Origin of the sequence: Arthrobacter mangrovi, from assembly GCF_026011795.1 — a bacterium.
Taxonomy (GTDB): domain Bacteria; phylum Actinomycetota; class Actinomycetes; order Actinomycetales; family Micrococcaceae; genus Crystallibacter; species Crystallibacter mangrovi.
In genome coordinates this window covers 55,981-98,013 of sequence record NZ_BRVS01000028.1, presented here as the reverse complement: position 1 = coordinate 98,013, position 42,033 = coordinate 55,981, and the positions used below count along the sequence as shown (strand labels likewise).

Sequence of the window (42,033 nt, the reverse complement as noted above, 5' to 3'; positions counted from 1 at the left end):
ATAAATGTAACGGGCGGCCGCCCGGCCGCCCCCTCCGCGGAGTCACGCGCCTATCGGAGCACAGGTCCATGGGAACCATAGGGACCAGGCGCCGGCAGGGATCACGCGTCGATGTAGGCCGGCGGTTCGACCGGATCCCCTTGCCGCGTTTGCCGCGACAGCTTTCCCGGCCACCAGATGCGCCGGCCAAGGTCGTAGGAGAGCGCGGGGACCAGCAGCGAACGCACCAGGACGGTATCCAGCAGCACGCCGAACGCGACGATGAAGGCCAGCTGGGCCAGGAACAGGATGGGAATGACGCCCAGCGCCGCGAAAGTGGCGGCAAGGACGATGCCGGCGGAGGTAATGACGCCGCCGGTTGCCCCGAGGCCGCGGAGGATCCCCGGCCGGGTGCCCAGCCGCAGCGACTCCTCGCGCACCCGGGTCATCAGGAAGATGTTGTAGTCCACGCCGAGGGCCACAAGGAAGACGAAGCCGTAGAGCGGGACCGAGGCATCGGCCCCCGGGAATCCGAACACGTGGTTGAACACCCAGGCCGAGACGCCGAGTGCCGTCAGGTAGGACAGCGCGACGCTAAGGATCAGCAGCACCGGGGCGACGACGGACCGCAGCAGCAGCATCAGCACCACCAGGATCACGGCCAGCACGATCGGGATGATCTTCAGCAGGTCGGCCTGCGCCGAATTGTTGGTATCCAGCGCGACGGCGGTGGTGCCGCCGACGAGGGCCCCGCTGTCGACCGCATCGAGCGCTGTGCGCAGCTCGGCCACGGTCTCCTCGGCGGCCGATGAATCCGCAACGTCCGCCAGGGTGGCATTGATGAGGACCCGCCCGTCTTCTTCCATGACCGTGCCGCCGGCCGCCAGAAGTTCCGCCTCGGCCACGCCGTCCTGGCCGCGGACAACCTCGAGGACCTCGTCGCGCAGCGCCTCGTCGGCGATGATGACGGCGGGCGACCCCGACCCGGCGTCGAAGTGCCGAGCGAGGGCGTCCTGCCCGTCCGCGGAGTCGGTCTGGACCAGGACCAGTTCCGACTGCGGCACGCCGTGGGCCTGCAGCTGCAGCACGCCCAGCGAGCCCGCCGCCAGGACCGCCAGCGTGACCAGCCAGGTCAGCCGCGGCCGGTGTGCGATGAGTCCGGCGATGCGGCGCCAGACTCCCCGCAGGCCCTCCGCGCCGGCGGGAACACCCGCCTCGGCGGACCGGTGGAGGTGGCGGCCGGGCCGCGGAACGATCGGCCAGAAGGCCGCGCGGCGGAAGATCAGCAGCAGGGCCGGCAGCAGCGACAGCGCGGCCACCACCGAGAAAACGATGCCGATGGCCGCGATCGGCCCGAGGCTGCGGTTGGAGTTCAGGTCCGAGAACAGCAGGCAGAGCAGCGCCAGCGTAACCGTCGCCCCGGAGGCGACAATCGGTTCGACCGCGGCGCGGTACGCCGTGCGCATGGCCCGCCAGGCCGACTCCTCCTCGCCGAGGGCCTCCCGGTAGCGCGCCACCAGCAGCAGCGCATAGTCGGTGGCGGCGCCGATCACCAGGATGAACAGGATGCCCTGGCTCTGCCCGCTGAGCTGGACCCAGCCGAGGAGGGCGAACCAGTAGACGACCAGGATGGCGGCGCACAGGGCGAAGACGGAGGTCAGCAGCACCAGGAACGGCAGCAGCAGGGCCCGGTACACCACAAGCAGGATGAGGAACACGGCCGCGAGCGCCACGCCCAGCAGCAGCCCGTCGATGCCGCCGAACGCCTCGACCAGGTCTGCCACGAAGCCCGCCGGACCGGTCACGTAGCCGCTGGCCCCGTCCGGCAGTCCGTCGGCCAGCACGTCGCGCAGCCCGTCGACGGACGCACGCACCTCGCCGTCGTCGGGCACGGGGACGATGAACTGGACCGCGGTGAAATCCTCCGCGGGGATCGGACCCGCGACCTGCGGGCCGCCATCGGACGCCAGCCCCGCAGCCTCGCCGAGCTGCTTCCCGAGCGCCGCGAGGCCGCCGAGCTCCTGCGGCGCCAGCGGGGTATCGAATTCGACAACGACGACGGCGGGCACGGATTCGGAGTCGAGGAACCGCTGCTGCCACTCCCCCGCCTCCGTCGACTCCGCGCTCCGGGGCAGGAAGCCGGCCTGGTCATTGGTGGACACCTCCGAGAGCTTGCCGAAGGTGGGCCCTCCGAACCCCGCCGCGGCCAGCCAGGCCAGCACCACCAGCACGGGCACGAACACTCTCAACCAGCGGGACATCCGACCGGCCTTTCTCTGGGAAGCGGCTTTTCGCTCAACTATAAAGTATCTCCATCATGGAGATACTTTGCTCACAAAATCGACAACCCGCTTCCGCGACTAATAGCGCAACAAGCGGCCGCGCCGTTACCCCTCAGCGTGTGGCGCAGAGTACCCTCCCACTATGAAGGAAGAGGTCTACTCGCACGGCCACCACCAGAGCGTCGTCAGCGCGCACGCCGTCCGCACCGCCGAGGACTGCGCCGCCTACCTGCTGCCGCACCTCAAGCCGGGAATGAAGCTGCTCGACGTCGGCTGCGGGCCGGGCAGCATCACCGCCGACCTCGCCGAACTCGTCGCCCCCGGCGAGGTGGTCGGCCTGGACCGCTCCGACGATGTGCTGGAGCAGGCCGCCGAGCTCGCCGCGCTGCGCGGGGTGGACAACGCGACCTTCGTCAGCGGCAACATCTACGACCTGGACTACGACGACGACACCTTCGACGTCGTCCACGCCCACCAGGTGCTCCAGCACCTGACCGATCCGGTGGCCGCGCTGTACGAGCTGCGGCGCGTGGCCAAGCCGGGCGGCATCGTCGCCGTGCGGGACGCGGACTTCCACGGGATGAGCTGGTTCCCGGAGCTCCCGGAGCTGGACGAGTGGATGGACACCTACCAGCAGATCGCCCGCGGCAACCGCGCCGAGCCGGACGCCGGCCGCCACCTGCTGTCCTGGGCGCAGGCCGCCGGTTTCAGCGACATCAGCCCGTCCTCCTCCAACTGGCTCTACGCCACGGAGGAACAGCGCACCTGGTGGGGCAACGTCTGGTACGAGCGGGTCCTGCACTCGGCGTACGGCGAACAGGCGCTGGACCGCGGCCTGCTGGACCAGGCCGGCCTGGACCGCATCGCGCAGGGCTGGCAGGAGTGGGCCATGGCCGCCGACGGCTGGTTCCTGATTCCCAACGGCGAAATCCTCGCCCGCAAGCCCTGACCCGCCAGCCCAAGACCGGCCGGCGCAGCAGCGCCGCCCGCCGGCCGGCCCGGCCCGACTGAGGAGCCCCATGCCCCTGCATGCCCGCGAACAAGAGCACTTCGACGTCGTCGTTATCGGCGGCGGACACAACGGCCTGGTCGCCGCCACCTACCTGGCGCGCGCCGGCCGCTCGGTGCTGGTGCTGGAGCGGCAGGACCACCTCGGCGGCGCCGCCGTCTCCGCCGAGGTCTTCCCGGGCACGGACGCCCGCCTCTCGCGCTACTCCTACCTGGTGAGCCTGTTTCCGCAGCAGATCATCGACGACCTCGGCCTGGACCTGCGGCTGATTCGGCGCCGATATTCCTCCTACACGCCCCTGCCCGGCACGGATGCGGGCCTGCTGGTGGACAACGAAGATCCCGAGGCGACACGTGCGTCCTTCGCGGCCGTGGACGCGGCAGCCGACTTCGAGGCCTTCGGCCGCTTCTACGCGCGCACCGCAACCATCGCCGAGCGGCTGTGGCCGACGGTGACGCAGCCGCTGCCGCGGCGCAGCGACGTCCGCGCCCTGCTGGATGATGACGAACTGTGGGCGGACTTCTTCGAGCGGCCCCTGGGCGAGGCCATCAAGACGGCGTTCCGCTCCGACCTGGTCCTCACGGACGGGCTGATCAGCACCTTCGCCCGCGCCGGGCAGAAAGACCTGCAGCAGAACAAGTGCTTCCTGTACCACGTGATCGGCGGCGGGACCGGCGACTGGGACGTCCCGGAAGGCGGCATGGGGGCGGTCAGCGGCGCGCTGGAAAAGGCTGCCCGCGCGGCGGGGGTCCAGTTCCGCACGTCGTCCGAGGTCACCGCGGTGTCACCTGGCGGCGAGGTGGCGTACGACGGCGGCGCCGACGGCCCTGCCACGGTGCACGGGGAGTTTGTGCTCGCCAATGTGGCCCCGCAGGTGCTGGAGCGCCTCCTCGGCGGCGCGGCCGCCGGGACGTCGGCTCCGATGTCCGCCCGGGCCGAAGGTGCACAGGCCAAGGTCAACCTGCTGCTCAAGCGGCTGCCCCGGCTCAAGGACAGCAGCCTGGCGCCCGAGGCGGCCTTCGGCGGCACCTTCCATATCAACGAGGCGTACACCCAGCTGGAGCGGGCCTACACCGACGCCACGCGCGGCTCGGTTCCGGCTCCGCTGCCGGCCGAGATCTACTGCCACACGCTCGCGGACCCGTCGATCCTGCCGGAGCGCCTGCGGCGGGAAGGCGCCCACACACTCACTGTCTTCACCCTGCAGACTCCGCACCGGCTGCTGACCGGGATTGACAATGACCGGCTGCGCGAGGAACTGCAGCGGGCGGTGCTCGATTCGCTCAACTCCGTCCTGGCGGAGCCGATCGAGGACTGCCTCATGACCGACGCCGACGGCCGCCCCTGCATCGAGACCAAGACCACCCTCGACCTGGAGCACAGCCTCGCGATGCCCGGCGGCAGCATCTTCCACGGCCCGCTCTCCTGGCCGTTCGCCGAAGACGACGAGCCGCTGGACAACGCGGCGCGGCGCTGGGGCGTTGCCACCGGCCACGAGCGCATCCTGATGTGCGGTGCCGGCGCGCGCAGGGGCGGCGGCGTCAGCGGCCTGGGCGGCCACAACGCCGCCATGGCGCTGCTCGAAGAAGGCTGACCGGCGCTGCAAGGATCCCGGGCCGGCGGACATGTTGTGTGGCCACGGCCTGGCCAGCGTAATATCACCTCGTGCAATTTTCCCTGTGGCTAGCCCTGGTGGGCGCCGGCACGGTCATCAGCCTGACCCCCGGCGCGGGAGCCATCAATACAATGAGCAACGCGCTCAATACCGGCTTCCGCCGCTCCATTTGGGGCATCCTCGGGCAGCAGGCCGCGCTGGTCGTCCACCTGGCCATCGTCGCCCTGGGGGTCGGCCTCCTGGTGGCCAGTTCACCGACGGCGTTCTACGCGATCAAGTACGCGGGCGCCGCCTACCTGATCTACCTGGGTGTCCGCCAGCTGCTGGCCAAGCCGGAGGCGGAGGAGGCAGTGGCCCTCAGCCGGCGGAACGAGCCGGCGTGGTCGATGTTCCGCCGCGGCCTGTGGGTGAACCTGCTCAATCCCAAGGCCGTGGTGTTCTTCCTGGCGTTCGTGCCGGGCTTCATCCGGCCGGAGGCGCCGCTGGCACCGCAGTACATGGTGCTGGGAGCGACGATCGTGCTGATCGACATCCTCGTCATGTGGTTCTTCTTCGCGGCGGCCGCCCGGACGTTCCAGCGCTTCACGCGCAGCACCCGAGGCCAGCGGATCATGAGCACGGTCTTCGGCGCGCTGTTCATCGGCGTCGGCCTGCTCCTGGCCTTCTTCTAACTAGAATCGAGCCTATGTACCGGATCATCACCGTCTGCACGGGCAATATCTGCCGCTCGCCCATGGCACAGTACGTGCTGACCAAGGCCCTGGCGGAGGCCGGGCTGGCGGCCCGCGCGACGGTCGACTCGGCCGGCACGTCCAACTGGGAGGCCGGGCGGCCGATAGACGAGCGCGCGGCGGCCCGCCTGAAGCTGGGGGGCCTGCCCAGCACCGGCCACCGCGCCCGCCAGTTCCTGCCGGCCTGGTACCGGGAGCGTGACTTGATCCTGGCACTGGACATCGACCATTACGAGCAGCTCCGGGCGGACGCGCCGGACGAGGACTCCCTCGCCAAGGTGCGGATGTTCCGCTCCTTCGATCCCGCCCTGGCGGACAAGGAGCCCGCGGCGCAGGGCATCTACGACCCGTGGTTCGGGGACGAAGCGGACTTCGAGGCCAGCTGGGACATGATCAGCGGGGCGGTTCCGGGAATCGTGCAGCACGTCAGGGCCGCCCTTGCAGCCCGCTGACAGGCCGGTGCTGATCGCCGTCGACGGGCGTTCGGGAGCGGGCAAGACCACCCTCGCGCTGGAGCTTGCCGCCCTGCTGCGCCCCCACCGCAGCGTCGGCGTTTTCCACCTGGAAGACATCTACCCCGGCTGGAACGGCCTGGAGGACGGCCGGCGCCGGTATCGGGAAACGGTGCTGGAACCGCTCTCGCACGGATTGAGCGCACGCTGGACGGCGTGGAACTGGACCGCGGACGAGGACGGCGAGCGCCGCGTTACCGAACCCGCCGAGGTTGTGATTCTGGAGGGCGTCGGAGCCGCCGATGCCGCCGCGCGGCGCCTCCTCGATGCGGTCATCTGGATCGAAGCGGACGCCGGGCAGCGGCGCACCCGCGCCATCGCCCGGGACGGCGACGGCTACGAACCGTACTGGGAAACCTGGGCCGGGCAGGAAGAGGAATGGCTGGCCGGCGACGACGTCGCCGGAGCAGCGGACATCGTGGTCCAGGACAGCCCGGACCTGCTCTCGCCCTCCGCCGTCCTGCGGGCGCTGCTCGACCTGCCGCAGCTCGAGCCGCTGCTGGCCCTGGAACGCTCGCACCTGCCGCGGCCGGAGCTCCAGGTGGAACGGCTGGATAGCTGCCCGGATTCCGCCGCCCTCTTCCAGGCCCTGTACGGCGCCTCGTCCCACGCCGTGTGGCTGGATAGTTCCAACGCTGCCGCCGGCCGGACGGCGGACCGGAATGCGGTCAGCATCATGGCCGACGGCGGCGGTCCGCTGGGGGCGCTGGCCGAGCACCGGGCGGGGACCACCACCATCACGCGGGGCCGGGTCATGGTGCGGATCCGCGGGCCGTTCTTCCGCTGGCTGGACTCGGTCTGGAGCGAAGCGGCGGTGGAGCTTCCCGACGACGTGCCGGAAGGATTCGCGCTCGGCTGGATCGGCGCCCTGGGCTATGAACTCAAGCGCGAGGCCGGCGGCAACGACGTCGCCGCGCCGACTCCGGACGCGGCGCTGGTCTTCGCCGCACGCGGCATCGTGCTGGACCACCAGCGGCAGCGCACCTTCCTGCTGACGCTGACCCACCCCGCCGGCAGGGGTGACGCGGCTGCCGAGGCGGCTGCCAGCGAGGCGGCTGAGTGGCGGGAGCAGGCCCGCCGGACCATCGGAGCGCTGGCCGCGGGGGCGCCCGCCGCGGGTGCGCCGGCGGACGGCGGGGAGCAGGATGGGCGCGCCCCGGCCTCCGCGGCGCCGGCCTCCGAGCCACCGGCCTTCACGCTGCGGGACAGCCGGGCTTCCTACCTGGACAAGGTGCGCCGGGCACAGGCGGAGATTACGGAGGGCAACTCCTACGAAATCTGCCTGACCACGGAACTGGCCGCCGAGGCCTCCCCCGGCCTTGACGACCTGGACACCTACCGCGCCCTCCGCCGTCGTAATCCCGCGCCCTTTGCCACCTACCTGCGGTTCGGCGACCTGACGGTGGCCAGCACGTCCCCGGAGCGCTTCATGAGCATCCGGGCCGACGGGTGGCTGAGGGCGGAACCGATCAAGGGCACGCGGCGGCGGCTGGAGGACCCGGAGGAGGATGCGGCGATCCGGGCGGAGCTGGCGGCGAGTCCGAAGGACCGGGCCGAAAACATCATGATCGTGGATCTGCTGCGCAACGACCTCAGCCACTACGCCGTGCCGGGGACGCTCCGGGTGAGCCGGCTGTGCGCGATCGAAAGCTACGCCACCGTGCACCAGATGGTCTCCACCATCGACGCGCAGCTCCGGCCGGACGCGTCCCGGGCGGAGGCCGTGGCCGCCGCGTTCCCGGCCGGCTCCATGACCGGCGCGCCGAAGATCAGCACGATGGAGATCCTGGACCGCCTGGAGTCCGGCCCCCGCGGCATCTATTCCGGGGCGGCCGGCTACTTTTCCCTCAGCGGCGCCTCCGACCTGTCCGTCGTGATCCGCACGCTGGTCCGCCACGGCAGCCGGCTCAGCCTCGGCGTAGGCGGCGCCATCACGGCCGATTCGGATCCGGCGGCGGAGTGGGACGAAGTCCGGGCGAAGGCCTTCGGAGTGCTCTCGGCCCTCGGCGCCGACTTCCCCGACTGATTGCTGCCCGCGGCAGCGGGTTCCTACTGCAGCGGGTTCCTACTGCAACGGGTTCCTACTGCAACGGGTTCCTACTGCAGCACCTTCCTACTGCGGCGCCTTCCTACTGCAGCGCCTTTCCTACTGCAGCGTCGCAGTCAGCCGGGCGACGTTGTCCACATAGCGTTCCAGCCGACTGCGCTTGGTCCACTCTTCCAGCGTGATCTCCCGGGAGACTTCGCGGTAGCTGTCCTGGACCTTGCGCATCCGCCCCACGACGCCGTCGCCCAGCATCATGACGGAGACCTCGAGGTTGAGCGAGAAGGAGCGCATGTCCATGTTGCTCGAGCCGATCACGGCGATCTCGTCGTCCACGGTGAAGTGCTTGGCATGCAGGACGAAGGGCTTCGGGTAGAGGTAGATCCGCACGCCGGCCTCGAGCAGGGCCTGGTAGTAGGACCGCTGGGCGTGGTGGACCAGGAACTGGTCTCCCTGCTCGGAAACGAAAAGTTCGACTTCGACGCCCCGTTGCGCCGCCGTCGTAATGGCGTACAGCAGCGAGTCATCCGGGACGAAGTAGGGGCTGCAGATGGAGAGCCGCTCGACCGCGGCGTAGATCAGCGTGTTGAACAGCCGCAGGTTGTTCTCGGTGGCGAATCCCGGACCGCTGGGCACCACCTGGCACGTCATGGGGCCCGGCTCGCGGAACGGAACGGGGGTGAACAGTTCGCTCTCGAGTGTTTCGTCGGTCTCGCTGGACCAGTCGGTGGTGAAGACGACGTTCAGGGCCGTGACGATCGGACCTTCGTAGCGGGCCATCAGCTCCACCCACTGACGGCCCACGCGCGCGCTCGAGGCGCGGTGGTAGCCCGGATGGATCAGGTTCTGCGACCCCGTGAACGCCACGCGCCCGTCGACCACGAGGATCTTGCGGTGGTTGCGCAGGTCGATGCGGCGCCACTGCCCCTGCACGGGAAGCAGCGGGAGCATCCGGCGCCAGTCGATTCCGCTGTCCCGCAGCCACTTCAGGAACTGCCGGTAGCCCTTGACGCGCATCGTGCCCAGGTGGTCGAACAGCAGCCGCACGCGTACGCCGCGGCCCGCGGCCTCCTTCAGCGCATCGAAGAGTTCGCCGGTGATGTCGTCGCGGGACATGATGTAGAACTCGATGTTCACGAATTCCCGGGCCTCGCGCACGGCCTTGGCCATGGCGGCGATGGACCCCTTGTAGTCGGGAAAGAGTTCCGCGTGGTTGCTGTCCAGCATCGGGAACGAGCCTAGCCTCCGGTTCAGCTCCGCCGCGGAGTGCACCCACTCCGGGGCTTCGCGTTCGCTGCGCGGTTCTTCCAGGTCCTGGGTGGCCGCGTGCACCCGGCGGTTGGTCTCCGCCTGCTTGGCAATCCGGCGGTCGGAAAGCCGGAAGCTGCCGAACATGAAGAACAGGGCCAGGCCCACGAGCGGCAGGAAGAAGATGGCCAGCAGCCAGGCCATCGCGGTGGTAGGACGGCGGTTGCCCGGAACGATGCCCAGGGCGGCGATCCGGATGGCGAAGTCCACTACCGTCAGCAGGGTAACGGCCCAGTCCGGGAGCGTGCCCAAACCCGCAAGCGACCACAGCACGGCAGTATCAGTCCTTTCGTCCCGCCGGCCCCCGGCGTGTCCTCCCCCAGCCTAATCTGCCCGCGGCGGCAATCTATGCTGAAGCCATGACAGTTTTGGTGTTTCTCGACCCTGCCCATGAGAACGGCAGGGTCGCAGACCCTGCACAGCCCCAGCTGATGGCCACGGACCTCGGCGCCACCCGCGGGGACGGCATCTTCGAATCCATGCTCGCCGTCGACGGCGTTGCGCGCAAAGTCGGGGCGCATCTGGACCGCCTGGCCAAGTCGGCGCGGACCATGGAACTGGACATCCCGTCCGCCGACGCCTGGCGGCGGGCCATCGCCACCGCCCTGGCCGAGCATCCCCCGGCCGAGGAGATCGTGATCAAGCTCCTGGTGACCCGCGGCGTCGAGGGCGCGGACCGGCCGACTGCCTGGGTGCAGGCGGATGCGGCCGGGCCGGTGGGCCGGAAGCAGCGCCAGGAAGGTGTGGACATCCTGCTCCTGGACCGTGGCTACGACAGCTCGCTGGCCGAACGCGCACCATGGCTGCTCCTTGGCGCCAAGACCCTCTCCTACGCCGTCAACATGACGGCCCTGCGCTACGCCAGGGCGCACGGGGCGGACGACGTCATCTTCACCTCGACGGACGGCCTGGTGCTCGAGGGGCCGACGTCGACGGTGCTGATGGCCACCGAACGCGACGGCGTGAAGACGCTGGTCACGCCGCTGCTCGAGAACGGGATCCTGCCGGGGACCTCGCAGGGGGCGCTGTTCAAGGCCGCTGCGGCCGCCGGCTGGCAGCTCGGCTACGGCCCCCTCCAGCCGCACCACCTGCTTGAAGCGGACGCCGTGTGGCTGGTCTCGAGCATCCGCCTGCTGGCACCGGTCAAGAGCATCGACGGGACACCGATCCCGGTGTCCGCGCCGATGACCGACGAGCTCATGAAGCTCCTGGCCGAGGGCAGCCAGGACTAAACTGAGCGGCCGGGCCGGGCCGGCAGCTCAGGACAGCACGGGATTCCAGGTACCGGCGGTGACGGCGGCGGCCAGGGCGGCCCCCGCGATGAGCGCCCCGCCGAGCACCACCCAGATGTCGATCCGGCCGAAGGTGGATTCCCGCGCCCAGGTGCGCCCGGCGCCGCCGAAGCCCCGGGCCTCCATGGTCACGGCCAGGCGGGTGGCGCGGCGGACGGCCTGGACCAGCAGCCCGAAGCTCTGCCCCAGCGTCGCCCGCAGCCGCTGCAGCGGAGTGCCGTGCGAGCCGATGCCGCGGGCGCGGCGGGCCATGCCGATGGTCTGCCATTCCTCGGCCATCAGCCCGACCAGGCGCATTGCGGCCAGCGTGCCCAGGACGAAGCGGTGCGGCAGCCTGGCTTTCTGGGCCAGCGCGTCCGCAAGGTCCGTCGGGTCGGTGCAGCTCATCAGCAGGATCGCGGGCAGGGCGATGGCCAGCCCGCGCAGCATGAAGCCGAGCCCCAGTTCGAGCGACCCCTCGCTGATCGACCAGATGCCCGCGTCGACCAGGATCCGCCCGCTGTCCGCCGAGAGGATCGCGGTACTCCAGCCGCCCACCGCGGCGGCGATGATCAGCGGCCAGCCGCGCTGCCAGAGCAGGCGCAGGGTCAGCCCGGCCAGCCCGAACAGGGCGAATTCGGCGGCCAGCGCCGTCGCGGCCGACACCCAGTCGATGGACACGGCGAGCACCGCGGTAATGAAGACCACGGCAGCGAATTTGGCCAGCGGGTTGGCGCGGGTCAGCAGCGCGGAGTTACCGCCAATAGCCAGTGCTTCCCTCATGCCGCACCCGCTTCCAGCCGCGCGGACCCGAGCCGCAGCTCCGTACCGCCGAGGACGGCGCTGAACTCCTCGTCGTGCGTCACGGAAACGACGGCGGTGCCGGCGTCGAGGAGCTCGGTCAGGAAGGACGCGAGCTCCGCCCAGGTCCGGGCGTCCTGCCCGAAGGTCGGCTCGTCCAGCACCAGCACCTTGGGACGGGCCGCCAGCACGGTGGCCACGGAGAGCCGGCGCTTCTCGCCGCCGGAGAGCGTGTAGGGGTTGGCCTCCGTAAGGTGGTCCAAACGCAGCCGGGCCAGCAGCTCGTCCACGGCCTCCGCACCCCGGCCCAGGTGCCGCGGGCCGACCATCAGTTCGTCCAGCACCGTGCCGGTGACGAACTGGTGCTCGGGCTCCTGGAAGACCGTGCCGATCCGCGCGATGAGTTGCTTCGCCTTCCACTTGAACGGGTCCGTCCCCGCACCTGCGGCGAGGCCGACGGCGGCGCTCACCTTCCCCTCTGCCGGTGCCAGCAGTCCCGCGAGGGTGAGCGCGAAGGTTGATTTCCCCGCCCCGTTGGGACCGGTGACCGTCAGCGCCCGGCCGGCGGAGACCTCGGCGTCGATCCCCGACTGGACCGGCAGACGTCTCCCGGGAACCCGGCCGCGGCGGCGGGCAGGGTCCCGGGAGACGGCCAGGCGCTCGGCCGCCAGCAGGAGCTCGCCGCTGCCGGAATTGGACCGCGGCCGGGTCGCCGGAACCAGCCCTGGAACCCATACCCCGGCCGCCGCCAGCATCCGGCCGGCCTCGGCAAGGACCTCGGCGGGCGGACCGTCCAGCAGCACTGCGGACTGTTGGGCTCCCGACGCGGAGAGGCCCGGCTGCAGCACGACGATCCGGTCCACAAGGTCCTTCCACACCGCCACCCGGTGCTCCACGACGATCAGCGTGGCTCCGGTCTTGTCCAGGCTGCGGCCGACGGCGTCGCGCACCTCGAGTACCCCGGCGGGGTCCAGGTTGGCCGTGGGCTCGTCGAGCAGGACCAGCCCCGGACGCATGGCCAGGATGCCGGCCAGCGCGAGCCGCTGTTTCTGCCCGCCGGACAGGGCGGACGTGGGGTGGTCCAGGGCCAGTCCTCCGAGTCCGACGTCGTCCAGCGCCTCGCCGACGCGCCGCCAGATTTCGTCCCGCGGCACGGCCAGGTTCTCGGCCCCGAAGGCGACGTCGTCGCCCAGGCGCGAGAGCACCACCTGGGTCTCAGGGTCCTGCTGCATGAGGCCGGCCCGCCCGCGCTGCCCGCGCGGCGGAGTCCCGTCGATCAGCAGTGTGCCCGCCTCGTCTGCCCCGTCGTCGTCGTCGCCCAGCACCCCGGCCAGGGCGTGCAGGAGCGTGGATTTACCGGCTCCGGAAGCTCCCAGCAGCAGCACCCGTTCGCCCGGACGGATGTCCAGGTCCAGTCCTTGGACGGCCGGCGCGGTTCGTCCGGCATGCCGCCAGCCCCAGCCCCGCGCGGACACCGAGGCCGGCCGCGTTGCCGCGGACGTTCCCGCTGCGCCGGCCACCGAGGCGGCCATCAGGAGAAGACGGGCTCGGTCGCGGCCTTGCGGGACGCGAAGGAGCTGAGCGCCCCGGTCCTGGCCAGGCCGCGGGTGGCCAGCCAGGACAGGGCCCCGGCGATGACCGCGCCGGAGATCGCGGTGCAGACGATGTAGAACAGCTTGTCCCCCGCCTCGTACGCGATGTTCCAGCCCCACGGAGCAAAGGAATCGTTCAGTCCGCAGAACAGCCCTGCGCCCGCACCGGCGAGCAGCGCGACCGGCAGGTTGAACTTGCGGTACAGGAACGCCGCGAAGACCAGTTCGGCCCCCAGCCCCTGCAGCATGCCGGAGATCAGCACCGTGGTGCCGTACTGCGAGCCCATGATCAGCTCGCCGGTAGCCGCGACGGTCTCGCAGAACAGGGCGGCGCCGGGCTTGCGGATGATCAGCATCCCCAGCACGGCGGGGATCATCCAGCCGCCGGCATACAGACCGGTCAGCGGCGGGTACAGCGCATTGACCGGTGCCGAAACGAGGTTGGCGCCCTGGGACCAGGCCCAGAAGATGACGCCGCCGGCCACGGCGATCAGTGCCGCGACCACGATGTCGACGACGCGCCAGCTGTACTTGGGTTTGCGGCCGGCGGCCGGCGCGGAACGTTCAAAGGTGCTCATGGAATCCTCCTGAGGTCCAGGAGGGGAGGGCGGCCCCGTACGGGCAGCCCTGAGAACTCGACTCCCTTCGCCGGTACTAACCGGAGCAGGTTCGAGGGTCTGCGGTTGGCCGCACTCTCAGCGTCCCGCCCGGTGCACGGCTGCTGCCGCCATTTCCGGATCGGACGCTCCCCTGTCGTCATGTGCTGTTATCAGCGCCTCCAAGTCTACACTCCGGCCCGTCCGCAGCCCCCATTGGCTCCAAGCGGTTAGGCTGGGCCTAGATGACGATTACCTATTCAAGGGAGCGGCAATGCATTTGATCCTGAAGCTGATGGGCACCGGCGTCAGCATCGCGGCGGGTTTGGCCGGAGCGAAGCTGATCGACATCCTCTGGAAGCTGGTCACGGGGAATGAATCCCCCAAGCAGGACACAGACGCGATGGAGAACACCCTTCGCGCCACTCTGGTGTTCGCGGTGATCTCCGGTGCCGTCAGCGCCATGATCCGCGTGCTCTCGCAGCGCGGCACCCAGCACGCCATCAACCGCTTCACGAAGACGCGGGACCTGGTCTAGAACCGCACAACGACGACGGAGGCCGGGCGCGAACCCGGCCTCCGTCGTCGTTCCCGGTGGATCGCAGCCCCGCAGCCGGCAACGCTTCGCGGCCCGACTCAGCAGGCAGGACCTCGGCGTCCCGCCTCAGGTCCGCCAGCACCCTCCGCGTCCCGCTACCGCTCCGGCAGGTCAGCGTCCCGGCGCAGCGCCGTCCGCATCCCGCCTCAGGTCCGCCTGCGCCGCCGACTCCGCGGCCAGCTCGGCTTCCGCGGCCGCGGTGTCGAACTCTTCCGCCTCGTCCGCGTTCGGGCTCCCCGATTCCCCGGGCATGGGCAGGTTCTCTTCTTCCGCCGCCTTGCGGACCACTTCGTCCAGTTCGTCGATGCTCAGCGTGTCCTTGCGCAGGTGCTTGGTCCGGTAGCCCGCGCGGCCGACCATGTGGGCCGAGACGGGAACGGTGAGCAGCTGGAACAGCCACGCGAGGATCAGTACCGGAACCGCGGCCCAGCTGCGCAGCTGCAGCGCCAGCCCCATCAGGAGCAGGAACAGGCCGAAGACCTGCGGCTTGGTCGCGGCATGCATGCGCGAGAGCAGGTCCGGGAAGCGCAGCATGCCGATGGCTGCGGCCAGGGACATCAGCGAGCCGGCCACCAGGCAGGCGGCGGCGAGGATCTCGAGGACGGCGTCAGTGTTCATGAGGCCGCCTGTCGATCACGTAGCGGGCCACCGCGACGGAGCCGATGAAGCCGACCAGCGAAATAATGACCACGAGGGTCAGGTTGTCCTGGTGCTTCCGGACGGCCATGTCGGCGATGATGCCGGCGCAGACAATCGCGAGCAGGACGTCGATCCCCATCACCCGGTCCAGGATCGAGGGGCCCTTCACGATGCGGAAGATCGCCACCGCGGCCGCGATCGTCAGGATCGCGCCGACGATGACCAGCACGATGTCCATAAGGCCGGTCACCGTGTGCCTCCCTGCTGCGCCTGCAGTTTTCCGTCCCTGATGATGGCCATTTCCTCCTTGCTGCCGATGCTCCTGATCAGCCCTTCCTCGATCCGCAGCACCTGGTCCCTGAACCGCTCGGCGCCCTCGGGGGACTCGATGTCCAGGCAGTGCAGGTAGAGCGTGGACGTGGACCTGTCCACGTCCACCACGAGGCTGCCCGGGATGAGCGAGATCGTGTGGCCGGTGGCGGTCACGATCAGGTCGGAGCGGCTTCGCAGCCGGACCGCCAGCACCGCGTTCTTGGTCCGCGGCCCCTTGGCCACCGCCACCCAGAGGACCTGGAAGCTGGCCACCGCGACGTTGCCGATGAACTTCACGACGAAGAGCAGGCCGGCCAGGACGTTGAGCCTGCCGCCCAGCTCCACCGGCGGCAGGTAGAAAACGTTGACCACGACGAGCGCGATGGCCAGGCCGAAGATGAGGTTGCCCGCGCTGTAGTCCTGCCACAGGGCGCCCCACATAATCACCAGCCAGACGAGCAGCGGGATTTCCTTCAGCAGCGGGATCCGGGTTCGGGTCACGGCCGGGCTCCTTCCGCCGCGCCGGGTCCGAGCACCGCTTCGATATAGGGCACCCGTTCCAGCAGGCCCAGGCCCGCCTGTTCGCTGAGCTGGAAGAGCGGGCCGGCGAACACCGTCAGCGCGACGCCGAGGACGACGAGCCCGATCGTGGCACCCACCATGCTCTTGGGCAGCACGTTGCTGGTTGTCTGCGGCGCCTTGCCGGCCGCGACCTTCAGCGCGACGGCGGGTGCTTTGGCCGGCACGATGTGCTCTCCGCGCGGGGCACGGTCGGGGACGGCCGCCAGCAGGACCGGGTCCGGATGCTCCGCGTCCGCGGGAGTGCGCCAGAAGGCACGGTTCCAGACCCGCGCCATGGCCAGCAGGGTCAGCAGCGAGGTCAGCACGCCGCCCGCCACCAGCACGTATGCCAGCGGCGTGCCCAGGTCGACGCCGGCCTGGAGCAGGCCCAGCTTGCCCAGGAAGCCGGAGAACGGCGGGATCCCGGCCAGGTTCATCGCGGGCACGAAGAACAGGATCGCCAGCAGCGGCGACAGCCGGGCCAGTCCGCCCAGCCGGTCCATGTTGGAGGTCCCGCCGCGCCGCTCGATCAGACCGGTGACCAGGAAGAGGCTCGTCTGGACGGTGATGTGGTGGGCCACGTAGTAGACCGTGGAGGCCAGCCCGAGCACCGAGCCCATCGCCAGCCCGAAGACCATGTAGCCGATGTGGCTGACGAGTGTGAAGGACAGCATACGCTTGATGTCGATCTGCGCCAGCGCGCCGAGGATGCCCACGACCATGGTCAGCAGCGCCACGATCATCAGGAAGCTGTTGATCCGGTCCCCCGGGAACAGCAGGGTCTCGGTGCGGATCAGCGCGTAGACGCCGACCTTGGTGAGCAGGCCGGCGAACACCGCCGTGACCGGCGCCGGGGCCGTCGGGTAGGAGTCGGGGAGCCAGAAGGACAGCGGGAACACCGCGGCCTTGATGCCGAACGCGACCACCAGCATCAGGTGCAGGATCATCTGCGTCGAGCCGTCCAGTTCGCCGAGCTTCACCGCCAGGTCCGCCATGTTCACGGTGCCGGTGGCGGCGTAGATCATCGCGATGGAGAGCAGGAACAGCATCGAGGAGATGACGCTGACCACCACGTACGTCACACCCGCACGCACCCGGGGGCCGGTGCCGCCCATGGTCATCAGCACGTAGCTGGCCGTCAGCAGGATCTCGAAGCCGACGTAGAGGTTGAACAGGTCTCCGGTCAGGAACGCGTTCGAGACGCCCGCCACCAGGATCAGGAACGTCGGATGGAAGATCGAGACTGGCCCGTCTTCGTCCCCGTCGGCCATGCCCTGGCCCGCGGCGTACACCAAAACGGCCAGGCTCACGCAGGTGGAAATCACCAGCATCAGCGAGGACAGTTCGTCCACCACCATGTTGATGCCGAACGGCGGAACCCAGCCGCCGATCGAGACGGACTGCGGTCCGGACGTCCAGGCCGTCACGAGCAGGATGAGCTCAACCGCCAGGGTCAGCGCCAGCGTGCTGACCGAGAAGAAGCGCTGGGCCGAGGGGTGCCGGAGCAGCAGGAACGTCAGTCCCGCGCCCATGAAGGGGAGTGCGACGGCGAGCGGCGCCAGCGACGCGGCATTCATCGGCTTCCCCTTTGCTTGGTTTTCTTGCCGGCCGGACGCTCATCCGCGTCCTCCGGGACGAACTCGGTGGTTTCGACCGGGATGGCCGTGTCGTCCTCGGCATCGAAACTGGACTGGTTGCGCACGCGGCGGTCTTCGATATCGTCCTGGACCTCGTCCTGGCGGCCCAGCACCCAGGAGCGGTAGATGATGCCGAGCATGAAGGCGGTCACGGCGAACGATATGACGATCGAGGTCAGGATCAGCGCCTGGGGCAGCGGATCGTTGTAGTCCTCGGGCGCTATGTCCGAGCGGTAGAGCGGCGCGAGCCCCGCTGCCCCGCCGGTGCTCAGCAGGAGGATGTTGGCCCCGTTGGCCAGCAGCATCAGCCCCAGCATGACCCGGGTCAGGCTTCGCTCGAGGATCAGGTAGACACCCACCGCGACGAGCACGCCCATGACCGCCAGCAGCGTAATGTTCACGGTCATCGTGCGACTCCTTCCTCGACGGGTTCCGGTGCCTCATGCGGCCTGCCTCGATGCGGTATCGGATGCTGGTCCTCGCTGCGTTCGTCGATCTCGGCGCCGAAGCTGCGCAGCACGTCCAGGACCAGGCCGACCACGACGAGGTAGACGCCGATATCGAAGAAGGTCGAGGTGACGAACTTGTGGTCGCCGAAGACCGGCAGGCTGAAGTGCAGGATCGCGCTCTGGAAGATCCCGCCGCCCAGCACCAGCGGGACCACGGCTGAAAGCGACGCGGTGCACAGGCCGGCGCCCAGCAGGAAGCCGGCGCTGACCGGCGAGGCCTCCGCCAGCTCGACGCGTCCTCCGGCCAGGTAGCGGACGGTCAGCGCCAGCCCCGCCAGCAGGCCGCCGGCGAAGCCGCCGCCCGGGGCGTTGTGGCCGGCCAGCAGAAGATAGATGGAGAAGATGATTACGGAGTGGAACAGCAGCCGCGTCACGACTTCGAAGATGATGGACCGGCGTTCCGGGGCCAGCGTGCGCCCGGCGACCAGCCAGGTCTCCTTGGCCACCGTCGCGAAGCGCCGGGCCGTCAGCAGCGCGGCCTTGTCCCCGTGCCGCTGCGGCAGCTCGGTGATGCGGTCCACGGAGCCGGAGGCGACCCCGGCCGCGCGGGTGCGCTTGTCGCCGCGGCTGCGCACGAAGATCAGGCTTGCCACGCCCGTGGCCGCGATGGCCAGCACCGAAATCTCCCCGAAGGTGTCCCACGCCCGGATGTCCACCAGGGTGACGTTGACGATGTTGGCGCCACCGCCGTCGTCGTACGCCAGGGACGGGAACTCCAGCGACACCGGAAGCTGGGTACGGGCCGCCATCGACGTCATCGCGATGACCACCATCGCCCCGCCGACCGCCACGCCAAGCAGCGCGCGCAGCAGCTTGAAGCCGCCGGGGGCGCGCAGCCAGAGCCGCGCGGGCAGCGACCGCAGCGCCAGCACGATCGCCACGAGCGCGATCGTCTCCACCAGCATCTGGGTCAGCGCCAGGTCGGGGGCGCCCTGCAGGGCGAAGATCAGGGCGATGCCGTAGCCGGTGACCGAGACCATCAGCACGGCCAGGAAACGCTTGTTGGCGCGGATCGCGCCCAGCGCGGCCAGGATGATGCCTGCCCCGGCGACCAGCTGGGCCGGGGAGTCTGCCAGGACCCAGCTGTCCGGCCACGGCGGATCCAGCAGGATGACCGCGCTGATCGGCGTCACCACGGCCACGCCGAGGATGACGAACAGGTAGTAGATGAGCGAACCGCGCTGCGTCCGGCCGGTGATCCAGACCGCCGTCTCGTCCAGCACCCCGACGATCCCGCGGTAGGCACGCTCGCCGGTGAGGCCGCCGGAGAAGCGGTCCTGGAAGGAGCCGACTTGGCCGCGGAAGCGGAAGAGCAGGTACCCGACGGCCAAGGTGACCGCAGTCAGCCCCAGCGCCGGGGTCAGGCCGTGCCAGAGCGCGAGGTGCCCGTCCGGGGCGCCATCCGGCTCGTACAGGGTTACGTAGGGCTGGACGGCCTTGTCAGCAGGGCCTGGCCAGAGGCCGGCCAGCACCGTGGCCGCGGCCAGGACCGCCGGGGCGGCGAGGAAGCTCGGCGGGACCGGGGTGAAGGCGGTCTTCCTGACGTTCGGTTTGTACGCGAACCCGCCCCAGACGAAGCGTGCACTGTAGGCGAAGGTCAGCATCGAACCGATGACGATGCCCGCCAGCAGCAGGTAGCCGACCGCGCCGGACTTCTCGGCCTCGTGGACGAACGTTTCGTAGACCGTCTCCTTCGCGACGAAGCCCAGCAGCGGCGGCAGGCCCGCCATCGACGCGGCGCCGATCACTGCCACGGCGAAGAGCGGCTTGGAGGAGCGGTAGAGGCCAGAGAGCTTGCGGATGTCGCGGGTTCCGGACTGGTGGTCGATGATGCCGACGACCAGGAACAACGTGGCCTTGAAGAAGCCGTGGGCCAGCAGGAGCGCGAGCCCGGCCAGCGCGCCGTCGCGGTTGCCGAGCCCGACCACCATCATCAGGAAGCCGAGCTGGCTGACCGTGCCGTAGGCCAGGATGAGCTTCAGGTCGAACTGTTTGAGCGCCAGCCAGCCGCCCGCAAGCATGGTGAGCAGGCCGAGGCCCAGCACCGTCCAGTCCCAGTACGCGGTAGTGGAGAAGCCCGGGGCCAGCCTGGCGACCAGGTAGACGCCCGCCTTCACCATCGCGGCGGCGTGCAGGTAGGCGCTGACCGGGGTGGGGGCGGCCATGGCGGCCGGCAGCCAGAAGTGGAAGGGCACCAGCGCGGACTTGCTCACCGCACCGACGAGGATCAGGAAGATGGCGACGTCGATCAGCATGCCCTGCTGCACCAGCTCCGGCGCCCGGGCCATGATCTCCGAGATCCGGTAGGTCCCGGCGGTCTGGCCCACCATGATCAGGCCGATCAGCATGGTCAGGCCGCCGAAGGTGGTGACCATCAGCGCCTGCAGCGCGGAGCGGCGGGCGGCCAGCCGGTTCCGGGCGTAGCCGATCAGGAGGTAGGACAGGACCGTGGTCAGTTCCCAGAAGATGTAGAGCATGATCAGGTCGTCGGTGATCACGAGGCCGAACATCGCGCCGGCGAAGGCCAGCAGCTGCGCGCCGAACGGGCCGATGTTGGGGTCCTGGACCTTGAAGTAACGGGCGCAGTAGAAGAGCACCAGCGCGCCGACGCCGAGGATCAGGATGGAGAGCACGGCGGAGAGGGTGTCCATCCGGAACGCCAGCTCGAGCTTCAGTTCCGGGATCCAGGCAATGGTTTCCGACGGCGGCGCATTGGGCGCGCCGGCCAGGGCGCCTTGCTCCGCGCCGGTGTAGCGGTCGAACGTCGCCATCAGCCAGACGAATCCGGCAGCGGGTACAGCGGCGAGTATATAGAACGTCGACCGGCCGATCTTCCGGAATATCCAGGGCGCTACGAAGGCCACCAAGAACAACAGGGCGAGCACAACGAGCACGATATTCTCCGGAGCTACCTTCTGGGGATCGACGGCAAGACTAGGGGGAAGACAGGTTCCATTCTACCCATGGAATACTTGCCCTCCCGCCCGGGCGGTACCATCTGGCTATGAGCCACTCGCCTCACACCCCGGCCTCGCCCAGCGGGACCGGGAATTCAGCCCTGGGGGAAATCAACAAGAAGCATGTGCTGGCGTGGGCTTCCTGGGACTGGGGCTCGGCCGCCTTCAACGCGGTCATGACGACGTTCGTCTTTACGGTCTACCTAACCAGCGACGCGTTCGGCGGCGAGGACTATGCCTCCCGCATCCTGGGCTACGGCCTCGCCCTCTCCGGGCTGGCCATCGCGCTGCTCGCCCCGGTAACCGGCCAGCGGTCCGACACGGGCGGGCGGCGGAAGTACTGGCTGGGCGTCAACAGCATTGCCGTTGCCGTGCTGACCGCGCTGTGCTTCTTCGTGTACCCCTCCCCCGGCTTCCTCTTCCTCGGCGTCGGCCTGATCGCCCTCGCCACCCTGTTCTCCGAGTTCGCCGGCGTCAACTACAACGCCATGCTGGGCCAGATCTCCACGCCGGCGACGGTCGGCAAGATCAGCGGCTTCGGCTGGGCCATGGGCTACGTGGGCGGGATCGTGGCCCTCGCGCTGGTGCTCGTCGGCTTCGTCCTCCCCGAGAACGGGTGGTTCGGGGCCACCGCAGCGGACGGGCTGAACATCAGGCTCGTCGCCGTGTTCTCCGCCGTGTGGTTCATGGCCTTCGCGCTTCCCGTGCTCTTCACAGTCCCGGAGATTCCGCGCCAGCCCATGGCGGCCAAGCTCGGCATAGCGGGCTCCTACGGGCTGCTGTTCCGCCGGATCAAGGCCATCTACCGGACCAGTCCGCACACCATCTTCTTCCTGCTCGCGAGCGCAGTCTTCCGGGACGGGCTGGCCGCCGTCTTCACCTTCGGCGGCGTCATCGCAGCCGGCACCTTCGGCTTCCCGCTGACGGGCGTCATCGTCTTCGCCATCGCCGGCAACGTCGTCGCCGCCCTCGGCGCCGTGGCCGGCGGCTACCTGGATGATCGGGTCGGACCCAAGAGGGTCATCGTCGGCTCGCTGCTCGGCCTGCTGGCGGCGGGGACCGCGATCTTCCTGCTCGGCGCGGAAAACCACAGCGTCCTGGGCCTTACCTGGAGCGGCACCACGACCTTCTGGGTCTGCGGCCTGTTGCTCTGCCTGTTCGTCGGGCCCGCCCAGGCCTCCAGCCGCGCCTACCTCGCCCGGCTCGCGCCACGCGGCGAGGAAGGCGAATACTTCGGCCTCTACGCCACCACCGGCCGGGCCGTCAGCTTCCTGGCCCCCACGCTCTTCGCCGTCTGCATCGGCATCTTCGGCGCCCAGCGCTTCGGCATCCTCGGCATCCTCGTCGTCCTGCTGGCCGGGCTGCTGCTACTGCTGCCGGTCAAGGAGCCGCGCGAGGTTCCCACCGCGACGACGCCGGCAGCCTGAGCGGTCGACGGCGTGATGGACAGAGCGGCGGACAGCGCGGTCGACGGCGCGCTGGAGAGCGGGGTTGACGAAGCACCCGGGCCGGGCGCGGCCCGGAGCGCCGGGAAGCGGCGCGCGGCGCTCGTGGCCGCAGGGGCGGCAACGATCGTGCTCGGACTGTCGGTCCGCGCCCTCGGCGAGCCCGCCTGGGCCGGCCCGGCGGGAGACGCGCTGTACGCCGTGATGGTCTACGTGGCGATCGCTTTCCTGCTCCCCCGGAAGCCCCGGCCGTTGGCCGCACTCGCGGCGCTGGCAGCCTGCACGGCCATAGAGCTCTTCCAGCTCACGGGGATCCCGGCCGCGCTGGCCTCCGCATGGACCCCGATCCGCCTCGTCTTCGGAACGACGTTTGGCCTCTTTGACCTGGCGGCCTACGCGGCGGGTGCCGCCGCCGGCCTCGCTGCCGACGCGGTCATCTCCGCGGCAGCAGGGAAGGCCCATTCCCCGGCTGCGCAGTCCAGAAGGGCCCGGCCCCGGACCGGGCGGGGAGCCTAGCGCTCGATCCTGGTGCGGTGGAAGTTCAGGTGGCTGCGCGACGCCGTCGGCCCCCGCTGCCCCTGGTAGCGGTTGCCGTACTGGCCCGATCCGTAGGCGTACTCGGCCGGAGAGGACAGGCGGAAGAAGCAGAGCTGGCCGATCTTGGAGCCGGGCCACAGCTTGATCGGCAGGGTGGCCATGTTGGACAGCTCCAGCGTTACGTGCCCCGAGAACCCCGGGTCGATGAAGCCGGCGGTTGAGTGGGTCAGCAGGCCAAGCCGGCCCAGCGAGGACTTGCCCTCGAGGCGGGCGGCGATGTCGTCCGGCAGGGTGACCGTCTCATAGGTGGAACCGAGCACGAACTCCCCGGGGTGCAGGATGAAGGGCTCGTCCGGATCCACCTCGACCAGCCGGGTCAGCTCGGGCTGCTCCAGCTGCGGATCGATGTGGGCGTATTTGTGGTTGTCGAAGAGCCGGAAAAACCGGTCGATCCGCACGTCCACGCTGGACGGCTGGACCATCTCCGGCAGGTAGGGTTCCAGGACGATGCGCCGGGCATCGATTTCTTTCCGGATATCCCGGTCTGAGATCAGCACCTTCCAAAAATATCGCATCGGCCCTGCCGCCCCTGAATCTGTCCGCCGCGGCCCCGCAACACTTCAGGAAGCTGTCCCTTCCCGCCGGCCGGTGCCAAGATGGGACCACCGCTGCGCCGCAACGCAACACCAGGGGGTAACACATGACCACCGCACCGCCGCGCCGTCTTCGATCCCTGCTGGCGGCGCTCGCCACCGCCGCCGCCTTGGTCCTCGCCCTGTTCGCCGCGCCTCCCGCCGGGGCCGCCGAACCGGTCCGGGACCCGGGAAGCAGCAGGGTCCTGGTCAACAAGGACCATCCGCTGAGTCCGGCCAAGTACACGCCGTCCCTGGTCAGCTGGAAGGGCACCGGCCATCGGATGCGCTCGGATGTGAGGTCCAAGCTCTCCGGCCTGTTCACGGGGGCGGCCAACGCCGGCCACTCCGTCGCCGTCGTCAGCGCCTACCGTTCCTACACGCAGCAGCGCGACCTCTACAACTACTACGTCCAGACGTACGGCAGGGCCTACGCGGACCGGATCTCGGCCCGGCCGGGCTACAGCGAGCACCAGACCGGCCTGGCCGTGGACGTCGGGCTCGCCAGCGGCTCGTGCGGCCTGGCCGCCTGCTTCGGCGACACCGCGGCGGGCAAGTGGGTGGCGGCCAACGCCTACAAGTACGGCTTCATCGTCCGCTACCCCAAGGGCCAGGAAGCCACCACCGGCTACACCTACGAGCCTTGGCACCTGCGCTACGTCGGCGTCTCGTTGGCCGCCGAGATGCGCTCCAAGAAGATCCCGACGATGGAGCACTACTACGTCCTGGGCAAGCCGAGCGTGCGCAGCTACGCCGACGTCCTCGCCGCGGACACCGCGGGCGAGCTCTGGCGCTATCCCGGCGGCGCGGGACGGCTGCACGCGCGGGTGCGGATCGACACCGCCTACGGCGGCGTCCGGACCGGCACCACGGTGGACTGGAACCGCGACGGCACCATCGACCTGCTCCTGCAGATGAAGGACGGCCGGCTGCTGGTCAACTACGGCAAGGCCGGCGGCGGCTTCCAAGCCCCGCGGCAGGTCGGCAGCGGCTTCGCCCGCTTCGACATCACCGCCGGCGACTGGAGGTCGGCGGACCGCTACCCGGGCCTGGTCGCCAAGCGCTGGTCCGACGGCTCCCTGTTCTACTACCGCAACGGCTCCGGCGCAGGACTCTCCGCCGGCAAGGTCTTCAGCCGCGGCTGGGGCGCCTACCGGCCGACCCTGCTCGACTGGAACCAGGACGGCAGGCAGGACATCGTCGCGGTGCGCCGCACCGGAGAGCTGTACGTCTACCCGGGCAACGGCACCGGCGCGCTCAGCACGGCCGCGTCGGCACGCCAGCAGATCGGCGGCAGCGGCTGGGACAAGGTTTCCTCCCTCACGCCGCTCTACGGCTACGCCGCGGCCGGCTCGACCGGCTTCATGGCGAAGTTCAAGGACGGCGCCCTGCGTTACTACCCCTACGCCGCCGGCCGCTTCGGCACGCGCAGCCAGGAGGGCTCCGGCTTCACCGGCTACAACGTCTTCCGCTGACCCGCGCCCGCCCGGGCGCCGGCAGCCTGCAGTACGACGGCGGGGAGTATGACGGCGCAGAGTACGACGGCGCAGAGTACGACGGCGGAGCCGCGCGGTGCGCGCGAAAGGCGGGCTGCGCGCCGTCGTACTTCGGGTCCGCTCAGGGGCGGCCGATCTCCGTGCGGACCGCGAGCAGTTCGGGAAAGAACGTCAACTCGAGCGCCTTCTGCAGGAACGCCGCGCCGGAGGAGCCTCCGGTGCCGGGTTTGTAGCCGATGGTGCGCTCCACCGTCTTCAGGTGGCGGAAGCGCCAGAGCTGGAAATTCTCCTCCAGGTCCACGAGTTCCTCGCACGCCTCGTAGACATCCCAGTTGTCATGCGTGTTCTCGTAGATGTACTTGAACGCGGCCACCAGCTCCCGGCTGAACACGTGGGCCTCGCGGACGTCGCGCTCGAGCACGGCCGGAGGCACCGCGTAGCCCCGGCGGTGCAGCAGGGCCAGGAACTCGTCATAGATGCTCGTCGCATCGAGCAAGTCCGAGAGCAGGGCGTGGGCGGCCGGGTCCGCCGCGAAGACCTCCAGCATGGCCGGGTTCTTGTTGCCCAGCAGGAACTCCACCGCGCGGTACTGCCAGGACTGGAAGCCGGAGGAGGCGCCGAGGTCGCCGCGGAACTGCGCGTACTCGGAAGGGGTCAGCGTGGCCAGCACCGACCACTGCTCGGTGAGCGTGCGCTGGATGTGCTTGACCCGGGCGATGCCCTTCATCGCCTGGCGCAGGTCGTCGGCGCGCAGCTCGGTCCGCACCGCGCGCAGCTCGTGCAGGATGAGCTTGAACCAGAGCTCGGTGGCCTGGTGCTGGATGATGAACAGCAGCTCATCGTGGTGCTCGGGGCGGCTGACCGGCTGCTGGGCGGCCAGCAGGAGGTCCAGTCTCAGGTAGGAGCCGTAGCTCATCTTGTCCGAAAAATCGGTCTCGATCCCCTGCTCGAAGCTGCGGGTGTTCTTCTCCACGGACATGGCGCTCCAATGTCGGTCCGGCGTGGCTGCCTGGCGGTTTTGTACCAGCGTACGCGCCGCTGCCGCGGGCGCTCCGTGCCGTCTAAAGTGGAGCCATGGACGTGGAAGAGACTCCCCTGCCGGGCATCGGGGTCAGACGTGAACTGGTGCTCGACTCCGGACGCCGGGTGGGGATTGTCATCCACCGCGACGGAGAGACCGAGCTGATTGTCTCCAAGCTGGATGACCCGGATGCCTGCCTCGCGTCGATCCCGCTGAGCGTGCAGGAGGCAGCCACCCTGGGCAGCCTGCTGGGCGGTCCCCAGCTGGTGGCCCAGCTCAGCGAAGAGCACCGCGAGCTGCCGGGCATCAGGACCATGCAGGTGCCGCTGACCCGGAATTCGCCGTTCGCCGGGCGCTCCCTGGGCGACGCCCACATCCGCAGCAGCACGGGCGCCTCCATCGTCGCCATCGCCCGGGCGGGCGAGATCCTGCCTTCTCCGGCCCCGTCGGAGGAGCTGCTGGCCGAGGATGTCCTGGTTATCGTCGGGACCGACGAGGGCCTGGCCGCCGCCACGGCCATCCTGAACGGAAGCTGAGCCGCCATGGGCGGCACGACGGTTGCGCTGCTCGAACTCGGGATCATCTTCCTGGGCCTCGGCCTGCTGGGCCGCATTGCCGCACGCATGGGCATGTCGCCCGTTCCGCTCTACCTGCTCGGCGGCCTCGCCTTCGGCCACGGCGGGCTCATCGAGTTCGGCGGCATCGCCGAATTCGGCCACATTGCCAGCGAGATCGGCGTGGTCCTGCTGCTGCTTATGCTCGGCCTGGAATATACCGCCAAGGAGCTGGTCACCGGCCTCGGCCAGTCGTGGCCGGCCGGGCTGGCCGACCTGGTCCTCAGCTTCACCCCCGGCGCGGTGATGGCGCTGATGTTCGGCTGGGGCGGGGTCGGCGCCATGGTGCTCGGCGGGGTGACCTACATTTCCTCGTCCGGCATCGCCGCCAAGGTGCTGACCGACCTGGGCAGGCTGGGCAACCGCGAGACGCCGACGGTCCTCTCGATCCTAGTGCTGGAGGATTTGGCTATGGCGGTCTACCTGCCGATCCTCACGGCCGTGCTCGCCGGGGCCAGCTTCCTCGGCGGCCTGCAGGCCGTCGGAATCTCGCTGCTGGTCGTCAGCGCGGTCCTGCTGCTGGCGCTGCGGCACGGGCACCGCATTTCCTCGTGGATCCACAGCCCGGACCAGGAAACCTTCCTCCTCAGGCTCATCGGCGCCGCGCTGCTGGTTGCCGGCATCGCCTCGACCCTGCAGGTCTCGGCCGCCGTGGGCTCCTTCCTGCTGGGCATCGCCATTTCGGGGTCGACGGCGGAGAACGCCGTGCGGGTGCTGGAGCCGCTGCGGGACGTCTTCGCCGCCATGTTCTTCGTGGTCTTCGGCCTCAACACCGATCCGGCCACCATTCCGCCGGTGCTGGGCTGGGCCGTCCTGCTGGCCTTGGCGACGGCAGCAACGAAGATGGCCACCGGAAGCTGGGCGGCGCGGCGCAGCGGCATCGGCCGCTGGGGCCAGCTGCGGGCCGGCACCACGCTCATCGCCCGCGGCGAATTCTCCATCGTCATCGCCGGGCTGGCCGTGGCATCCGGTGCCATCGACGGGCAGCTCGCCGCGCTGGTCACGGCCTACGTCATGCTGACCGCCGTGGCGGGTCCGGTGGTCGCACGCTTCGCCGAACCGCTCGTCCGCCGGCTGGTCCGGGAGCCCGAAATCGCGCGCTGAACCCTCTCCTGTGCATCTTTTCGGTTGCGGCCTGCGGCTGTGACTAGCCGAGATTCCGTTTTCGGGCATATGGTCGAGATTAGCAAGGCTACTTAGGAGTGACGGGGCGCACAGCCGCCCCGACGTCCTACAACGAGGTGGAGGCGCGATATTTATGCCGCGAGCGGAGAGGCCACAGTCCACGGGCCGAAATAGACCCCGCGCCCTGGCCGGCGTGACGCTGGCCCTGGGCGCGATGCTGTTAACCGGGTGCGCGCCCGAAGAGGGCCCGCCCACGTTGACCTGGTACATCAACCCCGACGACGGGGGCCAGGAAGCCATTGCGCAGAAGTGCACCGAGGCATCCAACGGCGCCTACCGGATCGAAACGTCGCTGCTGCCCAACGAGGCGGCCTCGCAGCGGGAGCAGCTCGCCCGACGGCTGGCCGCCGGCGATTCCTCGCTGGACATCATGAGCCTGGATCCGCCGTTCATCCCAGAGCTCGCCGAGCCCGGCTTCCTCGCGCCGGTCCCGGAGGACGTCGCGCAGCGGACCACCGCGAACGTGGTCGACGGCGCCCTCGCCGGAGCCCGCTGGAAGGACCAGCTGGTCACCGTCCCGTTCTGGGCCAACACCCAGCTGCTCTGGTACCGCAAGTCGGTGGCGGAGGCCGCCGGGCTGGACATGAGCAAGCCGGTCACCTGGGACCAGCTCATCAAGGCCGCGGAAAGCCAGGACAAGTACCTCGGCGTCCAGGGGCAGCGCGGGGAATCGATGACGGTCTGGATCAACGCCCTGGTCGAGTCCGGAGGCGGACAGATCATCGAGAACCCCGAGGCTCCCGGCGACGAAATCCAGCTCGGCCTGACCTCGGATGCCGGCATCAAGGCGGCCGAGATCATCTCCACCATCGGCAAGGACGGGCTGGGCAGCCCCGGCCTTCCCACCCAGGACGAGAACAACTCGATGATCCTGTTCCAGGGAGACAAGGGTTCCTTCATGGTGAACTGGCCCTTCGTCTGGCCGGCCACCAACGCAGCCGTCGAATCCGGATCGCTGGACAAGTCCCTGATCGACGACATCGGCTGGGCCCTCTACCCCGAGGTGAACGCCGGCGAGGAAGCACGGCCCCCGCTCGGCGGCATCAACCTCGGCGTCGGCGCGGACAGCGAACACCCGGACCTGGCGTACCAGGCCATCGAATGCATCGTGTCTCCCGAAAACCAGGCGGAATACTTCGTGACCAACGGCAATCCGCCGTCGAACACGGAGGCCTACAAGGACCCGGCCATCAAGGAGAAGTTCCCGATGGCGGACACCATCCGCGAGTCCCTGGAGCAGTCGGCCCCGCGGCCGCAGACGCCCTACTACAACGAAGTCACCACCAGCCTGCAGCAGCGCTGGACGCCGCCGTCCACCGTTGACCCGCAAAGTACGCCGCAGACCACCGCAGACTTCATCACATCAGTGCTCAGAGGGGAGAACCTGCTGTGAGTACCTCAGTGAAAACCGCCCGCCCGCAGACCGCGCAGAAGCCGGCGCCGCAGTTCAGCGACCGGGTCAAGGCGGAGCGCCGGCTCGGCTGGCTGCTGGCGGGCCCGGCCTTCGTGGTCATGCTGGCCGTCACCGCCTACCCGATCCTGCAGGCGGTCTTCGACTCGCTCTTCAACTACCGCCTCACGGCGCCGGACGAGCGCGAATTCATCGGCCTCGGCAACTACGCCACGATCCTCACGGACGAGGTCTGGTGGCGCGACCTCGGCGTGACGCTGCTGATCACGGTGGTCACCGTCGTCGTCGAACTCATCCTCGGCTTCGCCCTGGCGCTCGTGATGCACAAGGCACTCAAGTCCGTGCGCGGCCTGCTCCGCACCGCCATCCTGGTCCCCTACGGCATCATCACGGTGGTCTCGGCCTTCGCCTGGTTCTACGCCTTCGACATCAACTCCGGCTTCATCAACAACTGGTTCGACTGGGTCCCCGGCATTGATCCGGACCTCAACTGGTTCGCCCAGGGCGGCACCTCGCTGTTCGTCATCATGGCCTCGGAAATCTGGAAGACCACGCCGTTCATCTCGCTGCTGCTGCTGGCCGGGCTGGCACAGGTGCCGGACGAACTGACAGAGGCCGCGGAGGTGGACGGCGCCACCTGGTGGGAGCGGATGAGCCGGGTGATCCTGCCGAACATGAAGGCGGCCATCATGGTGGCCGTGCTGTTCCGGGCCCTCGATGCCTTCAGGATCTTCGACAACGTCTTCATCATGACCAACGGCGCTTTCGGCACTGAGGTGCTCTCGCTGCTGGCCTACCGCACCTCCATCAGCCGCCTCGAAATCGGGCTCGGCTCGGCGGTATCGGTGCTGCTGTTCATCTGCGTGCTGCTGATCTGCTTCATCGCGATCAAGCTCTTCAAAGTCGACCTCGCCGGCGCCCGAGGGGGTAAATAATGAAAAGCAGGACTAAGGAACGGCTGGTCTGGACCGTCATTTCGATCCTCGTGCTGGTGTACGCGCTCTTCCCGGTGGCCTCGATCCTGGCGACCTCGTTCAAGGAGCCGAGCGACCTGACCTCCGGCAAGTTCCTGCCCACGAACTGGAGCAGCGTGAACTACCAGGAGATCCTGGTCGGCGACGCGCAGGAACTGTTCCTCAGCTCGCTCTGGAACTCGATCGGCATCTCCCTCATCGCCACCTTCATCGCCGTCGTGCTGGCCACGCTCTGCGCCTACGCGATCGCGCGGCTGGACTTCCCGGGGAAGAAGCTGATCCTGACCACGGCGCTGGCGGTATCCATCTTCCCGGTCATCTCGATCGTCACCCCGTTGTTCAACCTTTGGCGCAACATCGGCCTCTACGACACCTGGCCCGGCCTGATCATCCCCTACCTGTCGCTGACCCTGCCGATCTCCATCTGGACCCTCGCGGCGTTCTTCCGCCAGATCCCGTGGGAGCTGGAGCAGGCCGCGCAGGTCGACGGCGCCACCACCTGGCAGGCGTTCCGCAAGGCCATCGTGCCGCTCGCCGCGCCGGGCGTATTCACGACGGCGATCATCGCCTTCTTCATTGCGTGGAACGACTTCGTGTACGGCATCTCGCTCACCTCGACGGAGGCCGCCCGGCCGGTGCCTGCGGCACTGGCTTTCTTCACCGGCGCCTCCCAGTTCGAGGCCCCGGTCGGCGCGATCTCCGCCGCCGCCATCATCGTCACCATCCCCATCGTCCTGCTGGTGCTGCTGTTCCAGCGCCAGATCGTCTCAGGCCTGACCCAGGGCGCCGTCAAGGGCTGACCCGCGCCACAGAAAGGTAGCCGAAGCCATGGCATCGATCACCCTCAACCATCTCGTCAAGCAGTACGGGGACGGCTTCCCCGCGGTCAACGATGTCAGCATCGACATCGCCGACGGCGAGTTCATCATCCTCGTGGGCCCTTCGGGCTGCGGCAAGTCGACACTGCTGCGCATGATCGTGGGCCTGGAGGACATCACCTCCGGGGACCTGCTGATCGACGGCCAGCGGGTCAACGAGAAGGCGCCCCGGGACCGCAACCTGGCCATGGTGTTCCAGAACTATGCCCTCTATCCGCACCTGACGGTCTTCGAGAACATCGCCTTCCCGCTCCGGCTCGGAAAGGGCAAGCACAGCGAGGAAGACATCCGCCGCCTCGTGACGGACGCCGCCAGGACCCTGGAGCTGACGGACCATCTCGAGCGCAAGCCCGGCAACCTCTCCGGCGGCCAGCGCCAGCGCGTCGCCATGGGCCGGGCCATCGTGCGGCAGGCCGACGCCTTCCTCTTCGACGAGCCGCTCTCCAACCTCGATGCCAAGCTGCGCGGCCAGATGCGCTCGGAAATCTCGCAGATGCAGCGCCGCCTGGGCGTCACGTCCGTCTACGTCACGCACGACCAGACGGAAGCCATGACGCTCGGCGACCGGGTCGCGGTCCTGAAGAAGGGCGTGCTGCAGCAGATCGCCTCGCCGCGGGAGCTGTACGAGCAGCCGGTCAACCTCTTCGTAGCCGGCTTCATCGGCTCGCCTTCCATGAACTTCGTTCCGGCCACCGTCTCCGGCAACGTCCTGAAGACCGCCGTCGGCGATATCGAGGTCGACTCCCGCAAGGCCGCCGCAATCGAGGGCAAACGCCTGGTCCTGGTCGGCGTCCGCCCGGAATTCTTCGAGGATGCCTCTTTGGTGGACGAGGCCAAGCTCCCCCATGGCTCCACGTTCACCGCCGAGCTGACGCACACCGAGTGGCTCGGCAACGAACAGTACGGCTACATCAACTTCGATCCGGACCCGGAGGTGCGGTCCCTGCTCGACGGCCTGGCCCGCGACATGGATGCGGACGAGCTGCGCCCGCAGATCGTGGTAACCCTGGACGCGGCCAGCCGGATCCGCGGCGGCCGGCCCGCCGAGCTCTGGCTGGACACCCGGAAGCTGCATCTCTTCGATCCCGAGACCGGTGAGAACCTCACGCGCGACGCGGCCGCCGGCGCCGCCCTGACCGAGGAAGCCAACGCCGCCCGGGCCGAGGAAATCGCCGACGCTCGCGGGAGGGACCGGGCCAACGTGTAGCCGCCGCCTGGTCCGGGCCCTCCGCTATTCGAGCGCCTGGACCGTGCCGGCATGTCACGGTTCAGGCCTGCAGCTCCGGTGTTGTAAGCTGGAGCTCGTTGTTCGGGCCGGATACCCGGTTAGCGGATGACGAAGGCGGGCGTAGCTCAATGGTAGAGCGCTAGCTTCCCAAGCTTGATACGCGGGTTCGATTCCCGTCGCCCGCTCCATGGAACGTAGAAAGGCCCTGCCGGCGGCAGGGCCTTTCTACTTTACGGGAGCGGGTTCCCTAATACTCTTCCTGGGCCTCGAACCCGGCGCGGTCCACTTTGCGGTGGAAGCGCATCCCGGCGAGGCCGCCGAGCAGCGCGCCGGCCAGCGTGACCAGCAGTACCACGCCGAGGGTGATCAGGCCCGGAACCGACAGGTCCTGCACCATGGAGGACAGGGCGGCGCTGCCGGTAACGGTGTTGACCAGGTCCATGCCGCCGGTGGCCAGCCCGATCACCGTGGCCAGCACCGCCATCACGAGCGCCCACACCCACACGGCCAGGCCCTGCCGCAGTCCGTCGAAGCGCGCCATCCGGCCCGCGACGTAGCCCCCGCCGAAGTAGGCGATGAACAACAGAACCAGCGCGACAACAATGGCCGTGATGCCCAGCGCGCTGTTGGTGTCGGAGGCGAGGGAACGCGGATCCTGCGGCAGCGCGCCGCTGTTGTAGCCGACGGCCGCGACGACGCCGGCGGCGAGCGAAAAGAGCAGCACCGTCAGCGCGGCTGCGCTGAGCCAGCCGAAGAACGCGGAACCGACCTTGACGCCGCCGTAGGCCTGGCGCTGATTGACGTACATCGTGTCCCGGTCCAGCGGCGTGACGGGCCGGTAGGCGCTGGTGTCCGAGTAGGAGCGCTCATCGTCCAGCCGCCGCTCGGCGCTGAGGCTCTGCCGCCGGCCGCCCGAGCCCGCGGCACCTGCGCCGGCAGCCGCCGCCGACGTCCCCAGCACGGTGGTCTCATTCGAAGTCCCCGCTGCACCCCCGGCCGTCCGGCTCCCCGCCCGGCCCGGCGTATCGAGCACGGTGGTCTCATTCGAAGTCCCCGCTGCACCCGTACCCGTCCCGCCGCCTGCCCGGGCCGGGGTATCCAGCACGGTAGTTTCGTCCCTCCCTGCGCCGGTTGCGGCACCGGCTGACCCGGCGCCTCCCTGCGCCCCCAGCACCGTGGTCTGCGGTGCAGTCTCAGGCTCGGCCCTCCGGCCGGATGCCGCCGCCCGCTCGCCCGGCCGGACTTCGCCGCCCGGATCACCGGCCGAAATTCCGTCACTGCGGCGCGTACCGCCGTCGTTCTTGTCCTGCGCATTCGTGCTCATCAGGGCCTCCTGCTCCGGTCGGTTCGTTGGCCGTTACGCCTGCCGCAGCAGGCCGGCCGCCTCAGCCTCCAGCGTAAACCCGGGCCTGGGGCCAGGCCAGCAGTGCCGCGCGGTTCACCTGGGCGGACATGCTGTCAGGGGTGGTCTCACTTGTGGCGGCGGACACGGACTAGACTTGAAAGCGATGAACCGGAAGATGTTTAAGTCCAAGATCCACCGCGCCACCGTCACCCATGCAGACCTGCATTACGTGGGCTCCGTGACGGTGGATCTTGACCTGCTCGACGCCGCTGACATCCTGCCCGGCGAGCTGGTTTCCATCGTGGACGTCACGAACGGCGCCCGGCTCGAGACCTACACGATCGCGGGCGAACGCGGGTCCGGCGTGCTGGGCATCAACGGTCCCGCGGCCCACCTGGTCCACCAGGGGGACATCGTCATCCTGATCACCTATGCGGATATGACCACGGACGAGGCGAAGGCCTACGTGCCGAAGGTCGTGCATGTGGACGCGGGGAACAAGATCGTCGAACTCGGGTCGGATCCCGCCGAGGCCATTACGGAAGGGCTGCTGCGCCCGCCGTTCGCCGTCAAGTAGCGGCTGCGAACGCCGCGCCGTGCTGGGGGTCATCGCCGGGTTCTCCGTTGTCTGGACCATTATCCTCGTCGGCTTTGCCGTCGGCCGGGGCAACCTGCTGGGACCGGGCGGCAGCCTGGCGCTGAGCCGGCTCGCCTTCTTCGTGGCCAGCCCGTGCCTGCTGCTGGAGACGCTGAGCGAATCCGATCTCGAAGTCATTTTCTCCAGCACGCTCATCGTGGCCGCCGCCAGCGCCGTCGCGGTGGCCCTGGTATACCTTGCGGTGGTCCGGCTCTGGTTCAAGCGCGGCATTTCCGAGGGGCTCATCGGGGCCATGTCGGCGTCCCTGGTGAACTCCGCGAACCTGGGCATCCCGGTCGCGGCCTACGTGCTGGGCGATGCGACGCTGGTCGCGCCGGTGCTGATCTTCCAGCTGGCGTTCTTCTCGCCGCTGTTCCTGATGGCGCTGGATTCCACCACTAGCCGGCACCGCACCACGGTCTTCAGCTTCCTGCTCCAGATCGTGCGGAATCCGATCCTGATCGGCACGGCGATCGGCCTGGTCCTGGCCGCCACCGGATGGCAGCTGCCCGAGGTCGTGATGGAACCGATCCGGCTGATCGGCGGCGCCGCAGTCCCGGCCATGCTGATGGCCTTCGGAATTTCCCTCAACGGGTCAAAGCCGCTGCAGGCCAACGGCGGCCGCCGCAAGGATGTCCTGCTGGGCTCAGCGCTGAAGCTGCTCCTGCAGCCGGCCGTCGCCTACGTCGTCGCGCGTTACGCGCTGGGGATGGAGGGGCACCTGCTGTTCTCCGCCGTCGTCCTCGCGGCCCTGCCCAGCGCCCAGAACGTCTTTGTCACCGCGCAGCGCTACGAAAGCGGAGTGGTGATCGCCAAGGACACGGTGCTGCTGACCACGATTGCCGCGGTGCCGGCGATGATGGTGCTGGCCGGGCTGCTCGCCTGAACAAACCCGGTGTCCTTCGGGACGATGCTGTGTAGTCTGCACTCATGGCGAAACTCGAGGCTGCCGGCCACGTGGAAAAGATCCGGCAGGGCTACCGGTTCGAGGGGCCGACCGTGCACCTTGGCGTGGCGATGGTAGGCGACGTCCCCTACGCAGATGCTCCTGTCCGGCTGCCGCTGGCGATGATGAACCGGCACGGGCTGGTGGCCGGGGCCACCGGAACAGGCAAGACCGTCACGCTGCAGGTGATCGCCGAGCAGCTCAGCGCCCAAGGCGTGGCCGTCTTCCTCGCCGACATCAAGGGCGACCTGACCGGGCTCTCCACACCCGCGGCCGGCAGCGCCAAGCTCACCGAGCGGACGCAGAGCGTGGGGCAGGACTGGGCGCCGGCCGCATTCCCGGTGGAGTACTTTAGCCTCGGCGGCGACGGCAAGGGCGTCCCGGTGCGAGCCCGTGTCTCGGATTTCGGCCCGCTGCTGCTGGCCCGCGTGATGGACCTGAACGAGACCCAGGAGTCCAGCCTGCAGCTCGTGTTCCACTACGCGGACAAGAACGATCTGGAGCTCTACAATCTGGCGGACCTTCGCGCGGTCATCCAGTTCCTGGTGTCCGACGACGGCAAGGAGCAGCTCGAGTCGCTCGGCGGGCTCTCCAAATCCACCGCCGGGGTCATCCTCCGCGAACTCGTCATGCTCGAGGCCCAGGGCATGGACAAATTCTTCGGCGAGACCGAGTTCGAAACGGCCGAGCTGCTGCGCACCGCCCAGGACGGCCGCGGCATCATTTCCTGCCTGGAACTGCCGACGCTGCAGGGCAAGCCGGCCCTCTTCTCCACCTTCCTCATGTGGCTGCTGGCCGACCTGTTCACCGAGCTCCCCGAGGCGGGCGATCTGGACAAGCCGAAGCTGGTCTTCTTCCTCGACGAGGCGCATCTGTTGTTCCGCGGCGCGTCCAAGGCCTTCCTGGAGTCCGTCACGACGACGGTTCGCCTGATCCGGTCCAAGGGTGTCGGCATCTTCTTCGTGACCCAGACGCCCAAGGACGTGCCCTCCGAAGTGCTCGGGCAGCTCGCCAACCGCATCCAGCACGCGCTGCGCGCCTTCACACCGGACGATGCCAAGGCGCTCAAGGCCACCGTCTCGACCTTCCCCATGAGCGACTACGACCTCGAGGAAGTACTCACCAGCGCCGGCATCGGCGAAGCCGTCGTGACCGTCATGAACGAGCGGGGTGCGCCGACCCCGGTGGCCCTGACCCGCATGCGTGCGCCGCAATCGACCATCGGCCCTTCCCCCGCCGAGACCGTCGACGGCCTGATCCGGAATTCGCCGCTGCTGCCGGTCTACGGTCCGGCCGTGGACAGCCACTCCGCGTACGAGAAACTGGGTGGAATACCGGTCTCCGGCAACGCCACGGGAAGTACGACGGCGTCGGAGCCGCCTCCGGCAGACGCCTCCCGTTCCGGAGCTGCTGGTTCCGCGGGCGCCCGCCAGCCCACGCCGGCCGAGATCGATGCCGAGGCCCGCAGGATCGAAGAAGACATCCTTGGCCGTCCCTCAAGCCGCCCGGCGCCATACCCGCAGTCCGGCGCTCCGACCCCGCTGCCCCGGCCCGCTCCCCCGGTCCCGACGGCTGATCCCGCCGAGCCAAGTCGAGGTTCACGAGGCCGCTCCGGTGCGCCGCGGCAGGCAGAGCCTCGCCAGGCACCGAAGCAGGAGGAGACGGCCGACATGATCAAGGACGTCGCCATGCAGGCCGCAACCGTACTCGGGCGCGAACTCATGCGCGGCCTCTTCGGCACCCGCCGCCGGCGCCGCCGCTGACGCCCCCGTTACACCCAGCGCACCCAGGCCGCCGCCGCTGATGGCCCCAGCGCAGGCCCGCCGCCGCCGTCGCACTCCCGTCCCGGCCCGAACTACCGCTGTCACGCAACCTGCCATCGCCGTCGTAATGTAGCTCACCCCCGCCAAGGCTTCCTTCGGCCCAACAGGTAACGTGTGAGAGTGGGAAATTCGACGGTCCTTCGGACGGCAGCTGCGTGGCTGCTCTGCCTCATGCTCGCTGTAGCCGCCGCCGTCGTCACTATTGTCATTGTGAATGCCAAGGTTTACAGCCCTCAGCACCAGGTCCGCGCGTACTTCGATGCGCTCCGGGACGGTGACGGCGCCAAGGCGCTCGGGCTGCTCCGTGCCAAGGTTCCGGACGCTAACGCCGCGCTGCTCGACGGCGCGCCGTTGAAGCAATCCGTCGCGGACATCAGCGACCTTGAAGTCGGCGCTCCCGTGCAACTGGACGGCGACCGGGTCGAGGTACCGGCGACCTACACGATTGAGGGGACGCTCCACACGACGTCGTTCGAACTGGAGAAGTCCGGCACGAGCTGGCTGTTCTTCGACCGATGGCGGTTCGTTCCGGCGGAGCTGCCCACGGTCGAGGTCGGCGTGGTCAATGAAAACGAGGCATCGCTGAACGGCACGCGGGTTTCGCTCCCCGAGGGCAAGAACAAGTTCGCCGTGTTCTACCCCGGCTCGTTCGAGGCGCACTTTACGAGCGAGTTCTTTGCTGCCCCCGTGGAGGAGTCGGTGCTCACGGACCCCGAGCAGGAAGGCGAGGCCCGGCTGTCTCTGGAGACCAAGGCTACAAAGAAGCTGGTTGACGAGGTGGACAAGCAGGTCCGCGGCTTCCTGGACGGATGTGCAGAGCAGGCCGTGCTGCAACCGGCCGGCTGCCCCTTCAGCGCCTCAATGGATCGGGTCAAGGACGACAGCATCGACTGGGAGGTCACCAAGTATCCCAAGGTGGCCATCAACCCCAGCAACGGCACCTGGGTCATGGAGCCGCTGACCGGTACGGCAGAGCTCAACGTCGTTGAGATCGACCTGTTTACTGGAGCCGCAGAACCGCAGAAGCTGGAGGAAGAGTTCAACTTCACGGGTAGCCTCTCCGTCAATGACGGCAACGTCACCCTGACGCCTGTCGTCGAATACTGAGCCGGAGCCGTCTGCCTAGCCGGGGCTTCTTCACCACTTCCGATGACATTCGAAACGGGACGTTGCTCTACAGGGACGTCTTTGCCGAATGCGCCGCGGCCCGACCTCACCTGAGCCGGGGGCCGGTCCTAAGAAATTTCAACGGCGGCGCCGCGGGCCGGGTTCAGCTGCGGTTGGGCGCCACCGCGGTCTTAGACGCCGCCGAGAATCCACCGTTAGACGGAAATTCCCTGAGCGGCCGCTGACCCGAAGAACCGGACCCGCCCACCTATGACAACAGACAACTCCAAGCTGCATATCAGAAGGGTGGTGGGGTGGTGTCGTTGTAGGGGTCTGGTGGCGGGGGCGGGGGTGGTTGGAGGCCGTTGTTGATCCAGGAGCCGTCGGGGTAGCTGGTGTAGGTTTGGCCGGTCCTGGTCTGGTGGCGGATGACGCCGTGAGGCTCCTGGGTGATGTGCCAGTCGTCGTTGTGTTTGGCCAGATGGTCCGGCTTGCAGCGCAGGGCGAGGTTATCGAGTTCGGTTTTGCCGCCGTGTTCCCAGGCCAGGGTGTGGTCGAGTTCGCAGTGCTTCCAGTGGGTGCGGCAGCCCAGCCCGCGGCAGGTTTGATCGCGTAGGCGGATTTCTCGTTTGAGCCATTCGGGCGGGTGGCGCATTTCGCGGGCGACGATCACGGCCTGGTTGTGTTCGTCGGTGATGACCGGCAGCCAGGACTTCGCGAGTCCGGCGATCCGGCGGGCCATGTCGGGCGGGATCGGCCCGTACCCGGCCAGTTCGCCGGGTTCGTCGCCGCCGGCGGCGGTGGCCAGCGGGATCGTTACCGCGACGAACGCCTTCACGTTCCCGCCGCCCCACACCTCACTCACAGCACCGGCGCCCCGCCCCGCTGCCATCCCGTTCCCGGTCGCGGAGCCGCCGTCCTGCCCGGCAGTGGCAGTATCGGCGGTAAGGCCGAATGCGGCGCCCTGTCCGTTGAACGGGCCGGACCCGGCGTCGCTGGCGGCGGGACCGAAGGCGGCGCCGGCGGCGTCCCCAAGCGCGCCGAGGCCGCTTCCGCCGAACGGGGCATTCCCGGAGCCTTCAGAGCCAGGCAACTGGATTCCACCGTTGGCGGCGGCGGCCCCGGATCCGACGGGCGCGGGGACCCGGGGTTGGAGGCAGAGGTCGGTGAAGACGTCGGCGCGCAGCTGGGCGAGGGTGCGGGTTTCCCCGTCGAGGGTTTTGAGGTGTTTCGCGTGCTCCTGCACCAGGTTATAGACACTCATCGCCGTGTCCGCGCCGGTCTGCACGGTCAGTTCGGCCATGCCGTCGTCCTGCGGCCGGAACCACACGCCGCGGTGCTCCATCGCCGTCGTATGCCGCTCATCCAGTGTCTGCGGGTGCAGCCGGTGCCGGGCCGCCCGGGCGCGGTCCTGCACGGTCTCCCTCACCACGTGCTCCGCCCCGGGCAGCACCAGCGCCTCGTACTCGGGCAGGACCGCGGCGGGCAGGTCGCGGGAGCCGCGCACGATCGCGGTCGCCCTCCCCAGGTCCACCCGCCCCTCGTCCATCGCCTCCAGGGTGGCCGGGAAGTGCGCGCAGAGCTGGACCGCGTCCGCGAGGTCCGTGTGGAGGGTTTTCTGGGACTGGTGCAGGTGCGCGGCCAGTTCCCGCACGGTGCCCCGGTCATGGCCCTCCGGCCCCATCAATAAGGAGCCGGGTTCGGTGCGGCGGGAAGCGAACTCGTCCAGCCCCCGCACGCGGGCCGCCTGCCAGGACGCGGTGACTTTTTCCACTGCGGCCAGGTATTCCAGCAGCACCCCGTCCGCCAGCTGCTTGACGTTCTGCCGGGCGAGCACGGCGGCCAGGTCCGCCGGTGTGATGTCCCGCCAGGCCTGGAACCATTCCACCGGCCCGTGCTCCACCAGCGCCGGCGGCCGCGGCTTCGCCGCTTCCCTGGCTTTCTCCCGTTTGGCCCGCTGTGCCGGAGACAACGCCCAATCCGGTATCCCGTCCTCACCCTCATCCTCAACCGGCCCGAACACGGTCTCGGGATCAGCGGCAACCGGGTCCCCTGCCCCGGAGGCAGCGTGGGGACCAGCGGCAACCGGCTCTTCGGTCCCCTCCGGCTTGGCCGGGGTGTCCTCCTGATCGGGAACGACAGGGGTAGAAGCTGGGGAGGCGTCCGGGTGCTCCGGCGTGGCATTGGCATCGGATGAACCCGACGTGGAAACAGCAGGGAGCTTCGGATCCGCGGGAGCGGGGGCAGAGGCGCTTGCGGCATCCTCGCCAGCGGCCGGTGCCGAAAACAGGAGCTCTGGAGCCACGACAACAGCGTCTACGGGAGGCGGTGCAAAGTGCACGAGACCAAGGCCTCTGCGTTGGCGCTGACCGCGAAGCCCCGGAGCCGGACCGGACCGCCCGTCCTCGCGCATCAGCCGGCCGTACTCCTCAGCGATCGCCTGATAGAGGCGATACTCAAGCAGGGACAGGCCAGCGCCGGACGGGAACGAAACGTCCCGCCACTCCGCTGAGCCTTCCTCCTTGAACTCCATGACCCCACGCTACAAGCCGCCACCGACAGTATTCGCAGCACCCTTCGGGAAAAGGATGGCAGCCTGCCGCCAACCCGCAGGTACCCGCCACACGACGGCCACGGACAATAGCGGCCCGTCCGGAGTCGGGCGGGCCGCTACGTGCAGTTCTTACTTAGACCGTGCAGTAGGGGCTTAGTCGAGGCCGCGGAGGTCCAGGGTCAGCTCGCCGGAACCGCTGCCGAGGACGACGGGGATTCCCCAGTCCTGCTGGTACAGGTGGCAGGCGGCGTGGTCCGGGATCTCGCCGCCGGGCTCGCCGTCGCAGGCGGCGGCGCGGGCGGTGATGTGCAGGACGCCTTCGGGGACGTCGGGTGAGAGCACGAGCTCTCGCACCAGGCCCACGGAGGTGCCGCCGCCGGAGACCAGCAGGTTCTCCGGCGAGGCGGAGATCTTCAGCTGCGTGGGATCGCCCCACCGGTCATCGAGCTTCTGCCCCTTGGGCGCCGCGAAACGGACGGTGAGGGCCAGCGGGCCAGCGGAGACCTCGGTCTTGGGCCGTTGGGTCTGGGAGGCGCCTTCGTCCACTGTCAGGGCGTCTTTGGGAATCGGGATGCGGACGAGCTGGTGCTTGTTGGCCTCGACCACGATCAGCAGCGGTTCGCCGCCCCCGGCCACGCCGGAGGCGTCGACCAGGACGTCGGAGGGTTCGGACAGGCCGCGGGTCAGGGTGGAGACGGTGCGGGTGGCCGGATCGTAGCGGCGGACGGCACCGTTGTACGTGTCGGCCACTGCCACCGAGCCGTCGGGCAGCACGGTCACGCCGAGGGGGTGCTGGAGGCGGGCCTGCGCGGCGTCACCGTCGCGGAAGCCGAAGTCGAACAGTCCGGTGCCGATCGCCGTCGTCACCTGGACGTGCCCGGCCTCGGGGAAGGACAGCACGCGAAGGGCCGACGTTTCCGAATCCGCGATCCAGATGCTGCCGTTGGCATCCTCGGCCAGCCCGGACGACTGCGCGAACCAGGAGGCATTGGCCTCGCCGTCCTGCAGTCCCTCGAGGCCGGTTCCGGCCAGCACGGCCAGCTCGCCGCTGACGGGGTCGAAGGAGAAGATCTGGTGCACGCCGGCCATGGCCACGACGACCTTGCCCAGCGCCGAGGACCACAGCACGTCCCAGGGCGAGCTGAGCGAGACCTTCAGGGGCTCGTTGCCAAGGTGGGAGGCCGTGGCCAGCGCCTCGGCCAGCTCCTCGCCGAGGTCTTCGCCCGCACCGGCTTCGTCCGCCACGG

Annotated in this window: 35 protein-coding genes, 1 tRNA gene, 1 pseudogene and 1 riboswitch (1 of these 38 only partly in view); of the genes and pseudogenes, 21 read left to right on the top strand and 16 right to left on the bottom strand. The window is 69.1% G+C overall.

Annotation, left to right across the window (positions count from 1 at the left end; all coding sequences use genetic code 11):
• Positions 1-101: 101 nt before the first annotated feature.
• Positions 102-2,240 carry an MMPL family transporter gene (locus AHIS1636_RS18660; protein ID WP_264797354.1) on the bottom strand — a complete coding sequence of 713 codons (2,139 nt, stop codon included), beginning with the start codon at positions 2,238-2,240 and terminating at the stop codon, positions 102-104.
• A gap of 163 nt (positions 2,241-2,403) precedes the next feature.
• Here AHIS1636_RS18660 and AHIS1636_RS18655 point away from each other — a divergent pair, with 163 nt between their 5' ends.
• The 5 genes from AHIS1636_RS18655 (at position 2,404) to pabB (ending at position 8,154) form a co-directional block, all read left to right on the top strand.
• Positions 2,404-3,210, top strand: a complete 807-nt coding sequence (locus AHIS1636_RS18655; RefSeq protein ID WP_264797353.1) for a class I SAM-dependent methyltransferase — start codon at positions 2,404-2,406, stop codon at positions 3,208-3,210.
• A gap of 70 nt (positions 3,211-3,280) precedes the next feature.
• The gene (locus AHIS1636_RS18650; RefSeq protein ID WP_264797352.1) at positions 3,281-4,864 is read left to right on the top strand and encodes a phytoene desaturase family protein; all 1,584 of its coding nucleotides are present in this window, start codon (positions 3,281-3,283) and stop codon (positions 4,862-4,864) included.
• A gap of 71 nt (positions 4,865-4,935) precedes the next feature.
• Positions 4,936-5,556, top strand: coding sequence for a LysE family transporter (locus tag AHIS1636_RS18645; protein ID WP_264797351.1), 621 nt, complete (start codon positions 4,936-4,938; stop codon positions 5,554-5,556).
• A 14-nt stretch (positions 5,557-5,570) separates the two neighbouring features.
• Positions 5,571-6,068 carry a low molecular weight protein-tyrosine-phosphatase gene (locus tag AHIS1636_RS18640; RefSeq protein WP_264797350.1) on the top strand — a complete coding sequence of 166 codons (498 nt, stop codon included), beginning with the start codon at positions 5,571-5,573 and terminating at the stop codon, positions 6,066-6,068.
• Positions 6,055-8,154 (top strand): aminodeoxychorismate synthase component I, encoded by a 2,100-nt coding sequence (gene pabB / locus AHIS1636_RS18635; protein ID WP_264797349.1) that lies wholly within the window; start codon positions 6,055-6,057, stop codon positions 8,152-8,154. Before AHIS1636_RS18640 ends, pabB begins: the two co-directional genes overlap by 14 nt.
• A gap of 120 nt (positions 8,155-8,274) precedes the next feature.
• Here pabB and cls read toward each other — a convergent pair whose 3' ends face one another.
• Complete coding sequence (gene cls, locus AHIS1636_RS18630) at positions 8,275-9,753, bottom strand: cardiolipin synthase (RefSeq protein ID WP_373875883.1); 1,479 nt, start codon at positions 9,751-9,753, stop codon at positions 8,275-8,277.
• Between the two features lie 86 nt (positions 9,754-9,839).
• Between cls and AHIS1636_RS18625 the strand changes: the two genes are divergently transcribed.
• On the top strand, positions 9,840-10,712 hold the full coding sequence (locus tag AHIS1636_RS18625) for an aminodeoxychorismate lyase (protein ID WP_264797348.1): 873 nt from the start codon (positions 9,840-9,842) through the stop codon (positions 10,710-10,712).
• A 27-nt stretch (positions 10,713-10,739) separates the two neighbouring features.
• On the opposite strand, the gene AHIS1636_RS18620 is transcribed toward AHIS1636_RS18625, so the two are convergent.
• Genes AHIS1636_RS18620 through AHIS1636_RS18610 form a run of 3 tightly spaced genes read right to left on the bottom strand, consistent with a single transcriptional unit; the run spans position 10,740 to position 13,722 of the window.
• Positions 10,740-11,534 (bottom strand): energy-coupling factor transporter transmembrane component T family protein, encoded by a 795-nt coding sequence (locus AHIS1636_RS18620; RefSeq protein WP_264797347.1) that lies wholly within the window; start codon positions 11,532-11,534, stop codon positions 10,740-10,742.
• Complete coding sequence (locus AHIS1636_RS18615; RefSeq protein WP_264797346.1) at positions 11,531-13,084, bottom strand: ABC transporter ATP-binding protein; 1,554 nt, start codon at positions 13,082-13,084, stop codon at positions 11,531-11,533. The genes AHIS1636_RS18620 and AHIS1636_RS18615 overlap by 4 nt, the downstream gene beginning before the upstream one ends.
• The gene (locus AHIS1636_RS18610; RefSeq protein ID WP_264797345.1) at positions 13,084-13,722 is read right to left on the bottom strand and encodes an ECF transporter S component; all 639 of its coding nucleotides are present in this window, start codon (positions 13,720-13,722) and stop codon (positions 13,084-13,086) included. The genes AHIS1636_RS18615 and AHIS1636_RS18610 overlap by 1 nt, the downstream gene beginning before the upstream one ends.
• 45 nt (positions 13,723-13,767) lie before the next feature.
• A riboswitch (TPP riboswitch) is annotated at positions 13,768-13,906 on the bottom strand.
• 108 nt (positions 13,907-14,014) lie between these two features.
• Between AHIS1636_RS18610 and AHIS1636_RS18605 the strand changes: the two genes are divergently transcribed.
• The gene (locus AHIS1636_RS18605; protein ID WP_264797344.1) at positions 14,015-14,278 is read left to right on the top strand and encodes a DUF4235 domain-containing protein; all 264 of its coding nucleotides are present in this window, start codon (positions 14,015-14,017) and stop codon (positions 14,276-14,278) included.
• Positions 14,279-14,599: 321 nt separating this feature from the next.
• Here the strand turns inward: AHIS1636_RS18605 and mnhG are convergent.
• The 6 genes and pseudogenes from mnhG to AHIS1636_RS18575 form a co-directional block, all read right to left on the bottom strand.
• Positions 14,600-14,956, bottom strand: a pseudogene (gene mnhG / locus AHIS1636_RS18600) (monovalent cation/H(+) antiporter subunit G); the annotation flags it as partial.
• Positions 14,946-15,215 (bottom strand): MrpF/PhaF family protein, encoded by a 270-nt coding sequence (locus tag AHIS1636_RS18595; protein ID WP_264797362.1) that lies wholly within the window; start codon positions 15,213-15,215, stop codon positions 14,946-14,948. The gene AHIS1636_RS18595 and the pseudogene mnhG, both read right to left, overlap by 11 nt.
• An 8-nt stretch (positions 15,216-15,223) precedes the next feature.
• Complete coding sequence (locus AHIS1636_RS18590; RefSeq protein WP_264797343.1) at positions 15,224-15,790, bottom strand: Na+/H+ antiporter subunit E; 567 nt, start codon at positions 15,788-15,790, stop codon at positions 15,224-15,226.
• Positions 15,787-17,427, bottom strand: a complete 1,641-nt coding sequence (locus tag AHIS1636_RS18585; RefSeq protein ID WP_264797341.1) for a Na+/H+ antiporter subunit D — start codon at positions 17,425-17,427, stop codon at positions 15,787-15,789. The genes AHIS1636_RS18590 and AHIS1636_RS18585 overlap by 4 nt, the downstream gene beginning before the upstream one ends.
• Complete coding sequence (locus AHIS1636_RS18580; protein ID WP_264797340.1) at positions 17,424-17,894, bottom strand: Na(+)/H(+) antiporter subunit C; 471 nt, start codon at positions 17,892-17,894, stop codon at positions 17,424-17,426. The genes AHIS1636_RS18585 and AHIS1636_RS18580 overlap by 4 nt, the downstream gene beginning before the upstream one ends.
• Complete coding sequence (locus tag AHIS1636_RS18575; protein ID WP_264797339.1) at positions 17,891-20,890, bottom strand: Na+/H+ antiporter subunit A; 3,000 nt, start codon at positions 20,888-20,890, stop codon at positions 17,891-17,893. The genes AHIS1636_RS18580 and AHIS1636_RS18575 overlap by 4 nt, the downstream gene beginning before the upstream one ends.
• A gap of 110 nt (positions 20,891-21,000) precedes the next feature.
• Here AHIS1636_RS18575 and AHIS1636_RS18570 point away from each other — a divergent pair, with 110 nt between their 5' ends.
• Positions 21,001-22,380 (top strand): MFS transporter, encoded by a 1,380-nt coding sequence (locus AHIS1636_RS18570; protein WP_373875882.1) that lies wholly within the window; start codon positions 21,001-21,003, stop codon positions 22,378-22,380.
• A gap of 15 nt (positions 22,381-22,395) precedes the next feature.
• A complete protein-coding gene (locus tag AHIS1636_RS18565) occupies positions 22,396-22,914 on the top strand; it encodes a ribosomal maturation YjgA family protein (protein WP_264797360.1) in 519 nt (172 codons plus the stop codon).
• Here AHIS1636_RS18565 and dcd read toward each other — a convergent pair.
• Entirely contained in the window at positions 22,911-23,492 is a 582-nt protein-coding gene (gene dcd / locus AHIS1636_RS18560) for a dCTP deaminase (protein ID WP_264797338.1), read from the bottom strand. The two genes, AHIS1636_RS18565 and dcd, sit on opposite strands and share 4 nt — an antisense overlap.
• 143 nt (positions 23,493-23,635) lie before the next feature.
• Between dcd and AHIS1636_RS18555 the strand changes: the two genes are divergently transcribed.
• On the top strand, positions 23,636-25,042 hold the full coding sequence (locus tag AHIS1636_RS18555) for a M15 family metallopeptidase (RefSeq protein ID WP_264797337.1): 1,407 nt from the start codon (positions 23,636-23,638) through the stop codon (positions 25,040-25,042).
• A 142-nt stretch (positions 25,043-25,184) separates the two neighbouring features.
• On the opposite strand, the gene AHIS1636_RS18550 is transcribed toward AHIS1636_RS18555, so the two are convergent.
• Complete coding sequence (locus tag AHIS1636_RS18550; protein ID WP_264797336.1) at positions 25,185-26,042, bottom strand: tryptophan 2,3-dioxygenase; 858 nt, start codon at positions 26,040-26,042, stop codon at positions 25,185-25,187.
• A gap of 95 nt (positions 26,043-26,137) precedes the next feature.
• Between AHIS1636_RS18550 and AHIS1636_RS18545 the strand changes: the two genes are divergently transcribed.
• The 7 genes from AHIS1636_RS18545 (at position 26,138) to AHIS1636_RS18515 (ending at position 32,562) form a co-directional block, all read left to right on the top strand.
• The gene (locus tag AHIS1636_RS18545; protein ID WP_264797335.1) at positions 26,138-26,620 is read left to right on the top strand and encodes a cation:proton antiporter regulatory subunit; all 483 of its coding nucleotides are present in this window, start codon (positions 26,138-26,140) and stop codon (positions 26,618-26,620) included.
• Positions 26,621-26,626: 6 nt separating this feature from the next.
• Entirely contained in the window at positions 26,627-27,802 is a 1,176-nt protein-coding gene (locus tag AHIS1636_RS18540; RefSeq protein WP_264797334.1) for a cation:proton antiporter, read from the top strand.
• 154 nt (positions 27,803-27,956) lie between these two features.
• A complete protein-coding gene (locus tag AHIS1636_RS18535) occupies positions 27,957-29,276 on the top strand; it encodes a sugar ABC transporter substrate-binding protein (RefSeq protein WP_373875880.1) in 1,320 nt (439 codons plus the stop codon).
• Positions 29,273-30,229, top strand: a complete 957-nt coding sequence (locus tag AHIS1636_RS18530; protein WP_275116388.1) for a carbohydrate ABC transporter permease — start codon at positions 29,273-29,275, stop codon at positions 30,227-30,229. Before AHIS1636_RS18535 ends, AHIS1636_RS18530 begins: the two co-directional genes overlap by 4 nt.
• Entirely contained in the window at positions 30,229-31,068 is an 840-nt protein-coding gene (locus AHIS1636_RS18525) for a carbohydrate ABC transporter permease (RefSeq protein WP_264797333.1), read from the top strand. Before AHIS1636_RS18530 ends, AHIS1636_RS18525 begins: the two co-directional genes overlap by 1 nt.
• Before the next feature lie 28 nt (positions 31,069-31,096).
• Positions 31,097-32,353 carry an ABC transporter ATP-binding protein gene (locus AHIS1636_RS18520; RefSeq protein WP_264797332.1) on the top strand — a complete coding sequence of 419 codons (1,257 nt, stop codon included), beginning with the start codon at positions 31,097-31,099 and terminating at the stop codon, positions 32,351-32,353.
• A gap of 135 nt (positions 32,354-32,488) precedes the next feature.
• Positions 32,489-32,562 (top strand) — tRNA-Gly (locus AHIS1636_RS18515).
• 59 nt (positions 32,563-32,621) lie between these two features.
• Here AHIS1636_RS18515 and AHIS1636_RS18510 read toward each other — a convergent pair.
• Complete coding sequence (locus tag AHIS1636_RS18510; protein ID WP_264797331.1) at positions 32,622-33,698, bottom strand: hypothetical protein; 1,077 nt, start codon at positions 33,696-33,698, stop codon at positions 32,622-32,624.
• Positions 33,699-33,882: 184 nt separating this feature from the next.
• On the opposite strand from AHIS1636_RS18510, the gene panD reads away from it, so the two are divergent.
• The 4 genes from panD (at position 33,883) to AHIS1636_RS18490 (ending at position 38,232) form a co-directional block, all read left to right on the top strand.
• Complete coding sequence (panD, locus tag AHIS1636_RS18505) at positions 33,883-34,296, top strand: aspartate 1-decarboxylase (RefSeq protein WP_264797330.1); 414 nt, start codon at positions 33,883-33,885, stop codon at positions 34,294-34,296.
• A gap of 19 nt (positions 34,297-34,315) precedes the next feature.
• On the top strand, positions 34,316-35,242 hold the full coding sequence (locus AHIS1636_RS18500) for an AEC family transporter (RefSeq protein WP_264797329.1): 927 nt from the start codon (positions 34,316-34,318) through the stop codon (positions 35,240-35,242).
• A 44-nt stretch (positions 35,243-35,286) separates the two neighbouring features.
• On the top strand, positions 35,287-37,065 hold the full coding sequence (locus AHIS1636_RS18495) for a helicase HerA-like domain-containing protein (protein ID WP_264797328.1): 1,779 nt from the start codon (positions 35,287-35,289) through the stop codon (positions 37,063-37,065).
• Positions 37,066-37,245: 180 nt separating this feature from the next.
• Positions 37,246-38,232, top strand: a complete 987-nt coding sequence (locus AHIS1636_RS18490; protein ID WP_264797327.1) for a zinc ribbon domain-containing protein — start codon at positions 37,246-37,248, stop codon at positions 38,230-38,232.
• 298 nt (positions 38,233-38,530) lie between these two features.
• Here the strand turns inward: AHIS1636_RS18490 and AHIS1636_RS18485 are convergent, their stop codons facing one another.
• Both AHIS1636_RS18485 and AHIS1636_RS18480 read right to left on the bottom strand, forming a co-directional pair.
• Positions 38,531-40,537: a DUF222 domain-containing protein gene (locus tag AHIS1636_RS18485; RefSeq protein WP_264797326.1), complete on the bottom strand. Its 2,007-nt coding sequence runs from the start codon at positions 40,535-40,537 to the stop codon at positions 38,531-38,533.
• Between the two features lie 402 nt (positions 40,538-40,939).
• Positions 40,940-42,033, bottom strand: the 3' portion of a protein-coding gene (locus tag AHIS1636_RS18480) for an NHL domain-containing thioredoxin family protein (protein WP_264797325.1). The gene runs 937 nt beyond the window's last position; only the last 1,094 of its 2,031 coding nucleotides appear in the window; its start codon lies off the right edge, out of view; the stop codon is at positions 40,940-40,942.

Coding starts and splice junctions, on each gene's coding strand:
- AHIS1636_RS18660 (WP_264797354.1), bottom strand. CDS start 2,240: ATGTCCCGCTGGTTGAGAGTGTTCGTGCCCGTGCTGGTGGTGCTGGCC.
- AHIS1636_RS18655 (WP_264797353.1), top strand. CDS start 2,404: ATGAAGGAAGAGGTCTACTCGCACGGCCACCACCAGAGCGTCGTCAGC.
- AHIS1636_RS18650 (WP_264797352.1), top strand. CDS start 3,281: ATGCCCCTGCATGCCCGCGAACAAGAGCACTTCGACGTCGTCGTTATC.
- AHIS1636_RS18640 (WP_264797350.1), top strand. CDS start 5,571: ATGTACCGGATCATCACCGTCTGCACGGGCAATATCTGCCGCTCGCCC.
- AHIS1636_RS18625 (WP_264797348.1), top strand. CDS start 9,840: ATGACAGTTTTGGTGTTTCTCGACCCTGCCCATGAGAACGGCAGGGTC.
- AHIS1636_RS18620 (WP_264797347.1), bottom strand. CDS start 11,534: ATGAGGGAAGCACTGGCTATTGGCGGTAACTCCGCGCTGCTGACCCGC.
- AHIS1636_RS18615 (WP_264797346.1), bottom strand. CDS start 13,084: ATGGCCGCCTCGGTGGCCGGCGCAGCGGGAACGTCCGCGGCAACGCGG.
- AHIS1636_RS18610 (WP_264797345.1), bottom strand. CDS start 13,722: ATGAGCACCTTTGAACGTTCCGCGCCGGCCGCCGGCCGCAAACCCAAG.
- AHIS1636_RS18605 (WP_264797344.1), top strand. CDS start 14,015: ATGCATTTGATCCTGAAGCTGATGGGCACCGGCGTCAGCATCGCGGCG.
- AHIS1636_RS18595 (WP_264797362.1), bottom strand. CDS start 15,215: ATGGACATCGTGCTGGTCATCGTCGGCGCGATCCTGACGATCGCGGCC.
- AHIS1636_RS18585 (WP_264797341.1), bottom strand. CDS start 17,427: ATGAATGCCGCGTCGCTGGCGCCGCTCGCCGTCGCACTCCCCTTCATG.
- AHIS1636_RS18580 (WP_264797340.1), bottom strand. CDS start 17,894: ATGACCGTGAACATTACGCTGCTGGCGGTCATGGGCGTGCTCGTCGCG.
- AHIS1636_RS18570 (WP_373875882.1), top strand. CDS start 21,001: ATGAGCCACTCGCCTCACACCCCGGCCTCGCCCAGCGGGACCGGGAAT.
- AHIS1636_RS18565 (WP_264797360.1), top strand. CDS start 22,396: ATGGACAGAGCGGCGGACAGCGCGGTCGACGGCGCGCTGGAGAGCGGG.
- AHIS1636_RS18555 (WP_264797337.1), top strand. CDS start 23,636: ATGACCACCGCACCGCCGCGCCGTCTTCGATCCCTGCTGGCGGCGCTC.
- AHIS1636_RS18550 (WP_264797336.1), bottom strand. CDS start 26,042: ATGTCCGTGGAGAAGAACACCCGCAGCTTCGAGCAGGGGATCGAGACC.
- AHIS1636_RS18545 (WP_264797335.1), top strand. CDS start 26,138: ATGGACGTGGAAGAGACTCCCCTGCCGGGCATCGGGGTCAGACGTGAA.
- AHIS1636_RS18540 (WP_264797334.1), top strand. CDS start 26,627: ATGGGCGGCACGACGGTTGCGCTGCTCGAACTCGGGATCATCTTCCTG.
- AHIS1636_RS18535 (WP_373875880.1), top strand. CDS start 27,957: ATGCCGCGAGCGGAGAGGCCACAGTCCACGGGCCGAAATAGACCCCGC.
- AHIS1636_RS18525 (WP_264797333.1), top strand. CDS start 30,229: ATGAAAAGCAGGACTAAGGAACGGCTGGTCTGGACCGTCATTTCGATC.
- AHIS1636_RS18520 (WP_264797332.1), top strand. CDS start 31,097: ATGGCATCGATCACCCTCAACCATCTCGTCAAGCAGTACGGGGACGGC.
- AHIS1636_RS18510 (WP_264797331.1), bottom strand. CDS start 33,698: ATGAGCACGAATGCGCAGGACAAGAACGACGGCGGTACGCGCCGCAGT.
- panD (WP_264797330.1), top strand. CDS start 33,883: ATGAACCGGAAGATGTTTAAGTCCAAGATCCACCGCGCCACCGTCACC.
- AHIS1636_RS18495 (WP_264797328.1), top strand. CDS start 35,287: ATGGCGAAACTCGAGGCTGCCGGCCACGTGGAAAAGATCCGGCAGGGC.